This window comes from Sporofaciens musculi, from assembly GCF_009830285.1.
GTDB lineage: Bacteria > Bacillota > Clostridia > Lachnospirales > Lachnospiraceae > Sporofaciens > Sporofaciens musculi.
Genome location: NZ_WUQX01000001.1, coordinates 115,343 through 173,013 on the forward strand (window position 1 = coordinate 115,343; position 57,671 = coordinate 173,013).

General features: G+C 46.4%; 59 protein-coding genes, 1 rRNA gene and 7 pseudogenes (2 of these 67 running past the window's edge). 36 read left to right on the top strand and 31 right to left on the bottom strand.

All coding sequences use genetic code 11. The annotated features are described in order from the left end of the window. The 12 genes from GN277_RS00560 to GN277_RS00615 all read right to left on the bottom strand — a co-directional run. Positions 1 to 272, bottom strand: a 16S ribosomal RNA gene (locus GN277_RS00560); it reaches 1,259 nt to the left of the window's first position. A 740-nt stretch (positions 273 to 1,012) separates the two neighbouring features. Continuing rightward, a complete protein-coding gene (locus GN277_RS00565) occupies positions 1,013 to 1,927 on the bottom strand; it encodes a CvpA family protein (RefSeq protein WP_159748975.1) in 915 nt (304 codons plus the stop codon). Between the two features lie 9 nt (positions 1,928 to 1,936). Continuing rightward, entirely contained in the window at positions 1,937 to 3,190 is a 1,254-nt protein-coding gene (locus tag GN277_RS00570) for a DUF5711 family protein (protein ID WP_159748977.1), read from the bottom strand. A 72-nt stretch (positions 3,191 to 3,262) separates the two neighbouring features. Further along, the gene (locus GN277_RS00575; RefSeq protein ID WP_159748979.1) at positions 3,263 to 4,357 is read right to left on the bottom strand and encodes a LysM peptidoglycan-binding domain-containing protein; all 1,095 of its coding nucleotides are present in this window, start codon (positions 4,355 to 4,357) and stop codon (positions 3,263 to 3,265) included. Positions 4,358 to 4,645: 288 nt separating this feature from the next. Further along, a complete protein-coding gene (locus GN277_RS00580; RefSeq protein ID WP_159748981.1) occupies positions 4,646 to 5,587 on the bottom strand; it encodes a transketolase family protein in 942 nt (313 codons plus the stop codon). Then, positions 5,575 to 6,411, bottom strand: coding sequence for a transketolase (locus GN277_RS00585; protein WP_159748984.1), 837 nt, complete (start codon positions 6,409 to 6,411; stop codon positions 5,575 to 5,577). Before GN277_RS00585 ends, GN277_RS00580 begins: the two co-directional genes overlap by 13 nt. Positions 6,412 to 6,487: 76 nt before the next feature. Continuing rightward, positions 6,488 to 7,141 carry a fructose-6-phosphate aldolase gene (fsa, locus tag GN277_RS00590; RefSeq protein WP_159748986.1) on the bottom strand — a complete coding sequence of 218 codons (654 nt, stop codon included), beginning with the start codon at positions 7,139 to 7,141 and terminating at the stop codon, positions 6,488 to 6,490. A gap of 260 nt (positions 7,142 to 7,401) precedes the next feature. Further along, the gene (locus tag GN277_RS00595; protein ID WP_159748988.1) at positions 7,402 to 8,514 is read right to left on the bottom strand and encodes a LacI family DNA-binding transcriptional regulator; all 1,113 of its coding nucleotides are present in this window, start codon (positions 8,512 to 8,514) and stop codon (positions 7,402 to 7,404) included. 11 nt (positions 8,515 to 8,525) lie between these two features. Beyond that, positions 8,526 to 9,122: a recombination mediator RecR gene (gene recR / locus GN277_RS00600; RefSeq protein ID WP_159748990.1), complete on the bottom strand. Its 597-nt coding sequence runs from the start codon at positions 9,120 to 9,122 to the stop codon at positions 8,526 to 8,528. A 16-nt stretch (positions 9,123 to 9,138) separates the two neighbouring features. Beyond that, entirely contained in the window at positions 9,139 to 9,495 is a 357-nt protein-coding gene (locus tag GN277_RS00605) for a YbaB/EbfC family nucleoid-associated protein (protein WP_159748992.1), read from the bottom strand. A 27-nt stretch (positions 9,496 to 9,522) separates the two neighbouring features. Continuing rightward, positions 9,523 to 11,100, bottom strand: a complete 1,578-nt coding sequence (gene dnaX / locus GN277_RS00610) for a DNA polymerase III subunit gamma/tau (RefSeq protein ID WP_159748994.1) — start codon at positions 11,098 to 11,100, stop codon at positions 9,523 to 9,525. Positions 11,101 to 11,132: 32 nt separating this feature from the next. Further along, complete coding sequence (locus tag GN277_RS00615) at positions 11,133 to 12,209, bottom strand: 6-phosphofructokinase (protein ID WP_159748996.1); 1,077 nt, start codon at positions 12,207 to 12,209, stop codon at positions 11,133 to 11,135. 245 nt (positions 12,210 to 12,454) lie between these two features. Between GN277_RS00615 and map the strand changes: the two genes are divergently transcribed. Next, positions 12,455 to 13,264: a type I methionyl aminopeptidase gene (gene map / locus GN277_RS00620; protein ID WP_159748998.1), complete on the top strand. Its 810-nt coding sequence runs from the start codon at positions 12,455 to 12,457 to the stop codon at positions 13,262 to 13,264. A gap of 62 nt (positions 13,265 to 13,326) precedes the next feature. On the opposite strand, the gene GN277_RS00625 is transcribed toward map, so the two are convergent. From GN277_RS00625 to GN277_RS00690, 14 genes are all read right to left on the bottom strand, one after another. Continuing rightward, positions 13,327 to 13,560, bottom strand: a complete 234-nt coding sequence (locus GN277_RS00625) for a hypothetical protein (RefSeq protein WP_159749000.1) — start codon at positions 13,558 to 13,560, stop codon at positions 13,327 to 13,329. Positions 13,561 to 13,590: 30 nt separating this feature from the next. After that, positions 13,591 to 15,657, bottom strand: a complete 2,067-nt coding sequence (locus tag GN277_RS00630; RefSeq protein ID WP_159749002.1) for a glycoside hydrolase family 13 protein — start codon at positions 15,655 to 15,657, stop codon at positions 13,591 to 13,593. 38 nt (positions 15,658 to 15,695) lie between these two features. Next, positions 15,696 to 17,534 (bottom strand): ATP-dependent zinc metalloprotease FtsH, encoded by a 1,839-nt coding sequence (gene ftsH / locus GN277_RS00635; RefSeq protein WP_159749004.1) that lies wholly within the window; start codon positions 17,532 to 17,534, stop codon positions 15,696 to 15,698. Between the two features lie 17 nt (positions 17,535 to 17,551). After that, the gene (hpt, locus tag GN277_RS00640; protein ID WP_159749006.1) at positions 17,552 to 18,079 is read right to left on the bottom strand and encodes a hypoxanthine phosphoribosyltransferase; all 528 of its coding nucleotides are present in this window, start codon (positions 18,077 to 18,079) and stop codon (positions 17,552 to 17,554) included. After that, the gene (gene tilS / locus GN277_RS00645) at positions 18,024 to 19,451 is read right to left on the bottom strand and encodes a tRNA lysidine(34) synthetase TilS (protein WP_159749008.1); all 1,428 of its coding nucleotides are present in this window, start codon (positions 19,449 to 19,451) and stop codon (positions 18,024 to 18,026) included. Before tilS ends, hpt begins: the two co-directional genes overlap by 56 nt. A gap of 81 nt (positions 19,452 to 19,532) precedes the next feature. Beyond that, on the bottom strand, positions 19,533 to 20,936 hold the full coding sequence (locus GN277_RS00650; RefSeq protein ID WP_159749010.1) for a SpoIIE family protein phosphatase: 1,404 nt from the start codon (positions 20,934 to 20,936) through the stop codon (positions 19,533 to 19,535). Between the two features lie 95 nt (positions 20,937 to 21,031). After that, entirely contained in the window at positions 21,032 to 21,355 is a 324-nt protein-coding gene (locus GN277_RS00655) for an FtsB family cell division protein (protein ID WP_159749012.1), read from the bottom strand. A gap of 53 nt (positions 21,356 to 21,408) precedes the next feature. After that, positions 21,409 to 21,762 (bottom strand): spore cortex biosynthesis protein YabQ, encoded by a 354-nt coding sequence (yabQ, locus tag GN277_RS00660; protein ID WP_159749014.1) that lies wholly within the window; start codon positions 21,760 to 21,762, stop codon positions 21,409 to 21,411. Between the two features lie 4 nt (positions 21,763 to 21,766). Then, positions 21,767 to 22,051, bottom strand: coding sequence for a sporulation protein YabP (gene yabP, locus GN277_RS00665; protein WP_159749016.1), 285 nt, complete (start codon positions 22,049 to 22,051; stop codon positions 21,767 to 21,769). Positions 22,052 to 22,100: 49 nt separating this feature from the next. Further along, positions 22,101 to 22,340, bottom strand: coding sequence for an RNA-binding S4 domain-containing protein (locus GN277_RS00670; protein ID WP_159749018.1), 240 nt, complete (start codon positions 22,338 to 22,340; stop codon positions 22,101 to 22,103). Positions 22,341 to 22,536: 196 nt separating this feature from the next. Continuing rightward, on the bottom strand, positions 22,537 to 22,845 hold the full coding sequence (locus GN277_RS00675) for an HU family DNA-binding protein (protein ID WP_280178632.1): 309 nt from the start codon (positions 22,843 to 22,845) through the stop codon (positions 22,537 to 22,539). A 142-nt stretch (positions 22,846 to 22,987) separates the two neighbouring features. Beyond that, entirely contained in the window at positions 22,988 to 24,721 is a 1,734-nt protein-coding gene (locus tag GN277_RS00680; RefSeq protein ID WP_159749022.1) for a phospho-sugar mutase, read from the bottom strand. Between the two features lie 44 nt (positions 24,722 to 24,765). Beyond that, entirely contained in the window at positions 24,766 to 25,779 is a 1,014-nt protein-coding gene (locus GN277_RS00685) for a CotS family spore coat protein (RefSeq protein ID WP_159756230.1), read from the bottom strand. A gap of 67 nt (positions 25,780 to 25,846) precedes the next feature. After that, positions 25,847 to 27,175 (bottom strand): CCA tRNA nucleotidyltransferase, encoded by a 1,329-nt coding sequence (locus GN277_RS00690; protein ID WP_204162805.1) that lies wholly within the window; start codon positions 27,173 to 27,175, stop codon positions 25,847 to 25,849. Positions 27,176 to 27,351: 176 nt separating this feature from the next. Here GN277_RS00690 and GN277_RS00695 point away from each other — a divergent pair. The 10 genes and pseudogenes from GN277_RS00695 to GN277_RS00735 form a co-directional block, all read left to right on the top strand. After that, positions 27,352 to 27,684, top strand: a pseudogene (locus GN277_RS00695) (nucleoside recognition protein); the annotation flags it as partial. 656 nt (positions 27,685 to 28,340) lie between these two features. Beyond that, the gene (locus GN277_RS00700) at positions 28,341 to 28,805 is read left to right on the top strand and encodes a DUF6075 family protein (protein ID WP_159749026.1); all 465 of its coding nucleotides are present in this window, start codon (positions 28,341 to 28,343) and stop codon (positions 28,803 to 28,805) included. Further along, positions 28,798 to 28,965, top strand: coding sequence for a hypothetical protein (locus GN277_RS29230; RefSeq protein ID WP_204162683.1), 168 nt, complete (start codon positions 28,798 to 28,800; stop codon positions 28,963 to 28,965). The genes GN277_RS00700 and GN277_RS29230 overlap by 8 nt, the downstream gene beginning before the upstream one ends. A gap of 26 nt (positions 28,966 to 28,991) precedes the next feature. Next, a complete protein-coding gene (locus tag GN277_RS00705; protein WP_159749028.1) occupies positions 28,992 to 29,777 on the top strand; it encodes a ParA family protein in 786 nt (261 codons plus the stop codon). Then, positions 29,767 to 30,663: a ParB/RepB/Spo0J family partition protein gene (locus GN277_RS00710; RefSeq protein ID WP_159749030.1), complete on the top strand. Its 897-nt coding sequence runs from the start codon at positions 29,767 to 29,769 to the stop codon at positions 30,661 to 30,663. Before GN277_RS00705 ends, GN277_RS00710 begins: the two co-directional genes overlap by 11 nt. Continuing rightward, a pseudogene (locus tag GN277_RS31960) lies at positions 30,644 to 31,844 on the top strand (DUF6017 domain-containing protein). Before GN277_RS00710 ends, GN277_RS31960 begins: the two are co-directional and overlap by 20 nt. Before the next feature lie 84 nt (positions 31,845 to 31,928). Continuing rightward, on the top strand, positions 31,929 to 32,285 hold the full coding sequence (locus tag GN277_RS00720) for a DUF6050 family protein (RefSeq protein ID WP_159749032.1): 357 nt from the start codon (positions 31,929 to 31,931) through the stop codon (positions 32,283 to 32,285). 230 nt (positions 32,286 to 32,515) lie between these two features. After that, positions 32,516 to 32,869, top strand: a complete 354-nt coding sequence (locus GN277_RS00725; RefSeq protein ID WP_159749034.1) for a helix-turn-helix domain-containing protein — start codon at positions 32,516 to 32,518, stop codon at positions 32,867 to 32,869. Positions 32,870 to 33,181: 312 nt separating this feature from the next. After that, complete coding sequence (locus GN277_RS00730; RefSeq protein WP_244324534.1) at positions 33,182 to 33,889, top strand: sigma-70 family RNA polymerase sigma factor; 708 nt, start codon at positions 33,182 to 33,184, stop codon at positions 33,887 to 33,889. Further along, entirely contained in the window at positions 33,886 to 34,341 is a 456-nt protein-coding gene (locus GN277_RS00735; protein WP_159749036.1) for an RNA polymerase sigma factor, read from the top strand. Before GN277_RS00730 ends, GN277_RS00735 begins: the two co-directional genes overlap by 4 nt. A 63-nt stretch (positions 34,342 to 34,404) precedes the next feature. Here GN277_RS00735 and GN277_RS00740 read toward each other — a convergent pair whose 3' ends face one another. Next, a complete protein-coding gene (locus tag GN277_RS00740; protein ID WP_159749038.1) occupies positions 34,405 to 34,815 on the bottom strand; it encodes a hypothetical protein in 411 nt (136 codons plus the stop codon). Between the two features lie 107 nt (positions 34,816 to 34,922). Here GN277_RS00740 and GN277_RS00745 point away from each other — a divergent pair, with 107 nt between their 5' ends. Continuing rightward, the gene (locus tag GN277_RS00745) at positions 34,923 to 35,141 is read left to right on the top strand and encodes a helix-turn-helix domain-containing protein (protein ID WP_159749040.1); all 219 of its coding nucleotides are present in this window, start codon (positions 34,923 to 34,925) and stop codon (positions 35,139 to 35,141) included. Positions 35,142 to 35,329: 188 nt separating this feature from the next. After that, a complete protein-coding gene (locus GN277_RS00750; protein ID WP_159749042.1) occupies positions 35,330 to 35,548 on the top strand; it encodes a helix-turn-helix domain-containing protein in 219 nt (72 codons plus the stop codon). A gap of 106 nt (positions 35,549 to 35,654) precedes the next feature. On the opposite strand, the gene GN277_RS00755 is transcribed toward GN277_RS00750, so the two are convergent. Then, complete coding sequence (locus GN277_RS00755; protein WP_159749044.1) at positions 35,655 to 36,179, bottom strand: AAA family ATPase; 525 nt, start codon at positions 36,177 to 36,179, stop codon at positions 35,655 to 35,657. Positions 36,180 to 36,735: 556 nt separating this feature from the next. Between GN277_RS00755 and GN277_RS00760 the strand changes: the two genes are divergently transcribed. From GN277_RS00760 to GN277_RS00810, 12 genes and pseudogenes are all read left to right on the top strand, one after another. Then, positions 36,736 to 42,693: a SpaA isopeptide-forming pilin-related protein gene (locus GN277_RS00760; protein ID WP_244324535.1), complete on the top strand. Its 5,958-nt coding sequence runs from the start codon at positions 36,736 to 36,738 to the stop codon at positions 42,691 to 42,693. Between the two features lie 199 nt (positions 42,694 to 42,892). Further along, on the top strand, positions 42,893 to 43,054 hold the full coding sequence (locus GN277_RS00765) for a hypothetical protein (RefSeq protein WP_159749046.1): 162 nt from the start codon (positions 42,893 to 42,895) through the stop codon (positions 43,052 to 43,054). Further along, a complete protein-coding gene (locus GN277_RS00770) occupies positions 43,011 to 43,364 on the top strand; it encodes a hypothetical protein (protein WP_159749048.1) in 354 nt (117 codons plus the stop codon). Before GN277_RS00765 ends, GN277_RS00770 begins: the two co-directional genes overlap by 44 nt. Next, complete coding sequence (locus tag GN277_RS00775; RefSeq protein ID WP_159749050.1) at positions 43,345 to 43,875, top strand: PcfB family protein; 531 nt, start codon at positions 43,345 to 43,347, stop codon at positions 43,873 to 43,875. The genes GN277_RS00770 and GN277_RS00775 overlap by 20 nt, the downstream gene beginning before the upstream one ends. Positions 43,876 to 43,943: 68 nt before the next feature. Further along, a pseudogene (locus GN277_RS00780) lies at positions 43,944 to 45,479 on the top strand (VirD4-like conjugal transfer protein, CD1115 family); the annotation flags it as partial. Positions 45,480 to 45,920: 441 nt separating this feature from the next. After that, the gene (locus tag GN277_RS00785; RefSeq protein WP_159749052.1) at positions 45,921 to 46,127 is read left to right on the top strand and encodes a hypothetical protein; all 207 of its coding nucleotides are present in this window, start codon (positions 45,921 to 45,923) and stop codon (positions 46,125 to 46,127) included. Next, positions 46,111 to 47,937 (top strand): reverse transcriptase domain-containing protein, encoded by a 1,827-nt coding sequence (locus GN277_RS00790; RefSeq protein ID WP_016295882.1) that lies wholly within the window; start codon positions 46,111 to 46,113, stop codon positions 47,935 to 47,937. Before GN277_RS00785 ends, GN277_RS00790 begins: the two co-directional genes overlap by 17 nt. Before the next feature lie 90 nt (positions 47,938 to 48,027). Beyond that, positions 48,028 to 48,387 (top strand): annotated as a pseudogene (locus tag GN277_RS00795) (VirD4-like conjugal transfer protein, CD1115 family); the annotation flags it as partial. 487 nt (positions 48,388 to 48,874) lie between these two features. Next, positions 48,875 to 49,033 carry a Maff2 family mobile element protein gene (locus GN277_RS00800; protein WP_159749056.1) on the top strand — a complete coding sequence of 53 codons (159 nt, stop codon included), beginning with the start codon at positions 48,875 to 48,877 and terminating at the stop codon, positions 49,031 to 49,033. A gap of 135 nt (positions 49,034 to 49,168) precedes the next feature. Then, positions 49,169 to 49,441 (top strand): helix-turn-helix domain-containing protein, encoded by a 273-nt coding sequence (locus GN277_RS00805; RefSeq protein ID WP_002592698.1) that lies wholly within the window; start codon positions 49,169 to 49,171, stop codon positions 49,439 to 49,441. After that, a complete protein-coding gene (locus GN277_RS29680) occupies positions 49,401 to 49,610 on the top strand; it encodes a TnpV protein (protein ID WP_244324539.1) in 210 nt (69 codons plus the stop codon). The genes GN277_RS00805 and GN277_RS29680 overlap by 41 nt, the downstream gene beginning before the upstream one ends. Further along, positions 49,520 to 49,780: pseudogene (locus GN277_RS00810) on the top strand (TnpV protein); the annotation flags it as partial. The gene GN277_RS29680 and the pseudogene GN277_RS00810, both read left to right, overlap by 91 nt. Before the next feature lie 64 nt (positions 49,781 to 49,844). Here the strand turns inward: GN277_RS00810 and GN277_RS00815 are convergent. Together GN277_RS00815 and GN277_RS00820 are read right to left on the bottom strand one after the other, a co-directional pair. Next, on the bottom strand, positions 49,845 to 50,024 hold the full coding sequence (locus GN277_RS00815) for an Arc family DNA-binding protein (protein ID WP_016223823.1): 180 nt from the start codon (positions 50,022 to 50,024) through the stop codon (positions 49,845 to 49,847). A gap of 117 nt (positions 50,025 to 50,141) precedes the next feature. Continuing rightward, on the bottom strand, positions 50,142 to 50,324 hold the full coding sequence (locus GN277_RS00820) for a hypothetical protein (RefSeq protein WP_016223824.1): 183 nt from the start codon (positions 50,322 to 50,324) through the stop codon (positions 50,142 to 50,144). Between the two features lie 151 nt (positions 50,325 to 50,475). Here GN277_RS00820 and GN277_RS00825 point away from each other — a divergent pair, with 151 nt between their 5' ends. Next, a complete protein-coding gene (locus tag GN277_RS00825; RefSeq protein ID WP_016223825.1) occupies positions 50,476 to 51,297 on the top strand; it encodes a hypothetical protein in 822 nt (273 codons plus the stop codon). A 47-nt stretch (positions 51,298 to 51,344) separates the two neighbouring features. On the opposite strand, the pseudogene GN277_RS00830 reads toward GN277_RS00825, so the two are convergent. Further along, a pseudogene (locus tag GN277_RS00830) lies at positions 51,345 to 52,153 on the bottom strand (helix-turn-helix domain-containing protein). A gap of 319 nt (positions 52,154 to 52,472) precedes the next feature. Here GN277_RS00830 and GN277_RS00835 point away from each other — a divergent pair. From GN277_RS00835 to GN277_RS00875, 10 genes and pseudogenes are all read left to right on the top strand, one after another. After that, positions 52,473 to 52,667: a hypothetical protein gene (locus GN277_RS00835; RefSeq protein ID WP_159749058.1), complete on the top strand. Its 195-nt coding sequence runs from the start codon at positions 52,473 to 52,475 to the stop codon at positions 52,665 to 52,667. A gap of 137 nt (positions 52,668 to 52,804) precedes the next feature. Beyond that, complete coding sequence (locus GN277_RS00840; RefSeq protein ID WP_044903452.1) at positions 52,805 to 52,996, top strand: hypothetical protein; 192 nt, start codon at positions 52,805 to 52,807, stop codon at positions 52,994 to 52,996. Then, the gene (locus tag GN277_RS00845) at positions 52,986 to 53,324 is read left to right on the top strand and encodes a MarR family transcriptional regulator (protein WP_016223828.1); all 339 of its coding nucleotides are present in this window, start codon (positions 52,986 to 52,988) and stop codon (positions 53,322 to 53,324) included. Before GN277_RS00840 ends, GN277_RS00845 begins: the two co-directional genes overlap by 11 nt. Further along, the gene (locus GN277_RS00850; protein ID WP_004054629.1) at positions 53,317 to 53,610 is read left to right on the top strand and encodes a DUF3847 domain-containing protein; all 294 of its coding nucleotides are present in this window, start codon (positions 53,317 to 53,319) and stop codon (positions 53,608 to 53,610) included. Before GN277_RS00845 ends, GN277_RS00850 begins: the two co-directional genes overlap by 8 nt. Then, positions 53,607 to 54,125, top strand: a complete 519-nt coding sequence (locus GN277_RS00855) for a DUF5720 family protein (protein WP_016223829.1) — start codon at positions 53,607 to 53,609, stop codon at positions 54,123 to 54,125. Before GN277_RS00850 ends, GN277_RS00855 begins: the two co-directional genes overlap by 4 nt. Positions 54,126 to 54,622: 497 nt before the next feature. Continuing rightward, complete coding sequence (locus GN277_RS29685; protein WP_244324540.1) at positions 54,623 to 54,898, top strand: signal peptidase II; 276 nt, start codon at positions 54,623 to 54,625, stop codon at positions 54,896 to 54,898. A gap of 291 nt (positions 54,899 to 55,189) precedes the next feature. Further along, positions 55,190 to 56,779, top strand: coding sequence for a MobQ family relaxase (mobQ, locus tag GN277_RS00865; RefSeq protein WP_016223830.1), 1,590 nt, complete (start codon positions 55,190 to 55,192; stop codon positions 56,777 to 56,779). 8 nt (positions 56,780 to 56,787) lie between these two features. Further along, on the top strand, positions 56,788 to 56,916 hold the full coding sequence (locus tag GN277_RS30805) for a hypothetical protein (RefSeq protein ID WP_280178587.1): 129 nt from the start codon (positions 56,788 to 56,790) through the stop codon (positions 56,914 to 56,916). After that, on the top strand, positions 56,903 to 57,550 hold the full coding sequence (locus tag GN277_RS00870; protein ID WP_016223831.1) for a CHC2 zinc finger domain-containing protein: 648 nt from the start codon (positions 56,903 to 56,905) through the stop codon (positions 57,548 to 57,550). Before GN277_RS30805 ends, GN277_RS00870 begins: the two co-directional genes overlap by 14 nt. Further along, positions 57,516 to 57,671 (top strand): annotated as a pseudogene (locus GN277_RS00875) (VapE domain-containing protein) (it continues 1,187 nt past the right edge of the window). The gene GN277_RS00870 and the pseudogene GN277_RS00875 overlap by 35 nt, the downstream one beginning before the upstream one ends.

Below are 57,671 nucleotides of genomic sequence, written 5' to 3' on the forward strand. Positions count from 1 at the left end.
CCACCAACTACCTAATCAGACGCGGGCCCATCTTACACCACCGGAGTTTTTACCACCAAACCATGCGGTTTTGTGGTCTTATGCGGTATTAGCAGTCATTTCTAACTGTTATCCCCCTGTGTAAGGCAGGTTGCCCACGCGTTACTCACCCGTCCGCCGCTCAGTCACAAGAATCCTCATCCGAAGAATCGTATTCATGTGCTTCGCTCGACTTGCATGTGTTAGGCACGCCGCCAGCGTTCATCCTGAGCCAGGATCAAACTCTCGTCTAAAAAGCTTAGGTTTGGTCTTTCACAAACCTTAGCGTTTAGACGCTACACAGTTCTTAGCGAGGTTTCCCACGAGCTTAGAGCTGTGTAGCATCCTTCCGTTTAATCTCGGTCAAGAAAAATGCTCGCTTTTTCTTTTCCCGTTATTACTGTTTATAAGGTTGGTTTTAAACTTCTGAGCCATCCGGCTAAGCCAGATTTTTTTCATTTAAAACCACGTTCTGAAATTTCTCTCAAGAAATTTTCAGGGTTGTTGTCTATTGTTTAATTATCAAGGTTCTTTGCTGTTCGTTGTTCTCTTGCGACAGCTATATTAGATTATCACATCTTTCGTCGCTTGTCAACAACTTTTTTTAATTTTTTGTTTTCTTTTTCTCAAAGCCTTTCTTTCAATGCTTTTCCAGAAAACTCCATCGCATACCCGCGACAGTTGTTAATATTATCACCTTTCATTTTAAAAGTCAACCCCTTTTTTCATTTTTTTATTTTTATTTTCTTTAATATTTCCTCTATACATTAATGGACGAAGTCCACCAGCCCGAAAGGCATGTATTACGGTGTGCCCTTTAGGTATACTTTGTTGGATGAAGTCCACCCAAAGGGTATGCATTACAGTGTGCTCAAAGGCACGCTATGATTTATACTCCTGACAGGACCTATAGTCTTCGCCAACCAAGCTATTAAAAAATCGTAACATCCAGGCTTCTTCCCCCTGTCTGTTACGATTCGTTTTTCATCTGAAATTATCTAAATAAAGTAGCCAGCTTCAAAATCGGATTATAATCATATAACACCTGTAGAAAACCATTTGCCTCTATCATCCTGAACATTTCTTTTCCAATTGTCGTCGTAAACATCAACGTAATAATTAGGAACAGAATCCATACAACAATCAGAGCTCCCAACACACCCATGAGTCCTCCTACCAGATGGTTCACCGCTCCAATTCCCGGAAGCTCAGCTACAATATCCAACGCAAATACAATCGCCCGAAAGATAATTGTCACCACCAGAAATGTACACAGGAAGGATACAATATCAATAAACAGCTTCGCCATGAAACTCCCCACATACTGTGCAAATGTCTTTACTCCCAACTGTTCATATATCTCACTGTTATTGTTCACTTTCAGCAGGCTCTTAAACACATCCGGTAAATCTGCATTCTGAATCGCCTCCATCTGCATCTCACGGGGAATCTCCGCCTCCTCAACAGCCTCTGCCGCCGACTTCTGCCCTGCAAGCAGACCATCAAGAACGCTGCTGGATATCCCGTATTTTGCAAGCTCGCTCTTGCTGATATTCCCATTCACGATATCTTCAACCGTAATCCCATACTGTGCAAGAGTATCCTCGTCAAGCCCTGCTGCACCCAGAGCTTTTCGTACCCCCTCCGCCGTCATTCCACCTTCGCTACCTCCCGTCAACTGAGACATTGCCGCATTAGCAATGGTATTACTCACCTGGGTCTCAATCGCTTCATCCAAAGGTGTAAATTTTACAATAGCATCTGACACATAGGGTGTTGCGAAAAATACGACTAAAAAAGTAATTAGTGTCGTCACAAGTGAAACCAGAATCTTAACGGCGCCTCTAACGGCACCTACCACTATAGAAATCAGAAAGATTATCATTACTGTAATCAACAACCAATTCATATCTTCTCCTTATTTTACCAGCCGGACCTTCTTCATCCCGTCTGCACTCATCACAATGTATTTATTTACGCCCGCCACTGGAAAAATCTCCATGATGTTATATTCCATCTCTCCGTCGAACTTCTGTATTCCATTTCTCATAAAGATACTGCATTTCTTACCGTCATACATAATTACCTGTCTTTTGCACAGCTTCACATTGCTGTAATCTCCGGTAAAATCCTTGGAAATGACTACCTTTCCGTCTCCATTATACAGGCGCAGCTCATACCCTTCTTTCCCTTCATTCTTGAGAATCAGGCCAATATAATGTTCATTGTGGATTACGCTTTTAATCTCTTTGTCAAGTGCAATCTGTACTTTTTCTTCCGGAACCTCTTTTCCCTGATAAATAGCCAGACAGTTATCCCCTACCGCGGCAGACGTATCCTCATCAAGAAAAAATCCTGACGCCATGACCGTATCCTTATATTCATGACTGCTCACCTGATTATCCGTCTTTTCTTTTCCTGTCTCGCCAAAATTATAATACATAACCTTCGAGGTCATCGCTCCGTCCTGGGTGTAAAAATACAGAACCTGCATCACCTTTCCATCCTCTGACAGAGCAATATCCAAGGGGTAGCCTGTCCCCACAGAGGATGTCTTGTGCTCCACCAGTAGATTGCCTGCAATATCATAACACATAATCTCCGCCGAGGTATCATTCTTAAGTATCGCACCTACAATTCCCTGCTCAGAAACACTCACCTTCTCGATGGGCATCGCCGTATGAATCTCTCCTTTAACCCCATCCTCCTGGATGACCAGGATATCATTCCCACCCTTGTCTGCAACCACAGCCGATGAATTCCCCGCCTCAATATATGGATTCTTAATTTGATAGGAGTGGTTCCACTGCTCCTCCCCTTTTTGGTCAAGATAGGAAATCCCGTCCCTGCTATATTTCAGTATTCCGTCCGCAAACTCTCTGTAACTGTTGTTGGCTGTCCCTCCATTATTGTATTCATCCGTCACACGCACCTGGCTGTATGTCTGAAGATTCACCAGAAGATAGACCCCTGCTGCCGCTGCCAGCAACACTATAATGCCTACAATCCATCTGCGCCTTAAGAATCTCCTATGCCTTCTGCCAGAATCTTCTAACTCACTCTGAAAATCATCCTCATTATTCAATTCGTCTAAAATCTCTCTTACAATCCTGTCCGTTGGATCTTCCTGTTCTCTGACAACATGAAGGTTTCTATCTCTTTGCCGTTTCATTCATCTCCCCTTCATTGCTATTCATTCGTATACTTTCTTTTAAAGTTCTATTTATTGTAACATATTTTACCGCTAAGGTAACAATAATTTTTGTCCGATATAGATTAAATTGCCGTCTGACAGACCGTTCATCTTACAGATTGCCTTAACATGGGACGTGTCTCCATATAATTTTACACTAATGCTGTCTAAGGTATCTCCCTTCTGCACAACATAATAATTCTCATTTCCAAGCTGCTCCTGTATTGTAGACGGGTCCGGAACCGTACCGCCCGTCTCTGCCGTTTCCTCCGCTTTCTCCACGCTCTCTGGTTCCCCTGTATTGGTTTCCTCAATAGGCTGGCCTGCAGGAACTGCCGCCTGATCCTCACTGACAGTCTTTGTCGTGCTCTCCGGCTGGTTGACCGATTGGGACAAAGACTCCAGGGAATCCTGAACCGCCTCCATCTTATCAAAATTATTCACCGTTGAGATGCCGATGGCAAGCACCACCACCACAAGCAATGCGCTGGTGGCATAGATTAGCCTTGAGCTCTGCCTCTCCTTCTCCTCAATCCTTGCTCTGACAGTGCTGCGGAAATCCTTCGCCGCCCGATCCTCTACCACCTCACAGGGAATTACGCCGTTCTGTTTACGCGTCATGATCATGTAGTTCTGCATATCTGGATTCTTCTCATAGTAAATGTAATGTCCATCCATCTGCACCAGGTCTCCATTTCTGTAAGAATAGAAAGTTTCTTCCTGATCCAGCGCATCCTTCCAAATGAATACCGTATTATCTCTCGCAAAATTTCTATGATGAATTCTTTTAATCTCCCTATCCTGCCGCGAAGGATGTCCATTCTCAATCAGACACCATCCCACCGACTCACTGGAAGGGAAATATTTCTTTCGTTCTTCATCCAGTCCCTTAAAGGTTTCTTTTTCTATGACAATCTCCGTACCGTTCATTCGGACATCCCTGATCCCCATTGCTCCGGATATGCACACCACATCCTGTCCTTCCAGCTTTAGTATCTCACCAATGAGGATAACTCCAACAGGGGTTTCCTCCGCCTGCTGCTGAAGCTGATTCAGATAAATATCCACATAATCTTCCACGTATATCTTAGGCTCGTCACCGACATTGCCTATCTGCCTTACGTTTTTCGGAAATTGTCTTTCCATACACTCGTCACCTCATTTTGCATATTTTTGCTAATGATAGCATATGGATTTTGCATATTTTATCAATCGGTGGGGCTTGTCCCTGGAAATTTCCGGCACGTTGCAGTTATTTTCGACGGGTTGTCTCAAACATAACACAATACTTGTCAATTTTTATATTTTATCATGAGAAGACGGGATTGTAAATCTATGAACCATAAAAACAGGCTGTCCGAAATAACATTTTCAGACAGCCCTTTATCAGCTATGAAGGTTATAAGAAATAACCTTTATTGTTCAATCAATCTTCTACTTTACGAATGTCTTTACCTTCTCGTAAATGCTTTCTGCATCCAGACCATACTTCTGAATCAACTGTACTGCCGGTCCTGATTCTCCGAATACATCGTTAATGCCAATCTTCATTACCTTTGCAGGCGCTTTCTCTGCAACTACATCGCAAACTGCGCTTCCAAGGCCGCCTATCACAGAATGTTCTTCCACAGTCACAATCTTTCCGGTCTTTTCTGCCGCTTTTATAATCGCTTCCTCATCAAGCGGCTTAATTGTATGAATGTTAATCACGCCCGCACTGATTCCGTCTGCCGCCAGCTTCTCAGCCGCAGCCAGAGACTCGGATACCGTAAGTCCGGAGGCTATAATCGTAACGTCTGTTCCTTCTCTTAAGGTAATTGCCTTACCAAGCTCGAACTTATAGTCCTCATTGTCGTTAATCACAGGAACCGCAAGTCTGCCAAACCGGAGATACACAGGCCCCACATGCTCATAAGCCGCCTTTACCGCTGCCTTTGCCTCCACGTCGTCAGAGGGGTTAATCACAACCATTCCTGGTATTGTCCGCATCAGAGCAATATCCTCATTACACTGATGAGTGGCTCCATCCTCTCCTACAGAGATTCCGGCGTGAGTTGCGCCAATCTTAACATTCAGTTTCGGATATCCAATAGAATTACGCACCTGCTCAAACGCCCGTCCTGCTGCGAACATGGCAAATGTGCTTGCAAAAGGAACCTTGCCTGTTGCCGCGATTCCTGCCGCAACTCCCATCATATTGCTCTCTGCAATTCCACAGTCAATGTGACGCTCTGGAAAAGCCTTCTTAAATACGCCCGTCTTTGTTGCTGCCGCAAGGTCAGCGTCCAGAACAACGATATCTTTGTGCTCATTTCCTAATTCGGCTAAAGCATTGCCGTAGCTTTCTCTTGTTGCGATTTTCTTTACATCTGACATAATGCTTCACCTACTTTCTCTAAATCTGCCATTGCAACCGCATACTGCTCGTCATTCGGGGCATTGCCATGCCATGCCGCCTGATTCTCCATAAAGGAAACGTCCTTGCCCTTGACAGTCTTCGCAATAATCGCTGTTGGCTGTCCTTTTGTCTCCCTTGCCTCTTTAAAGGCTGCAGCAATTTCATCGAAATCATTTCCGTTAATATTAATTACATGGAAATTAAATGCCTCAAACTTCTTGTCAATCGGATATGGAGAGTTGACCTCGTCAATCGGACCATCAATCTGAAGATTGTTGTTGTCCACAATTACAACAAGGTTGTCCAGCTTCCTGTGAGCCGCAAGCATGGAAGCCTCCCATACCTGGCCCTCCTGAATCTCACCGTCTCCAAGCAGCGTGTATACACGGTAATCATCTTCTGATAACTTGGCGGAAATTGCCATTCCTACCGCCGCAGAGATTCCCTGACCAAGAGAACCACTTGACATATCCACGCCCGGAATGTGCTTCATATCTGGATGTCCCTGCAGATATGAGCCTACCTTACGCAGCGTTGTAAGATCCTCCACCGGAAAGAATCCCCTGTGGGCCAGCGTAGAATAATATCCCGGCGCCGTGTGTCCCTTTGACAGCACGAAGCGGTCGCGCTCCGCCTTCTTCGGGTCCTTCGGGTCTATGTTCATTTCCTCAAAAAAAAGATAAGTGTAAATATCTGCCGCGGACAGAGAGCCGCCCGGATGTCCGGATTTCGCACTGTGTACGGCTGTAACAATGCTTTTGCGAATCTCGTTCGCTGTTTTCATTAACTCCAATTTGTTCATTTTGAACCTCCTAAATAATTAATGCAATCCTGAAAGCCCCACCCACTATATGACACAGAGATTTCGCTCATACATCCTACTCACCAAATACAGCTTTATAGTCAGCCTGGAATTTTGCGATCCCCGCGTCTGTCAGAGGATGCTTTGTCATCTGCTCAATCACAGAATATGGAACGGTGGCAATATCCGCACCTGCCAAAGCGCAGTCCGTCACATGCATTGTATGGCGCACGCTTGCAGCAATGATCTCTGTCTCAATCCCTGCAACCTGGAAGATCTGTGCAATCTCTGCAATCAGGTCTGTTCCTCTTACGGAAATGTCGTCCAGACGTCCCAGGAATGGTGACACGTATGTTGCGCCGGCCCTTGCAGCCAGAAGCGCCTGATTTGCCGTGAAGATTAGCGTTACGTTTGTCTTGATTCCCTCCTCCGTCAACTTCTTACATGCCTTCAAGCCTTCTACCGTCATTGGAATCTTAACAACCATGTTCGGATGAATCTTCGCAATCTCTCTTCCTTCTGCAATCATCCCTTCTGCATCCACAGTCGTAGCCTTCACTTCGCCGCTGATTGGGCCGTCTACGATGGAGGCAATCTCTGCAATTACTTCCTCAAAAACCCTGCCCTCTTTTGCGATGAGAGATGGATTCGTCGTCACTCCGCAGATGACCCCCATGTCATTTGCTTTCCTGATATCCTCTACCTTCGCTGTGTCAATGAAAAACTTCATGTTTTTTCCTCCTTTTTGATTTGACATTTGTGATACATTGCTGGATTTCCCATATGCTTAAATTATAACTTATTTTGTAAGCTTTGGTCAATAGTCTGGATTTTTATTAATAATTTTTGAAATTAATAAAAATTAAATATTAATACTTATCAATTTCTGTTTCTAAATTATCCATATATTAATCCCCAAAGCCTATCCCTTAATCATGGTCATAAAATGCAAAATCTCACAGATTATTATTAATAATCTGTGAGATTGCATTAATTTTTTCCTTTTTTCTCCCTTTTTCCGGATTCTTTCGCATACCCTGTCGTCCCTCTCACAATCAACTGAGGTTCGTACTCTACATGATAGGTGCTAATCGGCTCAATATCGGAATATGGCGACGTGTGCGACGCAATTTTCTTCATAATAATATCACAGGCATCCCTCCCTTTAAAGATGACGAAATGCTCTATGGTCGTCAAATCCACCTTATGCATACGGGCAAACAGCGTGTTATCGCAGCCCATAACAGACATATCTGACGGAACCCGAAGCTTTGCCTCGTGCAGCGCATCCAGAATCCCAAATGCAATCATATCGTTTAGCCCTACAATAGCCGTAATCCCCGACCTCTCCTTAAGCAATTCCTGTGTTAAATCAAAACCAATCTTGTACTCTGAATCAATATGCGCAACATTCAAGTCAATCTCCTCTTTTGCCGCTTTGATAATCACATTCGCCTTTAACCCCGCCTTCTCATACTCCTTAAGAAACCCCTCAACCCGCTTAGAGCGCTGTTTCTGACGGGCGGTTAGAGGCGGCGCAATATAGGCCACCCTCCGATGCCCCAAATCCAGCAAATGCTTCGCCATGATACGCCCCAATTTGGAATTGTCCAGCTCAACCGCGTCAACATCCATTTTCTCATTCTGGTTGTTTACAATCGCTACTGGAATCTTCTGTGCCAGCTCCGTCACAAGCTCCATGAAGCAATGGCTGGGATTACAGGTATAGATGATTCCCAATGGACGAAGCTCCCACATCATTTTCAGATACCGCTCCTCCATTCTCAAATCCCGCTGGGTGTTGCACACAAAAAGTCCGAAGCCCTGCTCCTTCGCACGAAGCTCAATCCCCTGCAGCAGCATCACATAATAGGGGTTCGTCAGATTAGAGCAAAATACTACCAAAAGCTTCTCTTTCTTTACCCCTTTTTTCGTCTTGCGCTTTGGAGGGACATAACCTAACTCCTTTGCCGCATGTTCTACCTTATCTATGGTTTCCCTGGAAAAAGAAACATTGTATTTCTTATTCAAGACCATCGACACGGTAGACTGGGAAACTCCCGCTGCTTTTGCGATATCTGTAGATGTGACTTTCTTCTTCATCCTTCCACCTCTCAAAGCTGTGTTCGTCCCTCCAACGCCCGAAGCAGGGTCACCTCGTCGATATATTCCAAATCCCCGCCCACAGGCACACCGCTTGCAATCCTGCTGACCTTGATTCCTGCAGGCTTAATCAGCTTACTGATATACATTGCCGTAGTCTCCCCCTCCAAGCTTGAATTCGTCGCAATGATTACCTCCTCCACATCCCCTGAAAGACGTTCAATCAATTCTTTAAGCTTAATATCCTCCGGCCCGATTCCAAGCATGGGGGAGATTGCCCCATGAAGCACATGGTAAACGCCGTCATATTTTCCGGTCTTTTCATACGCCGCCAGGTCGCGGGTATTCTCCACCACCATCACCGTCCTGTGGTCCCTCTTGTTGTTACTACAGATAGGGCATAACTCCTGGTCAGTCAGCGTACAGCAGGACTTACAGTAGCGCACGTTCTTCCTTGCCTCCACCATTGTTGATGCAAGACGCTCCACATCCTCCACAGACATATGTATCAAATGAAAAGCCAGCCTTGCCGCTGACTTTGATCCTATGCCTGGGAGACATGATAATTCTTCAATTAACCTGCTTATCTGGTTACTATAGTAATCCATCCCTTACACCCCTGTGTTAAAATAGACCCGGAAGTTGTCCGCCCATACCGCCGGTAAACTTCGACATTGCTGAAGCAGAAGCCTCGTCAACTTTCTCAAGGGCCTCGTTTACCGCCGCCACAATCAGATCCTCAAGCATCTCAATATCATCTGGATCTACCACTTCTTCATTCAGGCTAATCTTAACAAGCTGCTTTGTACCGGAAACCGTAGCCTCCACCGCACCGCCGCCGGCAGTTGCGCTAAATTCCTTTGTCTCCATCTCCTTCGCCTGCTCCTCCATCTGACGCTGCATCTTCTGTGCCTGCTTCATCAGATTCGCCATATTACCCGGCATACCTCCGCCGCCCGGAAATCCACCTCTTTTTGCCATAAGTCCATATCCTCCTGAATTCTATTTTTATTCTTCTATCGTAATCTCCATGTTAATCAGATTCTCCAGATTCTCAATATCCACAAAATGCTCCTCGAATCTTCTGCCTTCCTCCATCTGACGCACTTCAATCTCCACCTGTTTTCCAATCTTCTCCTGAATTAGATTCTCAATTTCCGCCCTATGTTCATCAGAACCAACCACTCCGGCGCTCATCTCATCCGGCAGCACCAGCAGCAGACGGTTTCCTTCCCCAGCGCTAAGCCGCGCTTTTTTAAGGTAAATCCTAAGCATGGGTGACGCATCATTTGCAATCGTGCGGAAATCCTTTGCAACTGCCTTGACATCTTCATTCAACGCCTTGGGAAGCTTGGGCTTTGGCTGCCCTGCCTGTGCATCCTCCTCTCGGTCAACATAGACCATTTTTGCCTGAGATGGCTGTACGGTTATGCCTGCCTCCAACTGCTTCTCCACCGCCCGAAGCCGATCCAGCAAAGCATCCTGGTTGGTATCCATCGCCGGCTTACACAGCTTAATCAGCGCCACCTCCAGAAGCACCCGTTTCTGTGTTGCATACTTCAACTGATTGGTAAGCTCAGAGAAAATCCGGATGTACCGAATCAGAGTATCGCTGTCTATCATCTGTGCTTCTTCTTTCAACTGGACGAGATTCTCTTTGGACACATCCAGAATGTCCTCCATATGCTCCGACCCCTGCACCAACAGAAGGTTCCTCAGATACCAGGTAAAATCTGCCGCCAACTGTGACAGCTCCCTTCCCTGCATCACAAGCTCCTCCACCGTCTCAATCACCCGATGTACATCCATGGCAATCAATTCCCGCAAAAGCCTGCTGAACACCTCTGTATCCACAGCCCCCATAACCTCCAGAACATGATCATAGGTCAGCCGTTCTCCGATATAGAACGCCACACACTGATCCAAAAGGCTCAGAGAATCCCGCATAGACCCGTCGGCCATCTTCGCAATATAGCGGACTGCCTTCTCCTCCACGTCCAACTGCTCTTTTCCGATTAACTCCTTAAGCCGCTCGGATATTGTCTCAATGGTAATCCTCTTAAAATCATACCGCTGACACCGGCTCAGGATTGTAATAGGAATCTTGTGGGCCTCTGTGGTCGCCAAAATAAAAATTACATACTCCGGCGGCTCCTCCAGCGTCTTTAACAGTGCGTTAAACGCCCCTATAGAAAGCATATGGACTTCGTCAATAATATAGACCTTGTACCGCCCCTCCGTGGGACGGTATGCCACTTCCTCCCGAATCTCACGGATATTGTCCACACCGTTATTGGAGGCCGCATCAATCTCAATCACATTCATGGACGCCCCTGACCCAATAGCCCTGCACGTAGCACACTCCCCGCAGGGGCTTCCATCTATAGGATGCTCACAGTTCACCGCTTTTGCAAATATCTTGGCAACAGAAGTCTTTCCTGTTCCTCTGGTTCCGCAAAACAGATAGGCATGACCGATACGGCCTGCCTTAATCTGATTCTTCAAGGTCTTCACTATGGCATCCTGCCCTTTCACATCCTCAAATTCATCCGGACGAAACTTCCGGTATAATGCCATATATGACATTTTTACACTCCCCTTATATTCTCCCAAAAATATTATTTTATGCCGAAGCTGATTCCAGTCATCTCAGCCTCTTTAATAATACTGGACTTAGGATCTACATACTTAAGCTTTCCTGCAACCTCTGAGAGCGGTACGCGGACAATATCATTCTTCTTAACGCCAAGCATGTATCCATAGTCGCCGTCCAGAATCGCCTCTGCCGCTGCCGCACCCAGACGCGTTGAAAGTACTCTGTCATACGGACAGGGAGAACCGCCTCTCTGGGTATGTCCTGGAACCGTAATACGCACCTCCTGGTCTGTTTTCTTCTGAATCTTCTCAGCCACCTCGTAGGCAACAGACGGGTATTTCTGCTTCTCCTTCTTTGCCTTCAGCTCTTTCTTGGACAGCTTCGCATCTTCTTTGGAAATAGCGCCCTCTGCAACCGCAATAATCGTAAACTTCTTGCCTGCGGCTTTCCGTTTGTTGATCGCATCAACCACAACATTAATATCATAAGGAATCTCTGGAAGCATGATAATATCAGCGCCGCCGGCAATTCCGGCATGCAGAGTTACCCACCCTACTTTATGGCCCATAACCTCTACGATAAATACACGGCTGTGGGATGTTGCGGTGGTATGAATCTTATCAATAGTATCTGTGGCAATATCAACCGCGCTCTGGAAGCCAAAAGTCATATCCGTTCCCCACAGGTCATTGTCAATCGTCTTCGGAAGGGTTATGACATGCAGCCCTTCTTCTCTCAGCATATTCGCCGTCTTGTGTGTACCATTTCCTCCAAGCACAACCAGGCAGTCCAGGTTCAGCTTGTGATATGTATGCTTCATAGCTTCCACCTTGTCCAAACCATTCTCATCCGGCACCCGCATCAGCTTAAACGGCTGTCTGGAGGTTCCAAGGATTGTTCCTCCTACAGTCAATATTCCTGAAAAATCTCTGGATGTCAGCATCTTAAAGTTTGAATAGATCAGTCCCTTGTATCCCTCCTGGAATCCATAAATCTCTACATCATCCCTCTTGGAACAAATTCCCTTCACAACACCGCGCATGGCAGCGTTCAAAGCCTGACAGTCTCCTCCGCTTGTAAGCATTCCTATTCTTAACATGTGGCGCTCCTTTCCTCTTTTCCGTCGTTCTACTTTCTTTGTGTTATTTGAGCAGCGTTACCCTGCGCTGCTGAACACTTATTCTGATTATAACCTATTTTCAGTGTACATACAATATCCTCTTTTGTTCCTCAATCCTTTCCCATTTACATATATATTCCCTCTTGACAAAGGTGTTATAATGTAAATGAGAACATAATTGAACAATTCTTTTCGTAAATGTTCAGTTAGAAAGAGGTATTACAGTGGATAAATTAGACGTAAAACTATGGAAGCTGGCTGCCAGAGGCCAGATTGTACCAAAGCGTTCCCTACTTAAAACTCCTCGGCAGATTGAAGCAATCAAGAAAAGCGCAGCCCTCAACACCGCCGTATTAGACCATGTTGCATCCCATATCCACGAAGGCATGTGTACAGAAGAAATAGACCGTCTGGTCTATGACTTTACAACAGAACACGGCGGCATCCCTGCCCCCCTTAATTATGATGGATTTCCCAAAAGCGTATGTACCTCCCTTAATAATGTCATCTGCCATGGGATTCCAAGTGAGTACGAGATTCTGCAAGACGGCGACATTCTCAATGTAGACGTATCCACCATCCTGGACGGCTATTACTCCGACGCATCACGAATGTTCACCATCGGGAATATCTCGCCAGAAGCCGAAAGACTTGTGCGCGTGACTCAGGAATGTGTAGAGCTTGGACTAAAAGCCGCAAAACCTTGGGGACACCTGGGCGATATTGCATATGCCATCAATACTCATGCAAAAAAACATGGCTATTCTGTTGTGGAGGATATTGGAGGACACGGAATTGGACTGGACTTCCATGAAGAACCTTTTGTCAGCTACGTAACTCCGAAAGGCAGCGAGATGGTTCTGGTGCCTGGTATGATGTTCACCATCGAGCCTATGGTCAACGAGGGCAGTCCGGACTTTTTCGTTGACGAGGACGACGACTGGACCGTTTATACAATCGACGACGGCTTGTCCGCACAGGTGGAGTATATGGTGCTTGTCACAGACAGTGGTATTGAAGTACTGTCAAAATAAAAATATGATGAGCAAAACAAAGAGCCGGAAACCTGTTAGATTTCTGACTCTTTGATATTGTCTTATATATCTAGCTTCACATCTATGCCGTTTTCCTGCTTTTCTGAATCATCCTTCCCGTTCTTCTTTTCTACGCTGTCCTTTTGTAACTGCTGAGAACTTTCTACGGTAGGGTTCTTTGGCTGTACAATTTCATCCTGTACAATCTCTTTTTTCTCTCCATCCTCTGTAATCTCGATCTGCGCATAACTGTTCATTGGCTTCGCCATCGTCGCTATTAAAGCAAACAGTAACACAAAAATAGAGGGCGCACTCACGCCCTCTCCTTATCCGCACAGCACCAACGCTGAATACGCTCCCATATTCACCACCACTTCTCCATCCTCTACCAGATATTCTTCATAATCCACAGAATATCCCTCCTGGTAAGAATACATCAGCTTCTCCATCCTGCATTTCATCGGCACCTCGGCAAGCCACGCCGGCACAGTCACCTCGGCAAGCTCACTTCGGTTATTAATAATCACAACAATCCTGTCATCTCCCTGGAATCGTCCATAAGCAAGTATATTATGTTCATCCCCGTTCGACACCTTAATTGAACCATTCAATATGTTCAGCGAGCCCGTCAGCAGAGCCGGATGCTCCTTGTGAATCCGAATCATTTCCTTATGAAAAGCAATCAACTCCCGATTCTCATGCCCCCAGGGATATGTCCGCCTGTTATCCGGATCTGTAAATCCGCAGACTCCCGCCTCGTCTCCATAATACACCGTGGGCGCGCCAATCCACGTCATCTGCATCACCACCGCCTCACGCATGACAGCCAGGTTCACATACTCATTGGCCGCCTCCGGCCCTAGATGTTCCACCCGCCCCACCATATAATTCGTACGAGTCAGAAATCGGGAATGATCATGGTTGGACAACTCATTCATGGCCACCTGAAGCGACGGTGTCAGCATGTTCCCCATATGGTGTGTAATCGAACCAACAAAATTATCTGTGTTTCCCCGAAGCTCCTCCCGCTGTTCGTCACTGTGCTTCTCCATCCCCGTCAAAAACCAGGTAACAGGCTCCATAAACGCATCATAGTTCATCACAGTATCCCACTCGTCCCCCTGAAGCCACTCGCTGGGGTCGCCGTAGTGCTCTGCCAGAATCAGCGCATCAGGATTCGCGTCCTTGACAGCCTTGCGGAACTTCTTCCAGAACAGATGATTATACCCGTTCGTCTGTCCTAAGTCAGCCGCCACGTCAAGCCTCCACCCATCCACATTGTAAGGCGGAGACACCCATTTTCTTCCTATATATAAAATATAATTCTCAAGCTTCACCGAATCCTCGTAATTAAGCTTCGGCAGCGTATCATGCCCCCACCATCCGTCATAAGCATGGTTGTAAGGCCAATTTTCCTCACTGTCATTAATAAAATGAAAATAACTCTTATAGGGACTCTTAGAAGAAACATAAGCCCCAGGCTCATAATCTTCCTGTCCCTCATAGATTCTCTCGCGGTCCATCCATTTATTAAACGAACCACAGTGGTTAAACACACCGTCCAGAATAATCTTCATTCCCCGCCTGTGCAGTTCTTCCACAAGTTCAATAAATAACTGGTTGCTGGCCTCCAGATTCTTAAGGTCTGTGACCCGCTTTTGATACTTCGTCGCCTTGCGGTTCTTAGTCTCTCCCTCTGCAAGAACTTCGCCGCCGTCCTCGACAATCACCCCATAATGAGGGTCAATATAATCATAATCCTGAATATCATACTTATGGTTGGATGGGGAAACAAACAATGGGTTAAAATATAACACCTCCACCCCAAGGTCCTGCAAATAATCAAGCTTCTCCATGACTCCCTTAAGGTCGCCGCCATAGAACTCCCGAACTCCCATAGCGTCCGGATATTTGTCCCAGTCTGTCACCTTTCTGCTGTATCCGCCGATATAATAGTATTCATTCGTCTCAACATCATTGGACTTGTCGCCATTGTAGAAGCGGTCCGTAAAAATCTGGTACATCACCGCCCCCTTAGCCCAGTCTGGCGTGGAGAAGCCCGGAACGATAACAAAATTATAAAACTCTACAATCTCCTTGGACACACCGCATCTTCCATAGTAGTATGTTTCTTCCTCATCCTGAATCTCAAAACAGTAACGGAACGGATTCTCATTTAACCGCCATGTAATCACATAATAATCAAATTCGCTGTCGTTGCCGTTTCCTTTTTCCTTCTCCAAATCATACCCGCCAACAGCCGTCATCAGGCGTACTCTCTTAACATCATCCCTGGCTGTGCGGAAACGTAATCTCACAGATTCATTCTCACGGGGCTCCTGTGGAATAACATAACCTGCCGTCCCATCACAAAATAATGCCTGTATATTCATGCCATAATCCCCCTAATTATTATTTGTGTACTCTTTCACTAAGCTTCCGAAACCTCTCCTGCAAATAATGATTCAAATTCTTCCCTGGAAATCTTCTCCTTCTCCAACAACAAGTCTGCACATGCATGAAGAACATCGTCATATTTCTTAATCACATCCCTTGCCCTGTTATAACACTCATCAATAATCCGTTTCACTTCCAGATCGATGGTTGTCGCCACACTCTCCCCATAGCCTCTTGACGCATGGGCAAGGTCCCTGCCGATAAATACCTCGTCGCTGTCATTGTCATAATTGATTAAGCCAACAGCCTCGGACATACCAAATTTTGTAACCATGGACTTGGCAAGGCTGGTCGCCTGCTTGATATCCTGGGATGCACCGGTAGTAATGTCATCCAGCACCTCCTCTTCTGCCACACGTCCCCCAAGTGCGACAGTGATATCCTGTAACATTTTTCCCTTTGTGTTAAACATCTCGTCATTCTCCGGCAGCGGCATGGTATATCCTCCTGCCCCTCCGGTTGGGATAATTGACACGCTGTAGACCGGACCCACATCCGGAAGCACATGGAACAAAATCGCATGTCCCGCCTCGTGAAATGCAGTAATCCGCTTCTCCTTATCTGAAATCACCCGACTTTTCTTCTCCGCGCCGATTCCCACCTTGACAAACGCCCGCTTGATATCCTCCTGTTTCAGATAGATTCGGTTCTCCTTAGCAGCCAGAATCGCCGCCTCGTTCAGCAAGTTCTCAAGGTCTGCCCCTGTAAAGCCTGCTGTCGTCTGGGCAATCTGTCTCAAATCAATCTCCTCGCTAAGAGGCTTGCCCTTTGCATGAACCTTAAGAATCTCCTCTCTGCCCTGGATATCCGGTCTTCCCACCATAACCCGACGGTCAAATCTTCCTGGACGCAGGATAGCGGGGTCCAGAATATCCACACGGTTCGTAGCTGCCATCACAATGACGCCCTCATTGACACCGAATCCGTCCATCTCAACCAGAAGCTGGTTCAGCGTCTGCTCTCTCTCATCATGGCCGCCGCCCATACCTGTGCCTCTCCGTCTTGCTACAGCGTCAATCTCATCAATAAAAATAATACACGGAGAATTCTTCTTAGCCTCCTCAAACAAATCCCTGACACGGGACGCACCCACGCCGACGAACATCTCTACAAAGTCGGAACCTGAAATCGTAAAGAACGGAACTCCCGCCTCTCCCGCAACAGCCTTGGCAAGCAGAGTCTTTCCGGTTCCCGGAGGGCCTACCAGCAGCACGCCCTTAGGAATCCTTGCGCCAACCTGAATATATTTCTTGGGAGATTTCAGAAAATCCACAATCTCCTCCAATTCCTCCTTCTCCTCCTTAAGACCCGCAACCTGAGAAAATGTAATATTCTTGTCACCGCCCATACTCATCCTGGCACGGCTCTTGCCAAAGTTCATGGCCTTGGCGTTCGCCCCGCCGCTCTGGCGGTTCATAACGGTAAAGATCAGCATGACTCCCAATAGCGTTAGCACTACCGGCATAACCACTGTCACGAACCAACTGTCCTCATGGACATCCGGCATCTCATAGCTTACATTCTTCTCCTTCAGATAATCCTGAACCTCATTGACATCCGAAACATAGAGATATTTCAGCTCACCCTCCTTATCCTTAATCTCAAGCTCTACCCGTCCTGTGGGCACATTCTTGTTCTGGTTGACAACAACCTTTCCCAGAGAGTCGCTTGTAACCAGTTCTTCAAATTCCTTCCAGTTGATTTCTTCTTCCTTCTGGTCGAACTGATTGGTAAGCCACAATATCACGAACAGAAATACTACTAATGTCAGAATCGTGGCACCGCTCAGCCCTCTTACCTTCCTATCATTCAAAGTCTCAAAGCCCCTTTCTATTCCACGCCTTCTACAATTCCGATATATGGGAGATTCCTGTACTTCTGGGCATAATCAAGCCCATATCCCACTACAAACTCATCTGGAATCTCAAAGCCCACATAATCCACCCTGACATCCCGAACTCTTCTGTCCGGTTTATCGAGAAGCGTGCATAATTTCATACTGTTTGGGTGTCTTTTCTTAAGAACATCTAACAGATAATACAGTGTCCTTCCCGAATCAATAATATCCTCCACCACAAGCACATCCTTGCCCTCCAGCGATTCGTCCAAATCCTTAACAATCCTTACCACGCCGCTGGATGTTGTTCCGTCTCCGTAACTGCCTACACTCATAAAGTCCATGGATACAGGAACGCTGATTCGCTTCGCAAGCTCACACATGAAGAACACTCCTCCTTTAAGAATACAGATTAGATGAATCTGCTTCCCCGCGTAATCCTCGCTGATTTCACGTCCCATTTCCTCAATCCTTTTCGTAACCTCTGCTTCCGAAATCATTACTCTGACGCTTTCTCCCATCGTCTTGTCCTCCGTAAAATTTCAATTCCAGGATTCTCCTGGTCTTGCCTGTAATCTGATACTTCTGATTCTGTCTGTACCCGACAATCCACATAATATGCTTTCCATCTGCCACAAGCCATATTCCGTCTCTTAAACTGCCTGGTATCTTCTCATTAATAAAATACTGCTTCAGTTTCTGGGTGCCGCCATCCTTAGAAATGGTAATATAGTCGCCTGGCTCCCTATGTCTGATTTTAACAGTATTTTTAATTATATCATAATCAAACCATTTCGTGTAGGGGTTTTCAGGAAATATTACCATATCTCCCGTCCGATCAAATACTCTTGCCTCAACAGGACATTCTGGGTATTCTGTTTTTGTATCCGAACTAATCATATCTGACATTACAGACAATTCAATGCCTGCATAACTCCGCCTAGCGCACATATGATATGGTAAATGAAGCTGCCTGCCCACCTGCCGATTTAGCAGCTCCTCCAATTCTTTAATATGAATACTTCCGATATCCTTTCTTCTTCCTGCCACACGACAAAGCATTTCATGAAGCACAAATCCCCTAAGCGCCATAGGGACCTGCCGAAATTCGGTCTCAAAAAGTACTGCTTTTGTAACTCCGTCTTCCAAACCCTCATATTGGATACACAGCCCCTCATACCGCTTTGTCTCCTGCTCCACATACTCTCCCACCATCCGCATACTCTCCATGGTTTCTGACATATGGAAGACTGCCTGTCTGTTGACCTGTTCTTCAAGATAAGGAATCACATGACTTCGGAGACGGTTCCTGGTATAATCATCCGTAAAATTTGACTCATCCGTACAATAAGATATTCCCCGATTTTCAAGATATGATTCAATTTCCTCTCTTTTCAGGCATAAAAGGGGGCGAATCCATGGTTCAGAGACAGGCGCAATCCCCCCAAGGCCTTTAAGACTGCATCCCCGACACAGATTCCAAAGCAGCGTCTCTGCATTATCATTCTGGTGATGAGCAAGAGCAATCTTCGTACCATTTTCCTCACGCAGCACCTTCTGAAATATCTCACGCCGTACATCCCGTCCTGCTTCCTCCAGCGTCAAACCGTTTCTTCTGGCATATCCGCCCACATCCTCATAAAATGTCCGCAGCTCTACCCCCTGCTTCTTACACATAGTTTCCACGTACGCCGCGTCTGCATCCGCCGCATTTCCTCGCAGACCGTGATGCACATGGACTGCCATCACAGAAAAGCCAAACTCCCTGCTTAACTCTAAAAGCATGAAAAGAAGGCATATGGAATCTGCACCTCCCGATACGCCTGCTATCACCTTATCATCTTCATCCAGCATATGATAACGCTGAACATAATCCTTTACCCGCTGATACATAAATTTATCCTTCTGCTTAATTCTGTACATAGCTTAGAAAACGTCGTAATAAATATATCTAAATCTATCGTAAAAAGCAAGCTAAAGTTTCCACATTCCGATTACCAGCACCGTCATATCATCCACGGGCACCTCCTCTGTCCATGCCAGCACCTGCTCCAGAATATGATGAGCCAACTCCTTCGGATTCACAATATCCCCATCCTGGATAAACTTCTTCATCAATGTTTCCTGCTCCCCTACCGGCAACGCATCCATGACACCGTCTGTCACCATAATCACATAATCCCCTGACTCAAGCTTCCTCTCCACAGGCTCAAGCTCAAGCTCACGAATCACACCCACAGGCAGAGAGGTAGAGGTAATTGCTTCGACAGAATCCTTCCTCTTGATAAACGTAGTCGAAGCTCCCGCCTTCACAAACTCGCAGGTTCCGCTGTACAAATCAAACAGACTGGCATCAATGGTGGAAAAACGCACCTCCTCACGCGCAATCACTAACGCCGTATTCATCAACTGGATTGCCATTGTGACAGGGAAGCCTGCCTCCAGAAGCTCCTCCAGCATTTCAACCACCATCTTACTCTCCTTAAACGCCTCCTCACCAGAACCCATACCGTCAGAAAGGGCAATTCCCTTTTTGCCGCCCGGAAGGTCTGTCATGAGAAAGGTATCGCCAGAAATCTTTCCGCAGCCCTTTCCAATCTTCGCAACCCCCTGGAGGGTGTGATATCTGGCGCTTTCCACACAGGCAACCGTACAGTATTCCTCCCCCACAAGAGGACGCTCCCCCATCTGAGGCGTCATGGTTCTTCCCGTACATGAGCCCACAACAGAAGCCAACTCCTTCGTGGCGATTACATGTCCCTTCATGGACTTTACAGTAAGATGAATCTCATATTTTCCCTGAGCCGTCATATAAAACACAGATGACAACATTCTTGCCCCGCCTTTACGAAGCTGAGTCTTCAGACGTTTTTCCAGATGCTCGTCCTCAAAAATTCCGGCATCCAGCTCGCGGGTGGTATGCTGAATCATTTCTGCAAAACGGTTCAACTGCTGCGCATAGCCCTCCCGATTCTCTACAATCTTGTTGCTCCACATCATTATTTTTTTTGCATGTTCAAAGGTTTCCAGCGTCTCCCGCAAAAATCTTGGCGCCATGATACACCTTTTCTGCAGGCTCCTTTTTAATTCGACGCTTAACTCTGCGCCAAAGTCCTCCACAGTACAGAGAATTTCATAGAGCATCTGATATGTATGGACCCGATTCTCCCCCAGACACCACTCCCTTTTCTCACAGTTCTCACAGACTTTATCCGTAACCTTCAGGAACATCTCCTCAACTTCCTCCTTTGAAAATGTTCCTTTATAATCCTCCAGCGTAAGAAATGTTTTTGACAAATGCACCAAAGAATCTGCAAACTTGTCCATCTGTACGACATATGGATTGATAAATGCCGTCTTTTCCTTTATTTCCACCATTTTTTACTCCCCTTTCAACGGTTTTCAGACATAATTTTCAAAAAACAAAAAATAAAAAGCCTTAGGAACATCTCCTAAAGCTTATCCTCTGTCTATTATTTTTCTTTTAGTATAATCTCGTTCTCGTGAACCAATCCCAGTTTATCCCGCGCAACGTCTTCCACATACTGGTCTGTCCCCACATACTCGCGAAGCTCATCAATTTCTTCCGCGCGCGCTTTTTCTTCCTTAATCTGTTGTTCCAAATCCTGCTCTTGCCCCAGATATTCCTTTTCTTTGGCTCTGAGGGATATACTGTTAGCCGTCACAACCGCAAACAAAAGCAAAACGACTGCGCTGACCGCCAGCACACTCCTCTTATGGCGCTGCATACGCCTCCTCCGATGCTTCTTCGGACGTTTCTTCTCTGTATTACCCATATAATTTTCACCCTTATTTACAGGCACCCCTGCCCGTTATACTCACCCTTATCTTAACTTTTTTCTTCTTTTTTATCAAGCCCCTGGCGCAAATCTTTCTCTTTATTGCCGTAAATCTTTTTGAATAGTTTTTCCTCTCTGTCGAGAAAAACCCACATCAAAATCACTCCAAGCCCAACACCTAGTATAAAATACCAGCGAATACTACCATCACTTGTATGGTAAATCTGCACAAACATATAGACAGCAGAGCCCATCCAGAAAATTAAATCCTCTGCGCCAATGGCCGCAAGGGTATGGCTGACAATCCGACGGAAGCAGCGGATACATTGATAGATAAGCCTCACAATCCCACCGGATACTACTGCTGCCAGGAACACCATCATTTCCTCTCTGATTCCCATCATAGCGTCACCTGAACAGCTTTGAGAACAGGTTCTCCTGCTGCTTTGCATGCGCCTGGACGTCTGAATAGGCAACACTGTCAATATTTCCAGAGAGGTCCACCTCTCCCTTTTCCACACTCAGCCGGTTGACATGCAGATCTGTTCCCTTCACCATCATCATCCCCTGCTCTGTCTCCAGAAGAATCTCATTCAAGTCAAAAGATAACACATCGATCACACCGGTCACCATGCTGGTCTTTCGGTTATTAATCACCAGCTTATGATTTTTCTGTACGGTTCTTTCTTCCATGCGCTTCACAACCTTTCTTAATAATCATATGAAAGGCTGCCGCCAAATATTACAAATATTTGAACAAGTCTTTTGCTTCTTCCTTCTTTGTAGTATCCTGAATGTCCAAAACCTCTACTTTTACCGTCTTTGTACCAAACTGAATCTCAATCACATCTCCAACCTTTACCTTCACGGAAGCCTTTGCCACCTGGCCGTTCACGGTCACTCGCCCTGCGTCGCACGCTTCATTAGCGACAGTCCTGCGCTTAATCAGACGTGATACTTTTAAAAATTTATCTAATCTCATGAAATATTTCCCTTTCTTTATCGTATAAAATCGTATACCCAAGGGCATGTATTACGGTGTGCCCTTTAGATATACGATAATAAAAAAGGATGCCCGAAGGTCCTATCCGACCCCCGCGGCATCCTAATCCCCATGTCCGGCAACCGACACAACATATATCCTACTCCATCCCTGCCGATTACCTATACAAAATGAATTACTCGTTGACAGCGTCCTTAAGCGCTTTACCAGCTTTGAACTTCGGAGCCTTGCAAGCCTCAATCTTCATCGTCTTGCCAGTCTGCGGATTCCTTCCTTCTCTTGCCTCTCTCTTGCTTACTTCAAAAGTACCAAATCCAACTAACTGAACCTTGTGCTCTTTCTTTAATTCATCTGTTACTACATCAATAAAAGCCTTTAACGCTTTTTCAGAATCCTTCTTAGATAATTCTGCCTGGTCAGCAATCGCTGCAACTAATTCTGTCTTGTTCATGGATAATTTCCTCCTCTTGTTTACATATAGAATCCCTTATTTATTCTATTATCTATTATGCGGTCCCCACACAAACGTCGCACAAAGACCTATAGATACAGTTATAACTGCTTTCCTGATAAATGTCAAGGCAAATTATTGGGTTTTCACCGTATTTTCAGGGTTTTTCGGAATTCTAAAGCATCTTGTTAATCATGGACAGAACTTCTTCACCAAGCTTCGCTGACTTTTCATCTGCATCTGCAAGAGAGCTTCCCTTAATACCATAGTAGAACTTCACTTTCGGCTCTGTTCCAGATGGTCTTACACACAGCCATGCGTCGTCCGTCAGGTCATAGTAAAGAACATTGGACTTCGGCAGACCGGTTCCTGTCACTTCACCTGTAGCGATATCCTTGATTGTCTCTGCCTGGTAATCTCTTGCCTTCACAACCTTGTATCCTCCCACCTCTGCCGGTGGATTCTTGCGCAGCGTTTCCAGAATCTCCTGAATCTTCTGTAATCCTTCGATTCCCTTTAATGTAATGGATTGGATATCATCTTTATAATAGCCGTACTTGTCATACATGTCCACCATAGCGTCCCACAGCGTCTTGCCCTGGGTCTTATAGTAGGCAGCCGCCTCGCACAGCGCCATAGTCGCAACAATCGCATCCTTATCCCTTGCATGGGTTCCAATCAGACAGCCATAGCTCTCCTCAAAGCCAAAGAGATAAGAGCCCTTACCGGTTGTCTCAAATCCCAGAATCTGCTGCCCGATAAACTTGAAACCGGTCAGCACTTCAATCAATCCGATATCATAGCCCTTTGCAATGGCATCTGCCAGATTGGATGTAACAATGGTCTTAATCAGATATCCGTCCTCTGGAAGCCCCTTTGTCGCTTTGCGCTGTCCAATCTCATAATCTGCAAGGAGACAGCCGGACATATTACCTGTCAGTACCTTATACTCGCCTGACTTTGCATCCTTCACATATACGCCGAGACGGTCTGCATCCGGATCGGTGGCAAGCACCAGATCTGCATCTACTTCCTTCGCAAGCTTCAATCCCAGTTCAAATGCTTCCTTCGCCTCCGGATTCGGATAAGAAACAGTCGGGAATTCACCGTCTGGCAATTCCTGCTCCTTTACAACATAAACATTCTTAAAGCCAAGTTCTTCCAAAATACGCCTTGCCGGAATATTGCCTGTTCCGTGAAGAGGGCTGTATACAATCTTGAGCTCATTTCCAACTGCGTCGATAGAATCCTGATGGATTACCTGCTTCTTAAGCTCTGCAATATAACCGTCGTCTACTGACGAGCCGATAACTTCATACATTCCTGCCGCCTTGGCTTCCTCAAGCCCCATGGTCTTGACTGTATTGTAGTCTTCAACAGCCTTTACCTCATCCATGATGCCTTTATCGTGAGGAGGCGTAATCTGTGCGCCATCCTCCCAGTATACCTTGTATCCATTATACTCTGGCGGATTGTGGCTTGCCGTAATGTTAATGCCAGCGATACATCCAAGAGAACGTACTGCATAAGACAACTCCGGCGTAGGACGCAGAGAGTCGAACACGTAGGCCTTAATTCCGTTCGCCCCAAGGCAGAGAGCCGCCTCGTCTGCAAATTCCGGAGACATACGGCGGGAATCATATGCGATTGCTACACCCTTCTTCTGTCCATCCTTGCTGATTATGTAGTTCGCAAGTCCCTGAGTTGCCTTCCTTACCGTATAAATGTTCATGCGGTTCGTTCCTGCACCGATGATTCCCCTAAGGCCCGCCGTACCGAATTCCAAATCCTTATAAAAACGCTCCTTGATCTCGTTATCATCATTAGCAATGCTTCTTAATTCTTCCTTTGTTGCATCATCAAAGTATGGGTCATTCAGCCATCCTTCATATCTTTCACGGTATTCCATTTTTGTACCTCCTGTCCTTAATGATTCTATTATACAACAGGAATCTACAAATGAAAAGAAAATATATCTTCTAAAAACCGCTTCTTTTCCTCCGTCTGCCGAATTGCCATACTAAGCTTCTCAATACTCTTTGCGGAAATCCACGCTTTATTGGAATGATAGTAGGAATTGGCAACCTTCCAGAATTTCTCTGGATAGATAAGCCTCACCTTCAGATACTCCATTTCTTCCCTGGAAAGGGGACGGATTGCCGAATATGTATTCAGCATATTGTCACCGAGGCGAACCTTCCACCCCTGCTTCTCCATCACCTTCCGCAGAAAATAATATAAATCCTCCACCTGTACATCCCTCTTGAATTTTTCAAAATTCGTAACCGCAATCTGGTATGGCTCCCGCCTGTGGCTGTGTTCTGCCGAAAGCATCAAGATATTATGATAGTTATACTCCCCGTGAGTCATACAGCCCTTTTCCACGCTCTCCCGATAGATTTTGTCGTAATCAGAATTCTCCAGCTCATTGATCGCACAATCTGCCCACTGATACATTTGCTCAAAATATTTCAGAAAAGCTGACTCAAACTCTCCCTTAGGCGATATCCCGCGCATGAATTTCCGCACTTTCTTTAATTCTCGGTTGTGACGAAGATATTCCTCTCCCAGATGCGCCCCTGGCGCAACGCTGTTTGCCAGACTTCTGCACATCAATACATGCAGCTTTGCCAAATTTCCTGACGCCGCAAGCAGCTCGGCCGGTTTCTTAATATCACACTCCCGCCCCTGGAACCAGGATTTCAGCAGATATTGGCATCCATCCTCCGATGCGGCAAGATATTCCCCTTCCTTTGTCTGTATGATTCTGTCTGTTCGGGTATATCCTTGCTCATTAAGATACTCATGCAACTCATACAACGCAGGAATACGCTTTTCTGACACCTTAACTTCCTTCAGCAGCAGAAGCCCCTGGTCTGAGTCGCATAAAACAGCACCCCTCGTCTTGCGGGTGCCGCTGACTTCTACATCATACTGTTCTAATACATTTAGTTCATACTCCTGCATATCCATCCCCTGCACTTACATTACATATTCTCTCTAACGTATGATGGGAATGTGAAAAATATGCAGCTTACATCCATTCTGAAGCCACCTTCAACAATTTTTCTTTCTCGTTATACTTCGGTTCCTCTATAACCCGTTCCAATAATTTATTTAAACACGCGCCAATCTCCTTTCCTGGCTTCATCCCAAGCCCAATCAGGTCTTTCCCCGATACTGCCAGGTCCTTCAGGGCCACGCACTGATTTGCCTGTACAATCTCCTGATATAATTCCTCAATTTCCTCCAGATTCTTTATCTTCTCGTCCCGTCTGTACATACTCTGTGCCAGTACATCCGCTCGGCGCACTTCCATATAGTATGGAAACAAATCCTCTCCAATCTGATTCATGGCCCGACGCACATTCTTTGCCGTTGCCGGCATCCGGTAGTCATGAAAGCAGACCAGCCGTGTCACCTTGTTTAAGGTGTCGTTATCGAATTTCAACCGTTTTAATACATCCTTTGCAATCACCTGGCTTTCTTCGGCGTGTCGTTTAAAATGTGCCACGCCCTCCTCATCTATCGTCTTAAGAGCAGGCTTTCCCATATCATGGAGAAGCATGGTCAGCCTTAACACCTTATCTGCCCGAACATTTTTCATGGCATGAAGTGTATGCCCGCCCACAGAATACATGTGGTGCGGCGTCTCCTGGTCCGTTTCCATAATACGGTCAAATTCCGGCAGAAATACTCCCGTAATTCCCAGTTCATATGCATCCCGCAGCAATTCCGGTCTGTCGGACATAACTATTTTCACAAGCTCTGCCTGAATGCGCTCTGCACTGATTTTTTTTAGAGTATGCGCAAGCTTTTCCATTCCACGCCTTGTACCTTCCTCAATCCTAAATCCAAGCTGCGATGCAAAACGTACTCCCCTCAAAATCCTCAGGGCATCCTCAGAGAACCTCTCCCTAGCATTTCCCACGCATCGAATCACATTGTCCTTTATATCCCTGATTCCGCCGAAAATATCCACCAGCCCGTCCTTTTCGTTGTATGCCATGGCATTGATGGTAAAATCCCTTCTCAATAAGTCTTCTTTCAGATTCCTGGTAAACATCACTTCTTTTGGATGGCGGCTGTCCTCATACTCCCCGTCAATTCGGTAGGTCGTTACTTCAAAGCCTTCATCCCCCATAAGCACAGTAACCGTCCCATGCTCAATCCCCGTATCGAAAGTCCTATGGAATAATGCCTTCGTCTCCTCCGGCATAGCTGATGTGGTGATATCCCAATCCTCTGGCCTCCTTCCAAGGATTGAATCCCTGACGCATCCGCCTACTGCATATGCCTCGTATCCATGATTCTGTAGTATGGTAATGATTCTGTCTACTCTCTCAGGCAGCGTGATTCGCAGATTTTCCACAATATCTCCTCCAAGTCTCTCTGATTTTCCACCCTTGCCTCATAAGATGGATAAATACTATCATTTATTATCATAATATAATATGAAAATATACAGAAATCAACTATATTCTATTACTTAGTCAGTCTGCATATGGTATAGGTAAAAGCAATAAGAAGGTGTTGCAGATGTTGAACTATCTTTGGGCGGGTATGATATTGATTGGTATCATATTTGGCGCTTTTACCGGAAGGATGCCGGATATTACCAACGCCGCCCTTGATTCATCCAAGGAGGCCATTACCCTTTGCATTACTATGATGGGGGTCATGTCCTTCTGGGTGGGGCTGATGGAGATTGCCACCAAGGCGGGAATCATCCGTGCGGCATCCCGAAGGATACGGCCCCTCGTAAATTTTCTGTTTCCGGAGCTTCCAGGCGACCATCCGGCTCAGGAGCATATTACTACAAATATTATTGCCAATGTGCTGGGGCTTGGGTGGGCGGCGACGCCGGCAGGGCATTGAGTTATAATAGTGACAGGTTGAAGAAATCATTGAAAAATCAAAGGTTTCCACCGATTTAGTCCTAATGAAAAAATGCAACTTTTTAACAGAAGTGCTTCATTTTTTATCTGGACGGCGCCGATTTTAAGAGAAAAATGGAAAACATGTCACTAATGGAACGTGGAGAGTCTAAAGGCTATGGAAGCGTTTATCTTGTCTGCCACAAAGGAGGGTAGGACGGCAAAAACTGAATATTTTTTAATTTAGATAGGACTAAATTAGTGAATTGACTTAACGTCATAAAACTAGCTTAGTCCTATTTTTGTTTTAATTGATATTGATGTAACTAAAAAATGTTAGTAAGACAAAAAACGAATTCGGGTTGACAGTTAGCCGCTTTTTGGGTAACTGGCAGCACGAATCCACAAGGGTTTGGGAGTGTAGCTCCCAAGAATTACAATGTAGCAACAGCAGAAGAATATTATAAAACAGTTTGATGTCTATGAAAAGGATGGAAAAGGTGTGAATTAATTGAAAGAATCAGCTGTGAAGCTAGAATCAATTGCATTAAACGGCTGACCAGCGGATTAAAAAATCCGAAAGATGATTTGTCAAGAATACATATAAAGACATTATCATCAAGGAAGTATTGGTTATAAGGAGGACAGGCTATGGCAGCAATTACAGCGAAAGGTGCAGAAAAGAAAGATACTCGCACAATTACTTTCAAAAACGATGAACACAAAAAATTTTATAAAGAATATCTGCAGAAGTGCAGATATCAGGATGTGTACCATAAGGCATTGATATACTGCCTTGGGATTAGCAGTGACACAAGGGTAAATGTAGACAGAATTTATGATTTTAAAACAGGATGCGTAAAAACGGAGTGCCTGCATGAAGGCTGGCAGACTAGCGGAAGTGCGAAAATTGTACGGATGGCGTTTAATCTCTATTGTAATGGAACGCCAAGCGTCTATGATACGGAGGATGTGGAGGAACAGTTAAAGGAGTACCGCTGTTATACAGTGGAAGATTTATTCTGCTGCGGCTATGCCAGATATTTTTGGGAGGCAGTCAAGCTCCGCTATCCGGAATACTGTTTTTATGTGGATATGGAGGATTTATATGCTTAAAATCAGGATGCAGGGGACAAAGAAAGACCTTCACTGGTTCCGGCGGCTTTTAGAGCGGCAGGAGGATGTAGATGTGAAGTCGGTATCAGAACCGTTTGTAAACAAAGGGACAAATAAATATTTCCGTGTGTATGCGGAAGTGGAGAGAACAGAAAAATAGATTAGAGAATCAGGAGGAAAGTATCTATGTGCAGAGTGATCGCAGTGGCAAACCAGAAAGGCGGAGTGGGCAAGACTACAACGTGTGTGAATTTAGGGATCGGGCTTGCAAGGGCAGGCAAGAAAGTATTGTTGGTAGAGGCAGATGCGCAGGGCAGCATGGCAGTGAGCCTGGGGATTGCGGAGCCGGACGAGCTGGATGTGACGTTAGTGAATATCATGGAAAAGGTCATCAATGATGAAGATGCAGAGCCTGGCGAGGGGATTATCCACCATGGGGAAGGGATTGATTTTATCCCGGCAAATATCGAACTGGCAGGCTTGGAAACGGCCCTGGTAAATGTCATGAGCCGGGAAACGATACTGCGCCAGTATCTGAACAGCGTAAAGAGGGAGTATGACTTTGTGATTATTGATTGTATGCCTTCGCTTGGAATGATAACAATAAACGCCCTTGTAGCGGCAGACAGCGTACTGATTCCGGTGGAGGCGGCGTATCTCCCGGTCAAGGGGCTTCAGCAGCTTATCAAGACGATTGGACGGGTTCACAGGAAGCTGAACCCGGCGCTTAACATCATGGGGATTCTGCTGACAAAGGTAGACCGCAGGACAAACTTCGCAAGGGACATTTCAGCGCAGATCCGGGAGGTATATGGGAACAGGGTACATATTTTTGAGAACTGCATCCCATTGTCCGTAAAGGCTGCGGAAACCACGGCAGAGGGGAAAAGCATTTATCTCCATGACCCAAAGGGGATTGTGGCAGGCGGCTACCACTCACTGACACAGGAGGTGCTTGCGGATGAAAAGTAAGAGCGCAGAGAAGGTGAAGCTGAACAGCTTTGATGATTTATTTGGCATAGATGAAGCGGGGGAAACGGTTACTTCCGTTCCCCTAAATGAATTGCATACGTTTAAGGGGCATCCATTCCGGGTGCTAGACGATGAAAAGATGCAGGAAACGGTAGAGAGTGTTAAGCAGTACGGCGTGTTAATGCCGGGGATTGTGCGCCCGCATCCGGAAGGCGGCTATGAGGTCATTGCAGGGCATAGGCGGTGGCGGGCCTGCGAGCTTGCAGGGCTTACGGAAATGCCTGTCATTATCCGGGAAATGGATGATGATACAGCGGTAGTCCTGATGGTGGATACGAATATCCAAAGAGAAGATATTCTGCCGAGTGAAAAGGCAAAAGCGTACCGGATGAAATATGAGGCAATGAAGCATCAGGGAAGCAAGGGGGAGAAATATACTGCAGACGCTATCGGGGAAGCCGCCGGGGACAGTGGGAGGACAGTGCAGCGTTATATCCGGCTGTCGGAACTGGTGGAGGAATTGCTGGATTATGTGGATGAAAATAAAATCCCTATGGTGGCCGGGGAGAAATTGTCTTACTTGAAAACGGAAGAACAGGCATGGGTTGTGGATGCCATCGGAAACAGCGGCATATTCCCATCGAAAGTGCAGGCAGAGCAGTTAAAGGCAGGCAGTGAGGCAGGGGAATTGACGGAAGGGAATGTATATGCGGTTTTAATCCGGAAAGAGAAAGAAAATGTGAATGTGACAATCTCCGCAAAGAAAATCCGCAATTATTTCCCGACAGGATATTCCAAAGAGCAGATTGAGGATGTGATCTACACGCTTCTGGAGGAATGGAAGCAGAAGGAGGGAGGGACGAAAGATGCAGGAATTACAGTTTGATTATTACCGGGGCATGGAAGCGGAGCAGTACACGTTCTATCGGATTCCGAAGGTTCTGTTTACTGCAGAATGTTTTAAGTCTCTCTCCTGTGAAGCGAAGGTTTTATACGGTCTTTTATTAGACCGTATGAGCCTTAGCATCAAGAACCGTTGGTTTGACGAAGAGGACAGGGTGTATATTATTTTTACGGTGGAAGAGATTATGGAACTCATGTGCTGTAAAACACAGAAAGCAGTAAAGCTGATGAAAGAACTGGATTCTGACGGTGGGATAGGATTGATTGAAAAGAAGCGTTTAGGACTTGGAAAACCAAATGTTATTTATGTGAAGAATTTTTTGATTAAAGAAGTTGAGCCATCGCCCGAGTCCGATGAATTACCAGAGAACCTGCAAGAAACCGGGACAAAACCAGAACAGGGAGTAGAAGAAACAGGCGGAAGCACACAGTCTTTCCAAAATCAAAAAACAAGAATTTTGAAAATCAAAAATCAAGAGTTTCCAGAATCAAAAAACAAGAATTTTGAAAATCAAAAATCAGGAGTTTTGAAAATCGAAAAACAAGAATTTCCAGAATCAAAAAACAAGGATTGGTGAAAATCACAATTCAAGAATGGTGAAAATCAAAAGACAAGAACTTCGATTTTCAAAATCTAATGATACTGATATTAACAATACTGATTTAAGTGATACTGAATTTAGTGAAACAGAATATAGCAAGACAGATCTTAACGATACGGAATCTGGTGTGTCTGTTATCCATCCTAATCCTATCCAGTCCAATCTATCTATCTCTGGTACAGCGCCGGATGTGATGGATGAGATGGATGCCTACCGGGACATTATCCGGGAACACATATCTTACGAGTGTTTTCAGGACGGACGCTATCACCGAAGGGAGGACGTGGATGAACTGGTAGAGCTGATGGTGGAAGTGATGATGCTGCCGGACAATGGCACAGTGCGGATCGCAGGGGTGGAAAAGCCGGTGGCGGTTGTCAAGAACCGGTTTATGAAGCTGGAGCATGGGCATATGGAGTATATTTTAACTTGTCTGGGCGCAAATACAACGAAGGTGGGCAATATCAAGGCGTATCTTTTGACAACGCTGTATAATGCCCCGCTGACCATAAGCAATTATTATACGGCGGAGGTAAACCACGACCTGTATGGGAGTGGATGAAAAAGTGTGGGGAATATTAGGAATAAAATTGTTTCGGTGTGTCAAGCGTGATATACTGAATGCAGATACAGATTGGAGGAAAGTATGAAAATAAGTGAATTTGTAAAAAAAGTAGTAATCCCGGTTGCATCAGCACTGTTTTTGGCGGCATTGTTCCGTCCGCTGTGCATGGAGAATGGGGAGTGCAATTATTTGAACCTGTGGTGGTTCATGGGGATTCCATTTGGCATACATAGGATGTTTTTCTGGATTATCCCGAGAGGCTATGACATTGGCGGCACGGTGGGCATCCTGTTTCTCAATGTCCTTGTGGGCGGCGTGATTGGAGGGATCGTTCTTGTCTGGAGATTGCTGGTGGCCGCAGTATATCTGGTGAAAGCGGTCGTGGCAGTGTTCAGATGGACAGTGAAAAAAATGGCCGGGAAGCCTTGCAGGGCATGATTGGCGCGTGAAAGAAATAGAAAGGACAGGCAATACAGGCATAAATTGAATAATAATCCGTAAAAACAGCTTGATACACGGCTGTTTTTTTGTTGTCCAACTTTACGGCACGGTGTCGCAAAGCCGGGGACAGGGCTTGACGGAATGGCGGATGTAAAGCGGGCTGCACACTTTACGACACGATGACGCAAAGTTCCGGGAGAAGATTCAGACCAGGGAGGAGGTGCATATTGGGCAATCGTGCAGGGTCGCAGGACTTGATTGAATTGGGCAACCGTATCCGTGACCGGAGGAATGAGATCAGCATGTCACAGGAGAAGGTTGCGGAACAGGCAGGGATCAGCGCTAACACCGTCAGCCGCATTGAGGGCGGGCAGTCTGCGATGTCCATAGAGATATTTATAAAAATGGTGCAGATACTCGGCGTGGATGCGAACGAGCTTCTTGGCGTAAGCAGCCAGACAAAGGAGGATGGGCGGTGCCGGAAGATGTTCTGCCGCATCCGGCATCTAAAACAGAGTGAGCAGACGGTGGTTTTACAGACGATGGAGGCGTTGGTTGATGGACTGCGGCAATGCAGGTGATGTGATTTACCACAGTTCTTGAAGTTCCACAAATATGTTGCCCTTTCCGGAAATCTCCACATATATGTTGGGGTAAACAGAAGGGTAGGCTGTTACACTGGATACATCAAAAGAAAGCAGCCACAGGAAAAACGGTGATGGAAGGGGGATAGAAGTTAAGCAGCTAAAAAAGCCAGGATTATCAGGAAAATGCAGGGATAAAGATATGGGCTGGCAGGGGCAGTAAAAGGAGTTTCAGGCTCCCGTTAAAAAAAACGGGCGAGCCGGGAGCCATTTTTTACTGCCTTCCTGCTGTATTGGATGATTCCTGTGATGCCAGCTTTCCGAGCCGCCCGCAGCCTTCGGGCAGAAAGGCGGCTATATATGCTGACATTGCAGGAATTGAAACAAATTGTGGATGTGCCGGGTTTGGGGGTAAAACTTCCAACGGCAAAACAGCTAAGGACATCCAGATCGGCAATCGCGCAGGAAAGGCTTGGCTTGGATTCGGAAATATCCGCTTATCAGAGCGGTTATGTGCTTTATCAGGTGGGAAAACATTCCACAGTGTTTTTACTTCACTCATGCAGGGATTATCTGTATCTGGCAGATGGAAAGGCGGTTATCCTGCCGGAACATTTTTTTGAAAACAGGGAATGGTATCTGCGGCTTGTACTGGAAGGCGAAGACCGGCTGAACCGGAACCATGAGGAAAAGGAACGGAGCTGGAATGTTTCTTACAGCGCTGTATCCGAGGATTGGCCGGTAGTAGAAAGCCTGGCAGAACCAATGTTAGACCATTTGACAAAGCAGGAAACGGTGGCAGAAATATTGGAGATTTTATCGGCAAGGCAGAAATATGTCATTCAAAAATACTACCTGCAGGAAGAAACACAGGAGCAGATTTCAAAGGAATTAGGCATCAGCCAGCAGGCGGTATCCGCGATGATTTCCCAGGCAGTCCGCAGTATCCGTAAAAATTATCCGGGTTTTCAGAACCTTACCGCCCGCAGCATATGTTACGGGGAGGGCAGGGCATGAGAGGGAAACAGCCGAAGGAACGGGATCATTATGTGCTGCGGATGGCGGACGGTACATTAGTGGATGTGACCAGGGAGGTTTATTTAGAATGGTATCGGTCACGGCGCAGGGAGCGGTATCAGAAGGAGCGGAGCCGGAAACATGGCATATGCAGTCTGGACAGCTTAGAGGGCAGGGGGAATGGTTCAGGGCATTTCCAGGATGTGGCAGAGGGATTGGAGGAAACAGTTTTGCGGAATATCTGCCGGGATAAAGTGAGGGAAGTCATGGAAAGTCTGCCCACAGAGGATGCCAGGCTGATTGAGCTGCTGTATTTTGCAGAAGCTACGGTAACAGATACGGCAAAGATCTTTGGCTGCAGCCGGAAAACGGTACAGAACCGCCGGAAACGGATATTAGAAGAGTTGTGCCGGAAAATGAAAGAGCAGGGGATTCAAGGGGGATATTTCTGAAAGCACATGGTTTTCCACTTTGCGACATCGTGTCGCAAAGCGGAGCCTGCCAATCAGAGGCATTTATTCGTATTGTATTTCAAATTCTTCTGGATTGTCTTTGATATTATTTTGTATATCAGGGTTTTCTGTATTAAATTCTGTAACGTATTCAAAAGAATAGGCTTCCTTATCTTTTTGTGCATTTTTTTCAGAAGTGAATACATCTACGGACACATTGTTAGGATATCCGTTTACATCAAAAGAAAAGTGTATACTGTGGAAATCATTGTCAAGGATATGCTGTATAATTTCCCTGGAACATGCTTCTTTATCCGATACATCATCTTCATCGGCAATGACATCAATATCCAGCTCATACCAGTCGGCGGATGTTGTGCTGTGGGAAGAGATAGCGTCCATTTCAATATATTCTTTGGAACACCCACATATTATGCTGCATGACAATAAAATTAAGATTCCTGTTTTCTTCATTTCCCGTAACCTCTAATAACCTAACCGAATGGTTCGGTTTTGAATAAAGTATACCATCTGGTGGTAAAATTTAAAAGAATGAATCTAACCAAACGGTGAGGTAAGATATGCATTACAGGCGGATCAGGGATTTGAGGACAGACCATGATTTACGGCAGATAGATGTGGCTGAGTTTTTAGGATGTCACGAAGGTGTATACAGAAGGTATGAGAATGGAGTGCGGGAAATTCCGTTATGGGCATTGCTAAGGTTGGCAGAACGGTATGATGTCAGTGTTGATTATATGCTTGGGATTACAGACAATAGAAGAAAATATGGTGAATAGGGTTATGGCACATTAATTTCTCATGTCATAACTCTTTTTTTCATATTATGCTCTCTGCAAGTTGTTTCATGTTGTCTCTCTTTTTTCGTGTTTTTTTTATCTACCTAACCAAACAGTCCGGTTTTGAGTGAGACATCTTAACCAATGGTAAGATAAAACACAGGTCTAACCGAATGGTGAGGTGTGGTATGTATTATAGGAGAATCAGGGATTTAAGGACAGACCATGATTTACGACAGGTAGATGTAGCTGAATATTTGGGATGCCATGAAGGTGTATACAGAAGATATGAAAATGGTTCACGGGAGATACCGATATGGGCATTGATGAAATTAGCAGAGTGGTATGATGTCAGCGTTGATTATATATTGGGTATCACAGATAACAGAAGAAAATACGGTGAATAAAAGGCTATGGGATGGAATCAGCCATGTACCATAGCCTTTTGTTGTGTAAGTGCTTCTGTAAGCATGTATTCGCTTTTCCGGTTTTAAATTATAGACAAATCCGAATTTAGCTTTGTATCTGTTCTATTACAAGATTTATATTTTCTTCAATGGGTTTTGTTCCGTCAATTCTTATGATAGGACATTTTAAAGACGATATCCATTTTTCGACAGTATCCTCAGTTCTTGATTTGACGAAATCAAAAAATCGTTCTTCCTGCTCATATAAATCCCCGCCAAATAACATTCTATTGCCAAATTTCTGAAAAGAACGCTTTTTGACTCGTTCTATCCGAATATCTTTGGGAACATTAATCAATACAGCATATTGAAAAAAAGAATAAATAGTTTCTTCATAGTCACCCTTTACAGACGAAAAAACAAAATTTTCATGTTTTTTAATCTCACGGAGCAGAAGCTTTTCAACCTCTTCACGAGTGCGTGGAGCCGCATAGACATAAGCAGGGTCTATTTTAGGGAAATACAAGTCTTCATTATCTATAAAATAAAAATGCAACTTCTCTGCAAGAGCTTTTCCCAGTGTACTTTTTCCAGTGCCGTTTAAACCACATATAATAATTCCTGTTCCCATAAGTCACTCTCTTAAATCTCGGTTTGTCCAGTGTTTATATTTTAGCATATCTAAATGTCTTTTTCATTCAATATTTCAGTTCATTTACAAAAATCCACAAAAAAATAAAAAAGTTTTCAAATCTGCTTGTATTTTACCTTTTCCAGCCTGCGATTAGTGAAAGGGTGACATTTCTGAATAATTTCCAACTACCACAAGTCAAAGATTTCCCCTTTCACTGTACCTTGAAAATTTCATAGCCTGCCCAGATTGATACCCAGTATTGAGTGTGCATCGTAAGCGTGCCTTGCCGGAGGAAACGCCCCAGGAAAGAGAAGCCGGGGCAGGGAACGGGTCTGGGAAGAACACAGGAAAACGCTCAATAAAATTATAACCAGTCCGGGAAACCGGGCTGGATAACAGCAGATGCCATGCAGGGAAGCCTTTTTGTCCGGGGTGTTTGAAGATACCAGGACAGGGGCTTTCCTGTATTGATGTGCTGTTATCGGCTGGCAGTGCAAATAAAACGAAGGGAGACAGGAATATGGGAAGATAGGGAATAAGAGGAAAAGACAGGATGATGGCAGTTATGAAGCTGCACAAAGAAGAAAGCGAGGGACAGAATATATTGAAAGGAAACGTAAAGAGGATTGTATCCGGTCTGCTGTCGGCGGCCACGGTCTTGTCAGCCTTCTTACAGCCGGTGGGAGCTTATGCGGCGGGGTCGGAGCCTGCGGCTTATGAAGCGGAGTACCCGGCTTTGGAGAAGGTAAAAGAAAAACTGGATGCGGATGAAATTGTGGCTGCAGGAGATCATACTGTGGAGATTGACAGCGGCTTTGACGTGGAGAATGATTTCTCCGGCATAGAGTTTTCGCCGGATAAAGTAAAAATCACATTCCATGAGGCGAAGGATAAAGGCGGAGAAAAGTTTGACATCGGGAAGGCAGGGACTTACAAAGCGGTTTATTTTGTAGAGCCTTCCAGTAAGAGTCCATCTTACCATGTCAGCCGGAATATTATTGTAAAGGAAAAAGCGTCTGTATCATCTTCCGAAAAGCCGATGGCAGATGGAGAAGGAAGCGGGAATAGCTATTCTGACAATTCGGAAGATAGTACAGAAGATGGGGAGGAAAATTTGCCGGGGCAGACGGCAGATATGGAAGAAATCTCAAAGAAATCCATGACGGAAGCCGAGATGGAGGCGGTCATAGAGGGCATGGAACAGGCAGAAGATACAAGGCAGGATGCGGAAATGATTGCAGAAGAGGAAGGTATCCTCCTGTTTGCGGAGAACCGGCAGATGGCAAGGACATCTGGTTCCGCAACAATGGTAAAAGGAAGGGATATTTATTATCCTGGCAATCTGGGGAATTATTCCACCTGTTATTTTACGGTAAATGGGAAGATTGCATACTGCCTGGAGTCTGCAAAGGGGACTCCGAATACCGGGAACTACGCCGCCCAGATCATAGATGGGAATCCGAACCTGCAGAAAGCGCTCTATTATGGTTACGGTGGCACAGGAGATGTGACCGCAAGCTATATGCCGTCCTTTGGGGAGGATTTAAAATATGTGTTCACCCACATTGCGGCCAGTTATTTTTACTGCGGCATGGATGGGTTTGCCGGATGTACGATGGATGATTTGCGGGAGTGCGGGGTGCTTGGATGGATCAATTATCTGGAAAGCCTGCCTGCGCCGCCCGATCCACAGATCAGCTTGAGCAAAACATCTTTAAAGTCAACTTATGACGGCAAGGAACAGATGACAGAAACAACGAAGCTGAACGGCGATTCCAGAAATTCCATCATGATTAAGTTGCCAAAGGATGTAACGTTCCATAATAAAACAGACGGGAGCAAACAGACCGGGGGAAATGTCCGTGTTCCCGGTGGGACAAGTTTTTATTTTACTGCCCCGGTGACGGTCAATGGTGACTGGAATACCGGTGCAATGAAGGGCAGTATCCGGGTGATATGGAAAGCGCTTGTCGTTCCCACGGGAAGCTCTACACAGGACATCGGGAGTTATTATGAGGAAGAAAGCGGCAATTCCGTAAGCCTTTCTGTGGACTGGCTGGAACGGGCAAGAGTGAAGGTGGTAAAGGTGGATTCCATTGCCAACGCAAAACTTTCCGGAGCCGTATTCGGCGTTTACCGGGATAAGGGTTGCACGGACTTGATTACCAGGATGCCTGCGACAGACAGCAACGGTGCGTCGGAAGTGGAAATTGTCATGACGCAGGATACGGTGTATTTGAAGGAGATCACAGCCCCGGCAGGATACCGCTATAATGCGACAGCTTACCGTGTGGCGCTGGAAGCGAATAAAACGACTTCCACTACTGTTCCGGATGTGGAACAGCTTGGAAATTTGACGGTTTATAAGGAAGGCGAAGTTTTGGTGGGTGCGGATTCCAATGAGAACGGCACAGCATTCCGCTATGAAAGCCGCAGGCAGAAAGGGGCAGTATTCAATGTCTATGCGGCAAAGGATATTACCACGCCTTACGGCTCTGTTGTCTATAAAGCCGGGGAGCTGGTAGCGGAAAACCTTACGACCGGGGACAATGGCTCTGTGACGCTGAAAAACCTGCATCTCGGCACATACCGGGTAAAAGAAATGCAGGCTCCGAAGAATTTCTATAATAAAGGGGAAACAAAAGATGTGGCGATCAGCTATGCCGGGCAGATGGCGGAGGCGGCATTTTCCGATACCACGTTCTTAAATGACAGGCAGAAAGCGGATGTGCGTGTGGTAAAGAAGGATAAAGATACGGGAAACGGTCTGGCAGGCGGGATTTTCGGGCTGTATGCCACAGAAAATATCACCAATGCAGACGGGAATGTTGTTGTGTCCAAAGGCGCACTGATTAGTAAAGTGACGACGGATGGGGATGGCAACGCTGCATTTTCGGCAGACCTTCCAGTTGGGTTTGGGTACGAGGTGAGAGAAATTCAGGCTCCGGAAGGTTATCTGAGGAATACGGAAGATGTGTATTCTTTCCGGTTTGGTTACACCAATGACCGGGAGGCAAAAGTGACATTCTCCCATATCTTTGCCAATGAGCGTGTGAATGCAACAATCCGCCTGCAGAAGAAGGATAAGGAGACTAACGTGAATGTTCCGCAGGGGGACGCAATGCTGGAACATGCCGTTTACGGCTTATATGCAAGGAATGACATTCTCCATCCTGATAAAAAGACAGGCGTCCTTTACAAAGCCGAGGAACAGGTGGGAACGCTGACAACGGATAAAGAGGGCAAGGCAGAGATTACAGACTTATACCTTGGGGAGTATTTTGTGAAAGAGATCACGCCGCCCACGGGTTATCTGACGGATGAAACGGAGTATGACCTGGTGTGTAACTACGAAGGAGATCTGGTTGCTACGGTGGAGCGTGACTGCACATCCCCGGAGCAGGTGAAAAAGCAGCCGTTCCAGATCATCAAGGCAGCGGACAATGGGAAAACCGATGCAGATTTATTATCCGGCGCAGGGTTTACGGCATGGCTGGTGTCTTCCTTGGATAAGAAAGAAAATGGCGGATATGATTTTGATTCCGCTGAACCTGTGGTAATCGGGGAGAACGGGGCAACGGAAATCTTCACCGATGAACGGGGCTATGCCTGCAGTATCTCTTTACCGTTCGGAACGTACATTGTGAAGGAAACGACTACGCCGCATAATTACACGCCGGTCAAGGACTTCCTTGTGCATGTCACTGAGCATAAGCCGGCAACGCCGCAGGTATGGCGGGTGCTTCTGGATGATGAATTTGAAGCGAAGCTGAAGATCGTGAAGCAGGATGATGAAACAAAGAAGGCTGTGCTTGCAGAAAATACAGAGTTCAAGGTGTATGACTTGGGCAACGAGAAATATGTGGAACAGGTGACAACCTACCCGACTGTGGTAACGCATAAGTCTTATTTTACGGACAGCGAAGGCTATCTGATTTTGCCGCAGAATTTAAAAATCGGTCATTATCGGATAGAGGAAGTCAACGCTCCGTTTGGTTATACACTGAATGAGAATTATTATGAAGTGTCCGTGGATTCCGATACGCTGTACCAGATGGACAATGTGTCGGGGGATGTGATCATTGATATTGTCTATGAAAACCATCCGGTCAAGGGTGAACTGCATATCGTGAAGAAAGGCGAAGTGCTGAACCGGTATGATGATAAGGATTTCCGATATGAAACAGAAAACCTGGAGGGAGCAGAGTTCAATGTCTATGCGGCAGAGGATATTTATACCGCAGATTTTCAGAAAGATGAAAACGGGAACCGGATTCTTGAATATGCTTCTGGCGCATTGGTAGAAACACTGGTGACGGATAAAGATGGGAAAGCGTCGATAGAAAACCTTCCTCTTGGCACATACCGGGCAGAGGAAACAAAAGCCCCGGAAGGGTTTGTGCTGAATGGGGAGGCGCAGACTATTACCTTTGCTTACGCAGACCAGAATACACCAATTATTGAGCAGACAGCCACATTTGAAAATGACCGCCAGAAGGTGGAGATTGCAGTGGTGAAGAAAGACGCAGAGAATGGCGCAACAGTAGAAGGTGCAGTCTTTGGGCTGTATGCCAAAGCGGACATTCTGGCACATGGGGAAGTGATTGTAAAAGCAGATACGCTGCTTGGAGAAGCCATGACCGAGGAAAATGGAAAGGCAGTCTTTAATCTGGACTTACCTTTCGGGGAATATTATATCCGGGAGGAACAGGCTCCAGCAGGCTATGTATCTTCCGATGAAACCATCGAAGTATCTGCAGCATACCAGGGGCAGGATGTAAAAGTGGCAGAATATGTCTCTGAATTTGAAAACGAGCCGACTGTTGTTTCCGTCAAAAAGACAGACCTTGCAACAGGCGTGGAACTGGAAGGGGCAACGCTGACTGTCCTTGACAAAGATGGAAACACCGTAGATACATGGAAATCCGTCAAAGGGGAGGAACATATCATTAAGCGGCTGACCGTAGGGGAAACCTATACGCTCCGGGAGGAATTAGCGCCTTATGGATATTTAAAGGCAGAAGAAATCACGTTTACCGTAGGAGATACCGCTGAAATCCAGAAAGTAGAAATGAAAGACGATGTGCCGACAGGTACGCTCCTGATTAACAAAGAAGGGGAATTTTTGGAGGATGTATCGCTGTTGGACAGCATTGGCGGGTGGATCACGCATCTGTTTGAGTACGTCACTGGTTCATTGAAAGACGTTGCCTTTGAAGTGTATGCTTTAGAGGATATAAAGGCGACAGACGGGGAGAGTGACGATTACTATAAAAAGGATGAATTGGTGGACACGATCATTACGGACGATACCGGGATTGCGAAATTAGAAAATCTCCCTCTTGGGAAATATTATGTGAAGGAGAAGGAAACGGCAGAGGGTTATGTTTTAGATGGCGAGATCCGGGAGATTGACCTGACTTACCGTGACCAGGACACAGCGGTTGTCACCTTTTCTACGGACTGGCAGAATAACCGCCAGAAAGCGGAAGTCAATGTAATGAAAACCGAGAAAGATTCTGACCGTGCGGTGGAAGGGACGGTCTTTGCCCTTTGTGCGAAAGAGGACATTACCAATAAAGACGGTGAGGTAATCATCGAAGCAGGTACGGTAATTGAGGAAAAAGCCACGGACAAAGACGGCAACCTGTCATTTGCGGCTGACCTCCCGATTGGATTTCCCTATTATGTGAAGGAAACCGCCCCGGCTCCGGGATTTACCAGTGAGGGCGAAATACAGGAATTTGACTTCACCTATGAAGATGCGGAAAAAGAAAGCGTTTCCTATGAGTTTGCTTTTGAAAACGTGCCTACGGTATTTGAGTTTACCAAAACATCCCTTACGGATGGCAAGGAGGTAGAGGGCGCGAAGCTGCAGGTGATGGATGAGGACGGCAATCTTGTGAATGAGTGGGTTCCCGGCAAGGAGCCGCATATCATAAAAGAATTGGTTGTCGGCAAAAAATATACTATGACCGAAACGCAGCCTGCAGACGGATATGTGACTGCCGAGAGCATTGAGTTTACTGTGGAGAATACAGGCGAAGTGCAGAAGGTGGAGATGAAGGATGATGTGACAAAGGTGGAGATTTCCAAAACAGACATAGCCGGAAAAGTACTGCCGGGAGCGAAACTTACCATCCTGGATAAAGACGGGAAAACAGTGGAGAGCTGGACTTCCGAAAATAAGCCGCATTATATGGAAATGCTGCCAATTGGGAAATATACGCTGCATGAGGAAAGCGCCCCGGACGGCTATCTTGTGGCGGAGGATGTGAAGTTTGAAATTAAGGATACCGGGGAAATCCAGAAGGTTGTGATGAAGGACGAAGCGAAGCCGGACGAGCCGGATCAGACGAAGGAAACGCCGAAACCGGAAACACCGTCTGCCGGGACTCCGAAAACCGGGGATGACAGGCCGCTCTGGTTGTGGCTTGCCTTGGCCGGGATTGCTGCCTGCGGGATTGCAAGCTCTGTGATTATATTCCGCAGAAAAGGGAAGGAGGACTGACAGCGTTTGGAGTAATCCAAACAATCGGTTATTGTAACAATATAATAAATCAATAAGGCATGGGCGTTTACGGAAGGAATCTGTAAGCGTTTTTTCATGCCTGTATATGGGGGACTGTCTATTACAGATTTTAAATGGGAATGTATCCATGCAGAAATCTATATACGGCAGTTCCCCGTATGGAAAGGGGTGAAGCAAAATGAAAGGAATCATTGCCGCCGTAGGTATATTTGCGGCGGTCACGTTGTACTCATGCATCAGGGCAGGGGCGCAGGAGGACAGGCAGATGGAGGAAATGAGGCAGAGAGGGGAATGGGATGCAGACAGGAAGGGCAGACAGCCGGAACCGGGCGAGGGATAACAGGAGATATGCGGCAGATAAGCCGGGTGACTGTAAGTACTGCTATTTCTGGAATGGGAAGCGGAAAGGCTGCAGCCAGGAGGAATGTTATTACCTTCTCCCAGAGGAAGGTTCGGCATCAGCGGATGTTTCTGAAAATCCTCTGCCGCAGGAATCTAGCAGAAATGGCAGTGGCGGCTGCCAGGGCTGTCCATATGGCAGGCATTCCCCCTGCATTGGTTACTGTCTGAAGAATATTTTGCGGGAGATGAGGGAGAAAAAGCAATCCGCAGGAAAGGAGGGGGAACGCCTTGCAGGACGAGGTAAATGAGAAAACCATATCGCTGTGCGTAAACGGCGGTAAGATCACCGCTCGGATTCTGAAAGCCGCCATGCTGAAAGCGCTGGCAAAGATGGAACAGGAGAAGCGGAACGGGAAGCAGAAAAAAATGGAGAAAAAGGCAGTTCAGAAGGCGGAAAAGGGAGCCGCTAAAAGCCACGGGAAGCAGAGTATGGAGAAGCTGATGAAGCAGGGGTGCCAGCTTTCCAATATTGAAGTGACGGATGGCAATATCAAATCCTTTGAGAAGTGCGCCCGGAAATACAGCATTGATTTCAGCCTGAAAAAAGATACGTCCATCTCCCCACCCCGCTATTTTGTATTCTTCAAGGCAAAGGATGTGGATGTCATGACGGCGGCGTTTAAGGAATATACCGGGAAGTCGCTGAGTAAAAGCAAGAAACCATCCGTCCGCAGGAAGCTGGAGCTGGCGAAGGAGCGGGTTGCAAAGCACAGGGAGCGGGAAAAGACGAAACAGAAGGAACGGGGGCCGGAGCATTGAGTGGGAAACAGAAAAAGAAATCTGCAGCAAAGAAAAAGTCCGTGCCGTTGTCCGGGAAATTAAAAAGCATGATCCGGGAGAAAATGACTTCCGTAGATGTGAAGCGTCTGGCAATGCTGAATATCCCCTATGTGATTGTGTTTTATCTGGTAGATAAATTAGCGTGGCTGTACCGCCACTGCATAGGGGATTCCCTGGTAGAAAAAGCAATGATGCTGTTCTTAAATTTCCAACTGGCGTTTGAGAATCCGATTCCCAGTATTCACGGGGTTGATGTGCTGGCCGGAGTAGCCGGGGCTGTGGCAGTGAAGGCCATAGTATATCTGAAAGGCAAAAATGCAAAGAAATATCGGCAGGGAGTGGAATATGGATCTGCAAGATGGGGAACGCCGAAAGACATCGCCCCGTATATAGATCCGGTATTCGAGAATAACATCCTTTTAACGCAGACGGAACGCCTTACCATGAACAGCAGGCCGAAGCAGCCAAAGTATGCCAGGAACAAGAATGTAATCATTATCGGCGGCTCTGGTTCTGGCAAAACTCGGTTCTATGTAAAGCCGCAGCTCATGCAGATGACGCCGAATGTCAGCTACTGTGTCACTGATCCGAAAGGTACTATACTGGTCGAATGCGGGGAGATGCTAAGACGTGGCACACCGAAGATGAAAGACGGGAAAGAGGTACGGGATAAAAACGGGAAGGTGGTCTATGATCCGTATAAGATCAAGGTTTTAAATACCATCAATTTTAAAAAGAGTATGCACTACAATCCATTCCGGTATATCCGTTCGGAAAAAGATATATTGAAGCTGGTGAACACGATTATTGCAAATACGAAGGGGGAAGGAGAAAAATCTTCCGAGGATTTCTGGACGAAGGCAGAGCGGCTTTTGTACTGTGCATTGATTGGCTACATCTATTATGAAGCACCGGAGGAAGAGCAGAATTTCTCTACACTGTTGGAGTTTATCAATGCTTCGGAGACAAGGGAGGATGACGAGGAATTTAAAAACGCTGTGGATGAACTGTTTGAGGAACTTGAACAGGAGAAGCCGGAACACTTTGCGGTACGGCAATATAAGAAATTTAAACTGGCGGCGGGCAAAACTTCGAAGTCGATCTTGATTAGCTGTGGAGCCAGATTAGCGCCATTTGACATCGCAGAACTGCGGGAACTGACTTCTTATGATGAAATGGAACTGGATATGATTGGAGATCAGCGCACGGCAATGTTCATCATTATCTCCGATACGGATGATACCTTTAATTTCCTTGTGGCAATCATGTATACCCAGCTCTTTAATTTACTGTGTGACCGGGCGGACGATGTGCATGGCGGCAGGCTTCCCTACCATGTAAGGCTGTTGCTGGACGAGTTCAGCAATATTGGGCAGATCCCAAAGTTTGACAAACTGATTGCAACCATACGGAGCCGGGAAATATCAGCATCTATTATATTGCAGTCGCAGAGCCAGTTGAAAACCATCTATAAAGATGCAGCCGAGACAATTTTAGGTAATTGCGACACCATGCTGTTCCTTGGCGGCAAGGAAGGCTCCACCTTAAAGGAGATTTCTGAAAATTTAGGGAAGGAGACGATAGTGCGCCCGTTAGGGTGTATGCCATAAACCGCCTTTAGCAAGCGGTAGACAAAGATATCAAAGAAAGGACGGTGAAAATTTATAGTCTATCATTCCACGACTTATCCGTGAGGGGAAACCCTCTGGGGAGTGTAGCATGTCGTTGTTATAGCCGCCACTATTAACGCTATAACTGGCATAAAACGGCGCAATCTTCTAACCGCTGTTTTATGTGGGGATGAAAATCCGTGTATGAGGATGAAAGCTAAACTGCTTGATTGGTAGCCGGAGCCTGGGAGTATCTGGCCTACGTGCGAAAGAAGATGAAACGCACGGTGCTTTGGCGTCTGTCGCTCAATCGTCGGCAGACGTGCGATATCCAAAGCAGGGCAAGCCTTAGATTAGGTTGAACGGCGAACGCCACATATCTACAAAGATTACCGACAACACGGAACGCTAAGTATGGCATACGCTACCGGGGATGACCTAAACCCGCCCATATGCGGGCATGGTTACACAGCTCCCATAGTAGCCCGTGGACTCTGGATTTACAGGGATAGCCGTAAAAACGGAAGCGGGAGAGCCGCCCACATGACGAAGGGGAGCAGTATGCTTTTAATACAGAGAAAGAAAGGAAGGTGCGTGAGGCATCATGAGAAATCCAACTGATGTATTGAATAGCCTAAACAAACAGTCTAAAGATTTATCGTATAGGTTCCAAAGGCTCTACCGGAACCTGTACAACCCGGAGTTTTACCTTTTGGCATATAGAAATATCTACGCCAATGAGGGAAGCATGACGCCGGGTGTGGATGGTGAAACACTGGACGGAATGAGCAGTCCGAGAATAGAGCGTATCATCAGCGCATTAAAAGACCGTTCTTACCGCCCAAAACCTGCACGGCGTACATATATTGCAAAGAAAAACAGCAGTAAGAAGCGTCCGCTTGGGATTCCTTCCGGGGATGACAAGCTGGTGCAGGAAGTAGTCCGAATGATATTGGAAAGCATTTATGAGCCAACCTTCTCCGACTATTCCCACGGATTCCGCCCGAAAAGGAGCTGCCATACAGCCCTCGAACAGATACAGCGGACATTTGCGGGGGCAAACTGGTTTGTGGAAGGTGACATTCAGGCATGTTTTGACAGCTTCGACCACCATGTTATCATTGATATTCTGCGCAGGCGCATTGATGACGAAGCTTTTATCTCATTGATGTGGAAATTTCTGAAAGCCGGATATATGGAACAATGGCAGTACAACAGGACTTACTGCGGCACTCCGCAGGGTTCCGGTATCAGTCCCATATTGGCAAATATTTACCTGCATGAATTGGATATGTATGTGGAGGAATACAAAGAAGGCTTTATAAAAGGGAACCGGGTAAACCGTAAAGTGAACCCGGAATACGCCAGACGGAACCGTGAAGTGCAGAAGTTCATGCGCCAGAACAGGGAAGTATGGGATACGCTTACCGAAGCCGAAAAGAAAGAACGTGCCGGGGAATTACGCAGACTGCGGGAGAAACAGAGGGAAATCCCGTCTAAGCAGTTCAGGGATGAAACCTATAAAAACCTGCAATACGTCCGTTATGCGGATGACTTTATCATAAGCATTATCGGGAGCAAAAGGGATGCGGAAGAATTAAAAGCAGACCTTGCTGTATTCCTCAAAGAAAAATTAAACCTTACGCTGTCAGTGGAGAAAACCAAAATCACCTATGCTACTGACCGGGCGAGATTCCTCGGCTATGATATCTCTATTTCAAAGAGCCGGGAAATCACAAAACGCCAAGGCAGGAAAGTGAAGGGGTACAGCGGCGCAGTAAAGTTATACATGCCGCATGAAAAATGGGAATCAAAACTGTTGGAGTATGGCGCAATCCGTATCAAGAAGGACAAAGTTACACAAAAAGAGCATTGGAAAGCCATTCACAGACCACAGCTCATTAACCGTAAGGATATCGAAATCCTGTCAAAGTACAACTCTGAAATCAGAGGTTTGTACAACTATTACTCACTGGCATGTAATGTATGCGCAATGAGCAAGTATGCGAGTTTAATGCATTATAGTATGTTGAAAACATTCGCAAATAAATACCGCACAAAGACCAGAAAAATCAAAAAGAGATATTTCAGAAATGGACGGTTTACAGTCATTTATAAGACAAAAGGCGGTATGAAGGAGAGCGTATTTTACAGAGGGCCTTTTATCCGCAAGGACAAGCCTAATGTGCCGCAGGCAGATATCCTGCCCGCCTATAAGCGGTATGATAAACCGAACCGCATAGCGGCAAAACTGCGCTCCAAAACCTGTGAACTCTGCGGACAGTACACAAATGACGTGGAGATTCATCAGGTGAAACGGCTGAAAAGCCTTAGCGGTAAATATGAGTGGGAAAAAGTTATGTTAAAGAACCATAGGAAAACGCTGGCAGTATGCCCGGCGTGCCACCGTGAGATACACGGAAAAGACTGATTTTGTTAGTTGATGGCATATGGAGAGCCGTGTGCATCGAGAGGTGCCCGCACGGTTCGGGAGGGAGCGTCCACGAGGCGCTTACCTCATGACCTTTACAACACCTCGGATACCCGTGGGCAGAGCCGTTCTTACGGGCTGAATTACCAGAAAACCGGGAAAGAATTAATGAGCCGGGATGAGCTTGCTGTCATGGATGGGAATAAGTGTATCCTGCAGCTTCGTGGTGTGCGCCCGTTCCTGAGTGACAAGTTTGATATTACCAGGCATAAGCGGTACAAGCAATTATCAGATTATGACAAAAAGAATGCCTTTGATGTGGAGGCGTATATGAAGCACCAGTTGAAAATCAGGATGAAGGAGGAATTTGATCTATATGAGGTAGACGGAAGTGAGGAAACTGCAGAGGGAATGCCGGAGCCAGCGGACGGGGAGTGGCAGGGAGCATAGACAGGGAAACTATTCTTTTTGCTGTATGTCAGGCTGGGACTTTGCGACACGATGTCGCAAAGTGGGTTCTATGCAGAAATATTCGTTTGAAACTTGGCAGGAGGAAAGTTTACGACACGGTGTCGCAAAGTATGTTCCATACAGAAATGTAGTTTTGAGAACTGTCAGGCAAGAACTTTACGACATGATATCGCAAAGTGGATTTTATGCAGCACAAAAAAGTTTGCGACATCGTGTCGTAAAGTCAGAAAGGGGGGATAATGATTTATATTTTTAAGGCAGTGCAACAGGGACATATCCTGCCGCCAATCCGGGCAAAGCCCATGGCGGAAAGAAAACAGCCCATTGCACAAAGAAAATCATACAAAAATAAAAAAGAAAGGATAAACCAAATTGGAAAGGGCGGGCCGTCAGTAGATACTGGCGGTTTTTTGTTTGTGCAGGATAAAGAATTTATCCATTTCTGGTTTTGGTTTCAGGACAAAATATGGCATTTTTTACATCAGCAATCGGAATCTTAAAAACATTGGTCGTGGCTATCGGGGCCGGACTTGCAGTATGGGGCGTGATCAACCTTCTGGAAGGTTATGGAAACGACAACCCTGGCGCAAAATCACAGGGAATTAAGCAGGTCACGGCGAATTAGAGGTAATCAAAAGAGGAAAGGAAAAGCACAATCCAGACGGAACCGGCGGTACAGTCAAGAAATATTTGTGAGTTAGCAAGAATCCTGATATAATGGGTATAAGCGCCCATCCGGGGCAGAAAGGCAGGGAGAAAAATGCACATTAGCTACAAACCGCTCTGGCACACACTGATAGAGCGAAACATGAGGAAAGAGGATTTAAGGCTTGCCGCTGGCCTGACCACAAATATGATAGCCAACATGGGCAAAGAAGGGAAACACATCAGCATGGACACGCTGGCACGAATCTGCGAAACGCTGGATTGTGGCATTATGGACGTGATTGAACTGGCCAGTGACGAGCCTTCCACCACAGGAGGGAACGACAATGGAAAAACTGAAAGAAAGAATCACAGAGAACGGCATTGATTATATTCTGGTAGGCGACTACTATATCCCGGACTTGAAGCTGCCAGAGGAGAACCGCCCCATCGGACGCTATGGGCGGCTGCACGGGAATATCTCAAACAGGAACACCCGGCACGGTACAGCTCCCTTATCCTTACAGGGAAATTGTGGACATACCTTGCCGACCTGAACGAGCAGGCAGAGGAACGGCTTGACCTTATTATAGAGCAGATGAAAGCCGCCGAGGAAGTGACCGAGGAACTAAAAGCCCGGAACCAGCTTGAATGGGTAGGACGGATGAACAATATCCGAAGCCGGGCGGAGGAAATCATAAATAGTGAACTTATCTATACCATGTAATCAGGGTATAAAATGGCCAGCCAGAATATAAATGGCTGGTCATTTTAAGTTGAAAGCACCATTCCTATTCGGTCTGCCCGGTTTCAATCTCCCCATGTTCTCTTTCAATCTGTTCCAAATGCTGCATCAGCACATATTCAATGTAATTCGTCATTGAGCGATGTTCTTTGGTTGCCAGAAATCCAATTTTATCAAATACTTCGTCTGATAGACGCAAGGTAAATACACGCTTGTTGGTTGCCATATTTCTCCCCTCCATTCCGGGTATGAATTTATGGTAGCCCAAATCAGAAAAAAATATATACGTTCACAAGACAGTCAAGTGATAGCATTTTATATCTAAAGACAGGAAACGCCATAATCAATCTTTAGTTTGGTCAGTTATAATTATGCCATGTTCCTTCTCTACTTTTTCCAAGTGCTGGATTAACACATATTCAATATAGTTGGTCAATGAGCGATGTTCACTTGTAGCCAAAATACCGATTTTATCAAACACTTCGTCTGACAGACGCAAAGTGAATACTTTCTTATTGGTTGCCATATCCCTGCCCTCCATTTTGGGTATGTATAAATGGTAATCGAATTTCGGCAAATAATATACAGTCACTTGACAGGTAAGTGACATCACTTTATAGTATAAGAGTGGTCAATCAACTAAAAATGTATATAAGTTTAAAGCGGAGGAATGGAATGTGAAAGGTTTATGGCAAAAAGTGAAAGAAATGTGGTGGTATTTCTGGGAAGTGGACGAAAACGACAGCACAGAAGAAAGGCTAAGCTCATTTGATAAGCGGTGGCTCCTGTACTGGAATTTCATGACCTGTATGGGAGTGCTAATACTTTTCATGATAGTAATAGGAATCAATAATATCCGTGTAACCCGTCAGAACGGAAAAGACGTAGAGGAAGCCATAAGCATGATTGCAACCTATATGGCATCCGCCACAAAGGACGAATATGACAAGATTGCCCAGACTATCCGGCATGATTTGGTATTCAGTGAATACGGCGAGGACATAGAGAATTTTATCCAGTATATCCCCAACACCGCCGAAACCTGCCGTATCTGCATGGAAAGCTACCCGGCTCAGGCAGTCCTTGTCTGTGCCAATACAGGACAGTTCTATTCCTTAGATTTGTACGATATAGGAGAAAGCCCGGACAACAGCAGCCGAGGGGGAACCATCATGAATTTTGGTTATGATGAAGTCAGCCAGACCAGCGTCCATATCACCAAAAGCCCCGACCAAAAGACAGGATATGCGGAGATAGACCGTGGACGTGGCATTGTCAGCGTCCATAGGATGAAGGCACTGTTTTGTGACGATTGTATCTGGGATATACTGAACACAGTTGAACACCAGTTGATAGAAGAATTTTTCATTTTCGACACAGAGAAAAGGACATTCTCTCCGATAGACGATAGTACGACATTACAGATAGGCGATTACCATCTGGATATTGAATATAAGGACAGTGACTACAGAATTGACATCAACTATACCAGTGAATAAGAAGCTGCCGTTGCAGGAACCGCTAAATTTCCTGTAACGGCATTTCCTTATCTCCGCTTCATCCTGCTCAACGGGGAATCCTTATATGCCGGAGTTTTCTTCATAACATTCTTCAAAACCGTGCGCTCCTGCTCCGACAGCTTCTCATACCGGATTTGTAGCTGCGTACACATCAGGGCAGTGAACACATCCAGATAGGAACCCGGCACGGCCAGCGCCTTCTTTGCGTCCCTGATTAGCTTCATGCCATTGGAGCCGTCCGGCGCACTGTCCGTATCATTCTTGTGCGCTTCCCTTATGGCATGGAGGATAGTGTCCCAAGTCCGGTGCGTGACCTGACAGAAATAATCTTCTTCCTGTACCTGCATGGTTTCCAACGCCTTTAACGCAGCATCTTCCTCCACCGGCTGATATTGGGAAAGGACTTGCCCCCGCAGGACTTCCAGAAGGCTGTTGAAGTTTTGGAAGTGGGCGGTTGCCACACCATCTACATAAATTTCCGTGTCTGTTATCAGGGTAACAAAATCCTCATGTGTGGCAATCTCACACAGCAGCCGGTTGTTGATACGCCCGCTTTTCAACAACTCCACCATGCTGTCACTCAAATGCAGCTCCGTAAGTTCCATGCCCGGATGGTTCCGGTTCTCTGTCAGGCAGAGCAGGTAATCCGTTGACACACCGTAAAACTTTGCCAGCTCCACAAGGTTTTGTGGCTGATTTCCTTGAGTTCGTCATTCTCATAGCTTCCCAAGGCTGATTTGGAAATCTTTGTAGCCGCCGCCAGTTCCTCTAATTTTAAATGCCGCTCCGTCCTTAAATCCTTTAACCGCTCCTGAATCGTTATCCCCTGTTTCATGGCTTCCTGCTCCTTCCCTGCGGCCAGCTTTTGCCGCCATCCCCATTGTACCACATATCCATGCCGGGCGCATTTCCCTTTGTGATTCTTTTCAAAGGCGCAAAATGCGCTTTTGATTTGCCCGGATTTTCAGAAGTGCAAAATGCACATCTGATTTTGCACCCGTCCGGCAGAAAGCCTTTTCCGCAATCGTGGAATTTTTCAGATTTTGGGCTTTATTCCTGATTCGTGGACATACGGCACATGGTACAAAAATGTCATATGATATAGGCAGTTCATCGATGGATTATTCCAATCGAATGACCGGCCTGTATGGGATATGCTCCCCGGCGATGTAACGCAACGACTTCCGGCAGGGAAACGGAGGAACCCTGACCGGAACGAGCGTACCAAGGAGAGCGAAACGCCGCCAAAGACGGGGGCAGGAACGACAGCAGAGGGAACCGGCAAAATGAACACCGAAACGATACCGAAACACAACAATTTCACGGGGCATAGTCTGCCCTGCCCGTAATACCAAGGGGGATTTTGGGGCGGCTCTACGGCTGTATTTCTTCTGAAAATCGCCCCGAAACGATACACAAAAAACCACTGCCCGCCCATTCCGGCTGTACCTGCTGAATCGGGCGGTTTTTCTATGGAGGAGGCACTATGCCGAGAATGTCAAAGAAGTTGAAGAAAGAGCTTGCTTTCTTCCTGAACGACCGGGGGCGCAGAAGCTACAACGGACTTTGCCGGAAATGCCAGCATGGGTGCAAGCAGAGTTTCCGGGCTGTCATTATCGACTGCCCCCACTACCTATCCAAACGAGCCAAAAGGAGGACACCATCCAATGAATTGTGAATTTATGATAGCCAGTACGCCCCTGCCGCCCTATATGCCACTCCCAAAGGCAATGCTCCGGCTTCCGGTCAGCAACACGGCAAAGGTCATGTATGCCCGCCTGCTGGATGAAATCCTGACAAGGGGAACCGAGGACAGCAACGGGATTCTGTTCATCCGCTTCCCCGTCATGGAGATAGCGGCGGCACTCTCCCGAAGCCCCCAGACCTGCAAGCGTTCCCTGAATGAGTTAGAACAGGCGGGAATGATTATGCGTGTCCGTCAGGGAATCGGGGAGGTCAGCCACATCTATATCCTGCTCCCGAAGGAGGACGCTGCCCATGAATGAGAAGCTGGAAAAACTGAATCAGGAGATTGAAAAGACCGAAGCCAGACTGCGGCGGGCGCAGCATAAGGAGAAAATGCTGGAACACCAGATAAAGACCCTGAACCGGAAGGAACGGACGCACCGGCTCTGCACCAGAGGGGCAATGCTGGAAAGCCATCTCCCCCACCCGGAAGCCGTGACGGATGAACAGGTCAGCACCATTTTAAAAGTATTGTTCCACCGGAGCGACACCAAATGTCTTTTGGAACAGGTTCTTGCAGAAAACCAGAAGGAGGATATGAAATGAAATTTTCAAAAAATGAGCTGAATGTTATTTGCCAAAATGCCGCACCGACCAAGGCGGAAACTCTTGCAGGCATAAAAGAAATCGTATCGGTAACAGCGGATTTAATGACAAAGTTAATCATGGAGAACGCCATCCGAAGACTGGAACGAATACCAGAACCAGAGTGCAGCCAGTTTATTGCCAGTGTAAAAGCACAGTTCCCGACAGAACAAAACAACAATTCTATCCGTCAGCGGCTTGCGGCGGCAAAAGCACAGGAACAGATTTTACAGGGGCATGACCTGTCAGGAAAAGAACGGTTCCGCCCGGAAACCCGCCACATGATTATGGTGGAAGTACAGAAACAATGCTTTGTTGGCTTTAAAGGGGAACGGTTCCGCTTTTATCTCTCCGATGAAGGCTACAGGAACGCAAAGCGCAGCGAGCAGGAGGGAGAAATCAAAATAAAAAGCCATGCCGCCGTTGTTGACGGAAAGCTCTATCCTGACAAGAAGCCCCGACAGCAGGAACGATAAAAAGCCTGTTCCAGAATCAAAGCGCGCCAGGCGCGTTCTGATTTATACCGCTTATGGCACAATCGGTACGGCTGATTCCTGACTTCTAGATATTTCGCTTGCAATTTTTACTTCCAAAGTGACAAGCTGGAAAATCTCCCTCTGAAAGAGGGCGCAATTATACACCACTTAGGGAAGTGGTGCATTGCGCCCTGCCGGGAGCGTCCTGCGGACAGCAGATGATTTCCACAGATTTTCAATCTGCTCCAATCATCACAGGGGAAGCTACCCTTCCCCTGCGCTGGCTTTGCCAGCTACCCCTTTGTGGCTTTGCCACCCGGAAATCTTTCAGAAAGCGTATTCCATTTAGCAAGTTAAAGCTGTATAATAGTGCCAGCGATAAATCAGGATTTGAGAGGAGGAGTTTTTATCATCAAACAGATTAAGCCATTTATTATCCCTGTACTTTTTTGACATTGATAGACCAAACTATAAAAATAATTATATTAAAGTTATTTATGCAAGACGAGTTTGATATAATATTTCATTTGTTGCGATTTAACCCAGAACAAAATACAAATTTGTCATGGTTTGGAAATTTTGCTGATGTTTTTTCAAGTTCATTTCTTATGGTTGTTTTTAACATTCTTGCCATTTATATTATTCTATCAGGATATTTATTGTATAGAGCAAAAACGAAGAAAACTAAATTTTCAGTGAAAATAATTTTAGTTTTTGGGTTGGCAGGTTGTTTGTGTAGCTTAATAGATAAAATTTTTGGGGAGGAAGTTTAGACTTTTTGCAGATACCAAACTTCTTTATTTTTGATATTAAGGACTGTTACCTTACAGTCGCAGGAATTATATTTGTTATCATCGGTATTTTACATAGTAAAGAAATAACCGTTAAAGAGTATTTGTACTTTTGTAGGAATAAATTCAAATTGTAAAATTTAAGCTTATCAAACTGATAACTCATCAAAAACTAAATACCTGCCGCCCACCAGCGGCAACGCAAGCAGGAAACTGAAAAAAGGTATCCTGCTTTTTCTATGCCCGGAATCCGGGAGGAAGGAGGGCGCACACTTGCCATGCCCGCACTGTAAAATCACCATCATTAAGCGGAGCAACAATGAATCCGCTGTTTCTGCCGCCGCCTACCAGAGCGGCGAAAAGCTGTTCTCTGAATACGACCAAGAGCAGAAATACTATCCCTACAAGAACGAAGTCACCCACAAAGAAATCATGCTCCCACCCCATGTGCCGCCGGAGTTTGCAGACCGCAATACCTTATGGAACTCTGCCGAAGCACAGGAGAAACAATGGAACTCCCAGCTTGCCCGGAGGTTCGTGCTTGCCATCCCAAGGGAAATCCCGCCGGGACAGTACGCCGACCTTATCCGTGACTACTGCCGGGAGTTTTTCGTTTCCAAAGGCATGATTGCTGACTTTGCCATCCACGACAAGGGGGATGGCAACCCTCACGCCCATATCCTGCTTACCATGCGGGCGATGGACGAAAAAGGGAAATGGCTTCCCAAGTGCCGCAAGGTATACGACCTCGACGGAAACGGCGAAAGAATCCGGCTCCCGTCCGGCAGATGGAAAAGCCACAAGGAGAACACCGTGGACTGGAACGACCAGAAGTACGCTGAAATCTGGCGGCAGGGATGGGCGGACACGGCTAACCGCTATCTGGAAGCAAACGACCGCCCGGAACGCCTTGACCTGCGCTCCTATGCCCGGCAAGGGATTGACCAAATCCCTACCGTCCACATGGGGCCTGCCGCCTGCCAGATGGAGAAGAAAGGAATCCAGACCAGCATCGGCAACCTGAACCGGGACATCAGAGCCGCCAACTCCCTCATGCAGTCCATCCGCCAGATGGTGCGCCACTTAAAAGGCTGGATTGCCGACTTAAAGGAGAAAAAAGCCGCTCTGATGGAAGCGTTGGAACAGACGAAGGAGCCGACCATATCGGAGCTGCTCTCACAGTATTTAGAACTGCGGAGCGGACAGCGTGCCGACTGGACTTCCAGAGGGAAGCTCAAGGGCACAGTTGCCGACTTCAACAAGGTACAGGCGGCTATGGATTTTCTGCGGAAAAAAGAAATCTCCACCGTAGAGAGCCTTGACACCCGGCTGGATGAAATCAGCCAGACCGCCGTTTCTGTCATGGCGAGCGTGAAAAAAAGCGAGAAGCGCATCAAAGCCATCAACACCATGCTGTCCTACATTGACAAATACGAAGCGGGCAAGCCAGTCCATAAGGAGTATGCCGCTATCGGCTGGAAGAAGAAAAAAGAGCAGTTTGCGGAGAGCCACCGGGAGGAACTGGACGCTTACTATGCCGCTATCCGGTATTTGAAAGCCAACCTGAAAGGCAATACCTACTCCCGCAAAGATTTGGAAGCGGAACGGGAACAGCTTGCTTCTGCCCTGCCGGAACAGGGGGAGGAGCTGGAAGCGGTGCAGGCAGATGTAAAAGTTCTGCGGGATGTGCGCCGCTGGCTCAATCAGGTATTGCCGTCCGAGCAGTACCGCCAGACCGCCGAGCCGGGGAAGAAACCGTCCGTACAGGGGAACCTGAAAGGGCGGCAGGAACGCATCCGGCAGGAGAAGGCAGAGAAACGCCAGCCGCCCCGGACACAGAAACAACAGAATATGGAACTTTAAACAGGCACTTGTTTTGTGATTGGAAACCGCAGACAAGTGCCTTTTATTTTGAACTGGAAAGATTTACAGACAACGTGAGCGACATTGTGTCGCCCACGTTGGGATTATCAGGAGGAACGCCTATTGAACGTATTTGAAGCCGTGAAGCAGTCCGTCACCACAAGGCAGGCTGCGGAGCGTTATGGAATTAAAGTGAACAGAAATGGGATGTGCGTCTGCCCGTTCCACAACGACAGGAACCCAAGCATGAAGGTTGACCGCCGCTTTTACTGTTTCGGCTGCGGAGCCACCGGGGACGTGATTGACTTTGTTTCCCGGCTCCACGGTATCGGCAGTAAAGAAGCCGCCCTCATGCTGGCGCAGGACTTCTCCATCCCTTATGAGGACGGGAGGAACGCCGGGAAGCCGCCCATCCGTCCACGCCTGCGGAGGGAAACCGAGGAACAGAAATTTAAGCGCATGGAGCGGCACTGTTTCCGGGTGCTGTCCGACTATTACCATCTCCTGCGCCGCTGGAAGGAGGAATATGCCCCACGGCAGCCCGATGAAGCATGGAATCCCCGGTTTGTGGAAGCCCTGCAGAACATGAGCCGGGTGGAATACCTGATGGACGTGCTTCTCTCCGGGGACATTCAGGAGCGGGCAGCCCTTATTACAGGACACGGAAAGGAAGTGAGGAACCTTGAAAGACGAATGGCAGAATTTACCGCCCCAGATACGGCAGGAAATAGCGAACATGGCAGACAGCGCCGAGCCGCCCCGGAGCGTTGAGGAAGTCAAGGCCATGCTGGAAACCACCGAGAAAGGCGGCTTCCGCAACAGCATCCGCAACTGCCTGACCGTGTTCCAGTGCGACCCGCTCCTGTCCGGGGCGGTTGCCTATAACCTGCTG

Excerpts from the sequence above, each read along its gene's own strand:
- GN277_RS00565 (WP_159748975.1), bottom strand. The coding sequence starts at position 1,927 with ATGAATTGGTTGTTGATTACAGTAATGATAATCTTTCTGATTTCTATA.
- GN277_RS00570 (WP_159748977.1), bottom strand. The coding sequence starts at position 3,190 with ATGAAACGGCAAAGAGATAGAAACCTTCATGTTGTCAGAGAACAGGAA.
- GN277_RS00575 (WP_159748979.1), bottom strand. The coding sequence starts at position 4,357 with ATGGAAAGACAATTTCCGAAAAACGTAAGGCAGATAGGCAATGTCGGT.
- GN277_RS00580 (WP_159748981.1), bottom strand. The coding sequence starts at position 5,587 with ATGTCAGATGTAAAGAAAATCGCAACAAGAGAAAGCTACGGCAATGCT.
- GN277_RS00585 (WP_159748984.1), bottom strand. The coding sequence starts at position 6,411 with ATGAACAAATTGGAGTTAATGAAAACAGCGAACGAGATTCGCAAAAGC.
- fsa (WP_159748986.1), bottom strand. The coding sequence starts at position 7,141 with ATGAAGTTTTTCATTGACACAGCGAAGGTAGAGGATATCAGGAAAGCA.
- GN277_RS00595 (WP_159748988.1), bottom strand. The coding sequence starts at position 8,514 with ATGAAGAAGAAAGTCACATCTACAGATATCGCAAAAGCAGCGGGAGTT.
- recR (WP_159748990.1), bottom strand. The coding sequence starts at position 9,122 with ATGGATTACTATAGTAACCAGATAAGCAGGTTAATTGAAGAATTATCA.
- GN277_RS00605 (WP_159748992.1), bottom strand. The coding sequence starts at position 9,495 with ATGGCAAAAAGAGGTGGATTTCCGGGCGGCGGAGGTATGCCGGGTAAT.
- dnaX (WP_159748994.1), bottom strand. The coding sequence starts at position 11,100 with ATGTCATATATGGCATTATACCGGAAGTTTCGTCCGGATGAATTTGAG.
- GN277_RS00615 (WP_159748996.1), bottom strand. The coding sequence starts at position 12,209 with ATGTTAAGAATAGGAATGCTTACAAGCGGAGGAGACTGTCAGGCTTTG.
- GN277_RS00630 (WP_159749002.1), bottom strand. The coding sequence starts at position 15,657 with ATGAATATACAGGCATTATTTTGTGATGGGACGGCAGGTTATGTTATT.
- hpt (WP_159749006.1), bottom strand. The coding sequence starts at position 18,079 with ATGGGAGAAAGCGTCAGAGTAATGATTTCGGAAGCAGAGGTTACGAAA.
- tilS (WP_159749008.1), bottom strand. The coding sequence starts at position 19,451 with ATGTATCAGCGGGTAAAGGATTATGTTCAGCGTTATCATATGCTGGAT.
- GN277_RS00650 (WP_159749010.1), bottom strand. The coding sequence starts at position 20,936 with ATGGTGGAAATAAAGGAAAAGACGGCATTTATCAATCCATATGTCGTA.
- GN277_RS00655 (WP_159749012.1), bottom strand. The coding sequence starts at position 21,355 with ATGGGTAATACAGAGAAGAAACGTCCGAAGAAGCATCGGAGGAGGCGT.
- yabQ (WP_159749014.1), bottom strand. The coding sequence starts at position 21,762 with ATGATGGGAATCAGAGAGGAAATGATGGTGTTCCTGGCAGCAGTAGTA.
- yabP (WP_159749016.1), bottom strand. The coding sequence starts at position 22,051 with ATGGAAGAAAGAACCGTACAGAAAAATCATAAGCTGGTGATTAATAAC.
- GN277_RS00670 (WP_159749018.1), bottom strand. The coding sequence starts at position 22,340 with ATGAGATTAGATAAATTTTTAAAAGTATCACGTCTGATTAAGCGCAGG.
- GN277_RS00680 (WP_159749022.1), bottom strand. The coding sequence starts at position 24,721 with ATGGAATACCGTGAAAGATATGAAGGATGGCTGAATGACCCATACTTT.
- GN277_RS00685 (WP_159756230.1), bottom strand. The coding sequence starts at position 25,779 with ATGCAGGAGTATGAACTAAATGTATTAGAACAGTATGATGTAGAAGTC.
- GN277_RS00700 (WP_159749026.1), top strand. The coding sequence starts at position 28,341 with ATGGCAGCAATTACAGCGAAAGGTGCAGAAAAGAAAGATACTCGCACA.
- GN277_RS29230 (WP_204162683.1), top strand. The coding sequence starts at position 28,798 with ATGCTTAAAATCAGGATGCAGGGGACAAAGAAAGACCTTCACTGGTTC.
- GN277_RS00705 (WP_159749028.1), top strand. The coding sequence starts at position 28,992 with ATGTGCAGAGTGATCGCAGTGGCAAACCAGAAAGGCGGAGTGGGCAAG.
- GN277_RS00710 (WP_159749030.1), top strand. The coding sequence starts at position 29,767 with ATGAAAAGTAAGAGCGCAGAGAAGGTGAAGCTGAACAGCTTTGATGAT.
- GN277_RS00720 (WP_159749032.1), top strand. The coding sequence starts at position 31,929 with ATGAAAATAAGTGAATTTGTAAAAAAAGTAGTAATCCCGGTTGCATCA.
- GN277_RS00730 (WP_244324534.1), top strand. The coding sequence starts at position 33,182 with ATGCCAGCTTTCCGAGCCGCCCGCAGCCTTCGGGCAGAAAGGCGGCTA.
- GN277_RS00735 (WP_159749036.1), top strand. The coding sequence starts at position 33,886 with ATGAGAGGGAAACAGCCGAAGGAACGGGATCATTATGTGCTGCGGATG.
- GN277_RS00740 (WP_159749038.1), bottom strand. The coding sequence starts at position 34,815 with ATGAAGAAAACAGGAATCTTAATTTTATTGTCATGCAGCATAATATGT.
- GN277_RS00745 (WP_159749040.1), top strand. The coding sequence starts at position 34,923 with ATGCATTACAGGCGGATCAGGGATTTGAGGACAGACCATGATTTACGG.
- GN277_RS00750 (WP_159749042.1), top strand. The coding sequence starts at position 35,330 with ATGTATTATAGGAGAATCAGGGATTTAAGGACAGACCATGATTTACGA.
- GN277_RS00755 (WP_159749044.1), bottom strand. The coding sequence starts at position 36,179 with ATGGGAACAGGAATTATTATATGTGGTTTAAACGGCACTGGAAAAAGT.
- GN277_RS00760 (WP_244324535.1), top strand. The coding sequence starts at position 36,736 with ATGATGGCAGTTATGAAGCTGCACAAAGAAGAAAGCGAGGGACAGAAT.
- GN277_RS00765 (WP_159749046.1), top strand. The coding sequence starts at position 42,893 with ATGAAAGGAATCATTGCCGCCGTAGGTATATTTGCGGCGGTCACGTTG.
- GN277_RS00770 (WP_159749048.1), top strand. The coding sequence starts at position 43,011 with ATGCAGACAGGAAGGGCAGACAGCCGGAACCGGGCGAGGGATAACAGG.
- GN277_RS00785 (WP_159749052.1), top strand. The coding sequence starts at position 45,921 with ATGGCATACGCTACCGGGGATGACCTAAACCCGCCCATATGCGGGCAT.
- GN277_RS00790 (WP_016295882.1), top strand. The coding sequence starts at position 46,111 with ATGAGAAATCCAACTGATGTATTGAATAGCCTAAACAAACAGTCTAAA.
- GN277_RS00800 (WP_159749056.1), top strand. The coding sequence starts at position 48,875 with ATGGCATTTTTTACATCAGCAATCGGAATCTTAAAAACATTGGTCGTG.
- GN277_RS00805 (WP_002592698.1), top strand. The coding sequence starts at position 49,169 with ATGCACATTAGCTACAAACCGCTCTGGCACACACTGATAGAGCGAAAC.
- GN277_RS29680 (WP_244324539.1), top strand. The coding sequence starts at position 49,401 with ATGGAAAAACTGAAAGAAAGAATCACAGAGAACGGCATTGATTATATT.
- GN277_RS00815 (WP_016223823.1), bottom strand. The coding sequence starts at position 50,024 with ATGGCAACCAACAAGCGTGTATTTACCTTGCGTCTATCAGACGAAGTA.
- GN277_RS00820 (WP_016223824.1), bottom strand. The coding sequence starts at position 50,324 with ATGGCAACCAATAAGAAAGTATTCACTTTGCGTCTGTCAGACGAAGTG.
- GN277_RS00835 (WP_159749058.1), top strand. The coding sequence starts at position 52,473 with ATGCTCCCCGGCGATGTAACGCAACGACTTCCGGCAGGGAAACGGAGG.
- GN277_RS00840 (WP_044903452.1), top strand. The coding sequence starts at position 52,805 with ATGCCGAGAATGTCAAAGAAGTTGAAGAAAGAGCTTGCTTTCTTCCTG.
- GN277_RS00845 (WP_016223828.1), top strand. The coding sequence starts at position 52,986 with ATGAATTGTGAATTTATGATAGCCAGTACGCCCCTGCCGCCCTATATG.
- GN277_RS00850 (WP_004054629.1), top strand. The coding sequence starts at position 53,317 with ATGAATGAGAAGCTGGAAAAACTGAATCAGGAGATTGAAAAGACCGAA.
- GN277_RS00855 (WP_016223829.1), top strand. The coding sequence starts at position 53,607 with ATGAAATTTTCAAAAAATGAGCTGAATGTTATTTGCCAAAATGCCGCA.
- GN277_RS29685 (WP_244324540.1), top strand. The coding sequence starts at position 54,623 with ATGCAAGACGAGTTTGATATAATATTTCATTTGTTGCGATTTAACCCA.